Consider the following 56,071-nt stretch of genomic DNA (forward strand, 5'->3'; position numbering starts at 1 on the left):
GAACACGGAAGTTAAGCTCTCTAGCGCCGATGGTAGTTGGGACCTTGTCCCTGTGAGAGTAGGACGTCGCCAAGCAACTAAACACGAGTCAAATGACTCGTGTTTTTTCTTGTTTTCTTTTATAATCCATAGTAATTAAAAAAATATGCTTAAATAATTACTATTTTGATTAAATGCAGGGGAATGTGGCTAGGATAGTGAATAAGCAAAAGAGTTGCAAATTTTATTAATACGTATATAATTAAAGTCAAAGATAGTCAAAGTCAATAAAGGTGGCGGATAAATGAGAAATATATCTGATATCATTGAGCAATATCTAAAGCAAGTTATTGACTTAAGTAATAATAATGTGATTGAAATCAAAAGAAATGAGATTGCGGATCGATTCGAGTGCGTACCATCTCAAATCAATTATGTAATCAATACCCGTTTTACATTAGAAAGAGGATTTGTAGTAGAAAGTAAACGTGGTGGAGGAGGTTACATTCGCATTATAAAAGTCAAACTGCATGATGATATAGACATTATTGATCAAATGCTTCATATGATTGATCATAGCGTTGCACAAGGGAATGCAGAGAGTATGATTATACGTTTATTAGAAGAGGGAATCATAACAGGCCGTGAAGCAAAATTAATGTTAAGTGTACTAGATCGTTCTGTATTATCAATGGATATTCCTTCTCGAGATGAACTTAGGGCTCGAATATTATGCGCAATGTTAAGAACACTGAAATATAAATAAATACAGCTTTTGTAAAAGAATGATAATTAAGATAGGGCAGTTAAATATTGTAGAAGTTTTGAAAAAGAGCATGTACTTTTATCTGAGTGGATTAAGGAAAGAGGACAATCTAGTAATGTATGAAAAGTATCATGAGGTAGATCGTTCCTGTTGTAAAGGTGGGGATATTGATGACTTGTCAAAACTGTAATATAAGACCAGCAACTTTACATTATACAAAAGTAATCAACGAGAAGAAGGCGGAAGTTCATCTTTGTGAGCAATGTGCGGAGCAAAGTGGCTATACGTCTTTCTTTCAATCATCACAGTCTAACTTTTCATTTCATGATGTATTTGCTGGTTTATTACACGGTGAATCAACAATGTTTGGAGAAGGAAAAAACGGGTTTTCAAATACAAATACAGTAAGATGTCCAGATTGTAAGATGACATATGAACATTTTACAAAAGTGGGACGCTTTGGTTGTGCTTCTTGTTACGATACATTTAAAGGACACTTAAACCCATTGTTAAAGCGACTTCATGGTGGACATACAGAACATTGTGGAAAAATTCCGGAACGAATGGAAGGAAATATCCACTTAAAGAAAGAATTAGATGAACTAAAACTTATTCTGAAACAATATGTACAGAATGAGGAGTTTGAGAAAGCTGCTGAGGTAAGAGATGAGATTCGAGGGCTTGAAACTCAGCTTAGTGAGCATAGAGAGGGGGAGTAGTTCTATGTCACTGGACAAAATTATGAATGAAGCGATTAGTCCATGGATGAAGGGGGATGGCCCTGATTCTGATATTGTTTTAAGTAGTCGAATTCGTTTGGCTCGTAATTTTAAGCAATATCAATTTTCTACTATGCAAAACGAAGAGGAAGCTCAAAAGGTTCAAGAATTATTTAAAAAGAAATTTATAAATAAAGCGGTAGAGCCCTTTGGGAAGTTTGGACTATTAAAAATGAATGAACTAACTCCTCTTCAAAGGCGAGTTTTAGTCGAAAAGCATTTAATTAGTCCAAATCTAGCAGGGACCGAATATGGAGCATGTCTGTTATCAGAAAGCGAACACATTAGTGTGATGCTTAATGAGGAAGACCACATTAGGATTCAGTGCCTATTTCCAGGACTACAGTTATCAAAGGCGCTTCAAAGCGCCAATCAAATAGATAATTGGATTGAGAAAGAGGTTGAATATGCTTTTGATGAATCACTTGGATATATTACGAGTTGTCCTACTAACGTTGGTACAGGATTAAGAGCTTCTGTAATGATTCATTTACCAGGGTTGGTTTTAACAAAAAGAATTAGCCGTATTATACAAGTAATTCAAAAATTAGGTTTAGTAGTAAGAGGAATATACGGTGAAGGTAGCGAAGCGTTAGGTAATATATTTCAAGTATCAAATCAAATGACGTTAGGGAAATCCGAAGAAGATATTATTGCAGATTTAAAGAGTGTCATGCAGCAAATTATACAACAAGAAAAATTGGCCAGAGAATTAATTGTACAAAATTCGAGCATTGAGCTTGAAGATAAGGTTTATCGTTCTTACGGTATACTAGCAAACAGTCGTTTAATTCAATCTGCAGAAGCGGCAACTTGCTTATCGGATGTACGACTCGGTATTGATCTAGGATATATAAAAGGTATATCGAGAAATATTTTGACTGAGCTAATGGTTCTTACGCAACCTGGTATTTTACAACAATATGCAGGAGGACCTTTAGGACCAGAAGAAAGAGATTATCGAAGAGCAACCTTAATCCGTGAGCGATTACGTATTGAAAAAAACTAAGCGCAAGTAGGAGGCGATTTCTATGATGTTTGGAAGATTTACAGAAAGAGCACAGAAAGTATTAGCTTTATCTCAAGAGGAAGCAATTCGCATTGGGCATAATAACATTGGAACAGAACATATTTTACTTGGGCTTGTACGCGAAGGTGAAGGAATTGCAGCAAAAGCGTTAATTGCTCTTGGATTGAGCCCGGAGAAAGTGCAAAAAGAGGTAGAAGCGTTAATTGGACGTGGAACAGAAGCTTCTCAAACTGTACATTATACACCTCGTGCTAAAAAAGTTATTGAATTGTCTATGGATGAAGCGCGTAAGCTAGGACATTCTTATGTTGGAACAGAACATATTTTACTTGGCTTAATCCGTGAAGGTGAAGGTGTAGCGGCACGTGTATTAAATAATTTAGGTGTAAGCCTCAACAAAGCAAGACAACAAGTGTTACAACTTCTTGGAAGTAACGAAGCAAGTTCAGGTCACCAAGGTGGTTCATCGACAAATGCAAATACACCGACACTAGACAGTTTAGCGCGCGACTTAACAGTTGTTGCACGTGAGAATCGTTTGGATCCTGTTATTGGGCGTAGTAAAGAAATTCAACGTGTAATTGAAGTGTTAAGCCGTAGAACAAAAAACAATCCAGTGTTAATTGGAGAGCCTGGTGTAGGTAAAACAGCAATTGCTGAAGGGTTAGCACAGCAAATCGTAAATAATGAAGTTCCTGAAACGTTAAGAGATAAGCGTGTTATGACACTAGATATGGGAACAGTGGTAGCTGGGACGAAATATCGTGGTGAGTTTGAAGATCGTTTAAAGAAAGTAATGGATGAAATACGTCAAGCAGGGAATATTATTCTATTTATTGATGAACTTCATACATTAATCGGTGCAGGTGGAGCAGAAGGTGCAATCGATGCATCGAATATTTTAAAACCATCTTTAGCACGCGGAGAATTACAATGTATTGGTGCGACAACTTTAGATGAGTATCGTAAATATATTGAAAAGGATGCAGCTTTAGAGAGACGTTTCCAGCCAATTCATGTTGATGAGCCGAGTCTAGAAGAATCAACTCAAATCTTGAAAGGGTTACGAGATCGTTATGAGGCGCATCACCGTGTGTCTATTACAGATGATGCAATTGATGCAGCTGTAAAACTTTCAGATCGTTATATTACGGATCGTTTCTTACCAGATAAAGCAATTGATTTAATTGATGAAGCTGCTTCAAAAGTTCGCTTGCGTTCTTATACAACACCACCAAACTTAAAAGAGCTTGAAGTGAAGCTTGAGGAAATTCGAAAAGAAAAAGATGCGGCTGTACAAAGTCAAGAGTTTGAAAAGGCTGCTTCCTTACGTGATATGGAACAACGCTTACGTGAGAAATTGGAAGATACAAAACGTCAGTGGAAAGAACAACAAGGAAAAGAAAATTCAGAGGTTACGGTAGAAGATATTGCAAATGTCGTTTCTACATGGACACGTATCCCTGTTTCTAAACTTGCACAAACAGAGACTGATAAATTATTAAACTTAGAATCCATTCTTCATGATCGTGTCATCGGTCAGGATGAAGCTGTAGTGGCTGTAGCGAAAGCTGTTCGTCGTGCAAGAGCAGGATTGAAAGATCCGAAACGTCCAATTGGTTCATTTATTTTCTTAGGGCCAACAGGTGTAGGTAAAACAGAATTAGCAAGAGCATTGGCAGAATCTATGTTCGGTGATGAGGATGCAATGATTCGCATTGATATGTCTGAGTATATGGAGAAACATTCAACTTCTCGCTTAGTTGGTTCTCCTCCAGGATATGTTGGGTATGAAGAAGGCGGACAATTAACAGAGAAGGTTCGTCGTAAGCCTTATTCAGTTGTCCTATTAGATGAAGTAGAGAAGGCACATCCTGATGTATTTAATATTCTACTACAGGTATTGGAAGATGGTCGTTTAACTGATTCTAAAGGACGTACAGTTGATTTCCGTAATACGATTGTTATTATGACGTCTAACGTTGGTGCTGAGGCGTTAAAACGTAACAAACATCTTGGATTTAATGTACAAGATGAAAGCCGTGATTATTCGGATATGAAAGGTAAAGTAATGGATGAGCTGAAAAAGGCATTTCGTCCAGAATTCTTAAACCGTATTGATGAAATTATCGTATTCCATATGCTTGAGAAAAAACATATTCAAGAAATTGTGACTCTTATGGTAAATCAGTTAGTGAATCGCTTAAAAGAACAAGAAATTGAATTGCACTTAACAGAAGGAGCGATTGCAGCTATTGCTGATAAAGGGTTTGATCGTGAATATGGTGCTCGTCCACTACGTAGAGCAATTCAGAAGCATGTAGAAGATAGACTATCGGAAGAACTTTTAAAAGGTGCTATTGAGAAAGGTCAAAAAGTTATCTTTGATGTAGAAGGGGAAACATTTGTCATTCATAGTGCTGAAAAGGTAAAATAAGTATAGACAAACTAAGAGGGCTACGAGATAGCCCTCTTTCTTGTACGAGAAGGTCAAATGTTTATAGATGAAAGCGAAGTGAAATATAAAAAGATATGGCTAAAAAGAAAACAAAATTCACATGTCAAGAGTGTGGTTATCAATCACCAAAATATATGGGTAAATGTCCAGGGTGTGGTCAATGGAATTCGCTTGTTGAAGAGATGGAACCCGTTGTATCATCCAGACGCCTAAATTATGCAAATGCAATTCAAACAGAAGTAACAAAACCAAGACGTCTTACAGAAGTAGAAACAAAGTCTGAGGCACGTATTGAAACAAAATTTCAAGAGTTTAACCGTGTACTAGGTGGCGGAATTGTAGATGGATCTTTAGTACTTATTGGTGGGGACCCTGGGATTGGAAAATCAACGTTATTATTACAGATTTCCTCGCAATTAGCAGATGCTTCATATGATGTATTGTATATATCAGGTGAGGAGTCAGCAAAGCAGATTAAACTTCGTGCAGATCGTTTACATGTAAATGGTAGTAATCTATTTGTTGTATCAGAGACAGATTTACAGCGTATTGCAGCACATATTGAAGAGATGAATCCTGCTTTTGTTGTTATTGATTCTATTCAAACGATACATTTACCTGAGGTGACATCAGCTCCTGGTAGTGTGGCGCAAGTACGTGAATGTACAGCAGAATTAATGAAACTTGCAAAAACAAAGGGAATCCCAATTTTCATCGTAGGACATGTGACAAAAGAAGGTGCAATTGCGGGACCGCGTATGCTAGAACATATGGTCGATGCAGTTCTTTACTTTGAAGGAGATCGACACCATACATATCGTATTTTACGAGCTGTAAAGAATCGTTTTGGTTCTACGAATGAAATGGGTATCTTTGAAATGAAAGAACTTGGCCTTGCAGAAGTCTTAAATCCTTCTGAAATTTTCCTTGAGGAAAGACCAGTTGGAGTTGCAGGTTCAACAGTAGTTGCCTCAATGGAAGGAACAAGACCAGTTTTAGTAGAAATACAGGCATTAATTTCCCCTACTAGTTTTGGAAATCCTCGAAGAATGGCGACAGGAATTGATCATAATCGTGTCTCGCTTATTATGGCGGTACTAGAGAAAAGAACAGGTTTACTATTACAAAATCAAGATGCGTATTTAAAAGTAGCTGGTGGTTTGAAATTAGACGAACCGGCAATTGATTTAGCTGTCGCCTTAAGTATAGCTTCAAGTTTTAGAGATAAATCTACGGCACCAACTGATGCGGTAATAGGAGAAGTTGGATTAACTGGAGAAATAAGAAGAGTATCAAGAATTGAACAACGTGTACAAGAAGCAGCTAAATTAGGATTTCAACGTGCTATCATTCCTAGAAAAAATTTAGGGGGATGGACAATTCCAGAGGGGATTGAGGTTGTAGGTGTTTCTAATTTGGGAGAAGCGCTTCGTTTGACATTAGGAGGCTAGGCTATGGAAGAAAATAAGCAACGTGTCAAAAGTATGATTAACATTTTACAGCTCGTGGCCCCAGGAACACCACTGCGCGAAGGGATAGATAATGTACTTCGCGCACAAACGGGGGGACTAATTGTTCTTGGGTATAATGAGCAGATTAAAAGCATTGTTGATGGTGGTTTTCATATTAATTGCGCATTCTCTCCTGCTAGTTTATATGAATTAGCAAAAATGGATGGAGCACTTATTTTAAATGAAACTGGAAGTAAAATTTTAATTGCAAACGCACAGTTAGTTCCAGATTCATCTATTGATTCTATTGAAACAGGTATGCGTCACCGAACAGCAGAGCGTGTAGCAAAGCAGACGGGCAGCCTTGTTGTGGCCATTTCACAAAGACGTAATGTAATTACGCTATATCAAGGGAACTTACGTTATACATTAAAAGATATAGGTGTCATTTTAACGAAGGCAAATCAAGCAATTCAAACGCTAGAAAAATATAAGGCTGTATGGAATGATGGCATTACGAATTTGGGTATTCTAGAATTTGAAGAGGTCGTTACAATGTCCGAGGTGGTTCACGTTTTACATAGTGTTGAAATGGTGCTGCGTATTAAAAATGAAATATTGAGCTATATTCATGAGTTAGGAACAGAAGGTAGGTTAATTCGTTTACAGCTTACAGAATTACTAGCTGATTTAGAGGCAGAGGCAGCATTGTTAATTAAAGATTATCACCAGGAGAAAACACAAGACCATCATCAAATCTTGAAAAAGTTACAAGATCTTGCAAATACACAACTTTTAGAGGATAGTGATTTAGTTAAATTGCTTGGCTATCCAGGACAAACAAGTTTAGAAGAAAGTGTGACACCTAGAGGGTACCGAATCACAAGCAAGATTTCTCGTGTTCCGCCACTTATTATCGAGAATTTAATTAATCGATTTAAAACATTGCAAGGTGTTTGCCGAGCAACTATTAATGAATTGGATGATGTGGAAGGAATTGGAGAAGTGAGAGCGAAGAAAATACGAGAAGGTCTAAAAAGAATTCAAGAGCATCTCTATATGAGTAGACACAATTAAGAATATTACATTGATTCTATAATATAACGACACTAGAACATTTTTGGTATATGATATGATATATTGGTAAATAAAACTATTTACAAAAAAACACGTCCGCTTTTGCATTCGGCGTTTTGATTAGCGAAACAATGGTTAATAATGAGTAGGAGGTGGTTGGATGTTAAAACGGATTGTACAGCTCTTCTTTTTAGTGATCGGGGGAGCGTTAGGGATTTACTTAATCCCAAAAATTATTAATGTATTAGATATCGGTGCGGTTCCTTTGTTGGAAGGATCGTATGTTCGTGCAATTATTGGTGCAATTATTTTATTTTTAACAACATTTTGGCTTGTAGATTATATTGTTCAACTTATTAAGCATATTGAAGAGGCTCTTGTAAAGGCGCCTGTAGCAGATGTTTTATTTGGTACATTAGGATTAATCTCTGGTCTTATTGTTGCATATTTAATTTTGATACCAATTCGTGAATTTACAATTCCAGTTATTAGTACGGTGTTGCAAGTGTTCTTCACCCTTTTACTTGGATATTTAGGATTCCAAGTAGGATTTAAAAAGAGGAATGAATTGCTAGGATTATTTACATTACCCCAACGCGGAGGTAAGAAGAAAAACAATAGTGAGAATGAAGAGGTAGAGGTCGAAGCAGAAAAATCTACGACTCATTGGAAAATTCTCGATACGAGTGTAATTATTGACGGACGTATTGCAGATATTTGCCAAACAAAGTTTTTAGAAGGAACAATTGTCATTCCGCAATTCGTATTAGAAGAGCTTCAGCATATTGCCGATTCTTCAGATGCTTTAAAGCGTAATCGTGGCCGCAGAGGGCTAGACATTTTAAATCGTATTCAAAAGGAGATGCCAATTCCGGTAGAAATTTATGAAGGCGATTTCGATGATATCCAAGAAGTAGATAGCAAGCTTGTAAAGTTGGCAAAAATCACTGGTGGAACTGTAGTAACAAACGATTTCAATTTAAACAAAGTTTCTGAATTACAAGGGGTTACGGTGTTAAACATTAATGATTTAGCTAATGCGATTAAACCAGTCGTACTCCCTGGTGAAGAATTAAGTGTTTATGTTGTGAAAGATGGTAAAGAACAAAATCAAGGTGTTGCATACTTAGATGATGGTACGATGATTGTAGTAGAAGATGGTAGAGAGTATGTGGGTTCACAACTTGACGTACTTGTTACTAGCGTATTACAAACATCGGCTGGTCGTATGATTTTCGCAAAACGTAAATTGCTAGAAAAAGCATTATAAGTAGAGGATTATTAATATGTATACATTAATTATTCCGGCAGCGGGCCAAGGAAAACGAATGGGTGCTGGTAAAAATAAGTTATTTTTACTTATAGATGAAGTACCAATTATTGTGCACACATTGCGTGCTTTTGAAAAAGATAAAGCGTGCAAAAGTATTATTATGGCAATTAACGAAGAAGAACGCCCGTATTTTGAAGAGTTAATGCAGAAGTACCAGATTGAAAAGCACGTACAATTCATTCAGGGTGGAGCCGAAAGACAAGATAGCGTCTATAACGCACTTCAGTATGCGAGTGGTGTCGAATATGTTCTTGTGCATGACGGGGCGCGCCCGTTCGTAACGAATAAAGTGATTCGCGATGTATTAACTGCAGCAGAAAAATATGGAGCTTCCATTTGTGCAGTGCCAGTAAAAGATACTGTTAAGAAAGTAGAGCAGGGTGTTGTTGTAGAAACGGTAGAGCGATCTCAACTTAACGCTGTACAAACACCACAAGGATTCTCTGTTTCTCTTTTGCTAGAAGCTCATAGAAGCGCAAAGCAAAGTTGTTTTCTTGGCACAGATGATGCAAGTCTCGTAGAACGTGTTGGGAAGCAAGTAGGTGTAGTAGAGGGGAGTTACTATAATATTAAAGTGACGACTCCGGAAGATCTATTAATTGCTGAAAGTTTCCTACGTGTTCAAAAGAAATAACATTGATGACGTGTTAATAAAGAAAAGCTCGGCAACAGCCGGGCTTTTCTTTATAAGGATAGCGATATAATATAGAGTCATAAAGCTCAGTAGTTTAGCTTAAGGAGGAAGTAAGGATGTTTCGAATTGGACAAGGTTTTGATGTACATGAATTTGCGGAAGGGCGCCCGTTGATTATCGGTGGAATTACAATTCCACACGAGAAAGGATTAATCGGCCATTCAGATGCAGATGTATTGTTACATACGATTGCTGATGCATGTTTAGGTGCGATTGCAGCAGGAGATATCGGAAAGCATTTTCCTGATACAGACCCAGCTTTTAAAGATGCAGATTCAGCTGTATTGTTACAAAAAGTTTGGGAATTTGTGCGTGAACAAGGTTACGAGTTAGGAAATTTAGATTGTACAATTATTGCTCAAAAACCAAAAATGGCACCACATATTGAGAGTATGCGTAAGCGCATTAGTGAACTGTTAGAAACGTCTATCGATAACATTAATGTAAAGGCAACAACAACAGAAAAATTAGGATTTACAGGTAGAGAAGAAGGGATTGCTTCTCAAGCGGTTGTTTTATTACAGAAAAAATAATGGTTTTTAATTCGTAAGATGGATAATCACATTTTTTTGGTGTACAATTATAGAATGTGTTGACATTAAGAATGGAAGGTGTACCAATTATGGAAAAGCAAGTGAGAGTGCGCTACGCGCCAAGTCCAACAGGACACTTACATATCGGAAATGCGCGTACGGCATTATTTAATTATTTATTTGCTCGTCATTTAGATGGCAAATTTATTATTCGTATTGAAGATACTGATGTAAAACGTAACGTGGCTGGTGGAGAAGAAAGCCAATTAAAATACTTGAAATGGCTCGGTATGGACTGGGATGAAGGTGTTGATGTTGGTGGTGAATTTGGACCATATCGCCAAACAGAGCGTTTAGATATTTATAAAAAATTATATGAAGATTTATTAGAGCGTGGTCTAGCTTATAAATGTTATATGACAGAAGAAGAGCTAGAAGCAGAGCGTGAAGGACAAATCGCTCGCGGTGAAACACCTCGTTACGCAGGTAACCACCGTGAATTAACTGAAGAACAAGTGAAAGAATTTGAAGCTGAGGGACGTATTCCAAGTATTCGTTTCCGTGTACCAGCTGATCGTGACTACACATTCAAAGATATTGTAAAAGATGAAGTTGCGTTCCATTCAAATGATTTCGGTGATTTTGTTATTGTGAAAAAGGATGGAATTCCAACTTATAACTTTGCAGTAGCAGTAGATGATCATCTAATGGAAATTACACATGTACTTCGTGGTGATGATCATATTTCAAATACACCGAAACAAATGATGATTTATGAAGCTTTCGGCTGGGATATTCCACAATTCGGTCATATGACTCTAATTGTTAATGAAAGTCGTAAAAAGTTAAGTAAGCGTGATGAATCTATTATTCAATTTATTGAGCAATATAAAGAGCTTGGGTATCTTCCAGAAGCAATCTTTAACTTTATTGCACTACTAGGTTGGTCTCCGGTAGGAGAAGAAGAAATCTTCTCTAAAGATGAGTTTATCAAAATGTTCGATGCAGCTCGTTTATCAAAATCACCTGCATTATTTGATTCTCAAAAACTAAAATGGATGAACAACCAGTATATGAAAAAGCAAGATTTAGATACGGTTGTAGAGTTAAGCTTACCGCATTTAGTGAAAGCTGGACGTGTGGGAGAAACTTTAAGCGAACAAGACCAAGCTTGGATTCGTGATGTAATTGCTTTATACCATGAACAAATGAGTTTTGGAGCTGAAATTGTAGAGCTTTCTGAAATGTTCTTTAAAGATCATGTTGATTATGAAGAAGAAGGACAAGAAGTATTAAATGGTGAACAAGTACCTGAAGTACTTCGTGCATTTGCTGGTCAAATAGAAGCTCTAGAAGCAATGGAGCCAGCAGCAATTAAGGCAGCGATTAAAGCAGTTCAAAAGGAAACAGGACATAAAGGTAAAAATTTATTTATGCCAATCCGTGTTGCAACTACAGGACAAACGCATGGTCCAGAGCTTCCGAATGCTATTGCACTTCTTGGAAAAGAAAAAGTTTTAAATCGTCTTCAAAAAGTAATTGGTTAACATTTTCTAGGTTTAGAAATATAATAAGTATACCTAAAACCTAATAAGGAAAAGCGACGAGAAGGAGAAGTAGAAAATCAGGCTTTTTACAGAGAGAACCACCTTTAGGCTGGGAGTGGTTTATAAGCGGATTTTTGAAATGCCCCTTCGAGTCTTCTGCTGAACAGCGAATTGCTTCGTGGGATGTCTTAGGCCGCAAAGTAAGCAGAAGCGGTTTACACCGTTATCATGGATGAGTTTGAGGCTTTTTTAAGCCTAAACAGAGTGGAACCGCGCTTAAAAGGCGTCTCTGTCAATATGACAGAGACGCCTTTTTTTTATACCGTGTAAATAGGTATGAATATAGAATTTATCTCCTTATATAAAGAATTAGGGGAGAAGTGATGAGTTAGGGGAGTTAGTTCGCTCGACAAAAAAGCAGCCCATAAAGGGGAGGGAACACCGATGTTTAAGAGGCTTCGGGAAGATATTGAAGTCGTTTTTGAACAGGATCCAGCGGCAAGAGGTTATTTCGAAGTCATTTTAACTTACTCTGGATTACATGCAGTTTGGGCCCATCGAATTGCACATGCTTTTTATAAAAGAAATTTTTTCTTTCTTGCACGTTTTGTTTCACAAGTGAGCCGCTTTTTTACTGGCATTGAGATCCATCCAGGAGCAACAATTGGTCGACGTTTTTTCATAGATCATGGAATGGGAGTTGTAATCGGAGAAACTTGTGAAATTGGTGATAATGTAACGATTTATCAAGGGGTTACATTAGGTGGTACAGGAAAAGAAAAAGGAAAGAGGCATCCAACAATTCAGGATAATGTATTAATTGCGACGGGTGCTAAAGTTCTTGGTTCTATTACTGTGGGAGAGAATTCTAAAATCGGAGCAGGGTCTGTCGTATTAAAAGAAGTTCCTGCACATTCTACAGTTGTAGGTATACCTGGCCGTGTCGTTATTCAAAATGGAGTAAAGATTGGTCAAGAATTAAATCACTCTGACCTTCCGGATCCGATTTTTGATAAATTAAAGGCTATGGAAGTAGAACTTGATAAATTGAAGAAACAATTGGAATTAAAGGTAGAAAGGAAGGATAAAAATGACTATTCACATTTATAATACGTTAACACGTCAAAAAGAAGAGTTTGTTCCATTAGAAGAAAATAAGGTAAAGATGTATGTATGCGGACCTACAGTTTATAACTACATTCATATTGGGAATGCAAGGCCTCCTATGGTATTCGATACAGTGCGTCGTTATTTAGAATACAAAGGATACGATGTGCAATATGTATCTAACTTTACGGATGTAGATGATAAATTAATTAAAGCGGCAAATGAATTAGGTGAAGATGTACCGACAATTGCTGATCGTTTTGTTGAAGCGTACTTTGAAGATGTAACAGCACTAGGTTGCAAACACGCAACAGTTCATCCTCGTGTAACAGAAAATATGGATATCATTATTGAATTTATTCAAGAACTTGTGAATAAAGGGTATGCATATGAATCAGAGGGTGATGTGTACTTTAAGACGAAGGAATTCGAAGGTTACGGTAAATTATCACATCAACCAATCGCAGATTTACGTCACGGTGCTCGTATTGAGGTAGGGGAAAAGAAACAAGACCCTCTTGATTTTGCTTTATGGAAAGCTGCGAAAGAAGGAGAAATCTTCTGGGAAAGCCCTTGGGGGCAAGGACGTCCAGGATGGCATATTGAATGCTCAGCAATGGCGCGTAAGTACTTAGGGGATACAATTGACATTCATGCTGGTGGTCAAGACTTGGCTTTCCCACATCATGAAAATGAAATTGCGCAGTCAGAGGCATTGACTGGAAAAACGTTTGCACGTTACTGGATGCATAATGGATATATTAATATTAACAATGAGAAGATGTCTAAATCGCTTGGTAACTTTATTTTAGTTCACGATATTATTAAGCAATACGACCCGCAGTTAATTAGATTCTTTATGTTATCAGTACACTATCGTCACCCGATTAACTTTAGTGAAGAGTTATTACAAAGTACGAATAATGGACTGGAAAGAATTAAAACAGCTTATGGAAACTTAAAGCATCGTATGGAGAGTAGTACGAATTTAACGGACCATAATGAGAAATGGTTAGCTGAAATAGAGAAATTCCAGACTGCATTTGAAGAGGCAATGAATGATGACTTTAACACTGCAAATGCAATTACCGAATTATACAACGTAGCAAATCATGCAAATCAATATTTACTTGAAGAGCATACATCTAAAGTTGTGATTGAAGCATACGTAAAACAACTGGAAACGTTATTTGATATTTTGGGATTAGAATTATCAAAAGAAGAATTACTGGATGAAGAAATTGAAGAGCTTATCCAAAAGCGCATTGAAGCTCGTAAAAATCGTGATTTTGCATTGTCTGATCAAATTCGTGACGATTTAAAAGAACGTAATATTATTTTAGAAGATACTGCTCAAGGTACAAGATGGAAAAGAGGATAAGGATGATCGATGCAAAGCAATTAAACAGCTTGGCGTTAGCGTATATGGGTGATGCGGTATATGAACAATATATCCGCTATCACCTCCTTCAAAAAGGAAAAGTTCGCCCTAATCAATTACACCGCTTAGGGACGAGCTTTGTTTCAGCAAAAGCACAGGCGAAAGTTGTTTATCATTTATTAGAGACGGCATTTTTGACAGAGGAAGAAGAGGCGGTATTAAGAAGAGGGCGTAATGCAAATTCAGGTACAGTTCCGAAAAATACGGATGTACAAACATATCGACATAGTACAGCCTTTGAAGCGCTAATTGGTTATCATCATTTATTAAATAATCGTGAAAGATTAGACGAAATTGTATATAAGGCAATTGCAGTTTTAGAAGAAAAGGAAGGGGGCACATCATCATGACTAGTGAATATATTATCGGACGTAACCCTGTAATTGAAGCGTTAAGATCAGGGAGAGATATTAATAAAATTTGGATCGCAGAAGGTGCTGCCAAAGGACAAGTACAAATTGTACTAGCGTTAGCAAAAGAAAATAAGATTATTTTACAACATGCACCAAAGAAAAAGTTAGATCAATTAGTTGAGGGTAATCATCAAGGTGTAATTGCTCAAGTAGCTGCATATCAGTATGCAGAGTTAGAAGATTTATTCAAAGTGGCAGAAAAACGTAATGAAGATCCATTCTTCTTGATTTTAGATGAGATTGAAGATCCGCATAACCTAGGTTCTATTATGCGTACTGCTGATGCAACAGGAGCTCATGGAATTATTATTCCGAAGAGAAGAGCTGTGGGACTTACAGCATCAGTTGCGAAAGCATCAACAGGAGCGATTGAATACATTCCTGTTGCGCGCGTAACAAACTTATCTCGTACAATTGATGAATTAAAAGAGCGTGGACTTTGGATTGCTGGTACAGATGCCAAAGGGAAAACGGATTACCGTAATTTAGATGGTACAATGCCGATTGGGTTAGTAATTGGTAGTGAAGGAAAAGGTATGAGTCGTATTATTGGTGAAAAGTGTGATTTCTTAATCACTTTACCGATGGTTGGTAAAGTTACATCCTTAAATGCTTCAGTAGCCGCAAGTTTGTTAATGTATGAGGTATATCGTAAACGTCACGAAATTGGTAAATAAAAAATGAACGATATTTTAATCGTTGACGGTTACAACATTATCGGAGCTTGGGGAGATTTGAAGAAACTGCGGGATGTAGATTTACAATCATCAAGAGATGCGCTTATTGATAAGATGGCGGATTATCAAGGTTATACAGGTACAAAAGTGATGATAGTCTTTGATGCCTATACAGTCCATGGTATTGAAAAAAAGATGAAACAATCTCGTGTAGAAGTCATATTCACACGAAAGAATCAAACTGCAGACGAAAAGATAGAGCAACTTGCGATAGAGCTTAGAAATATAAATACACAAATATATGTTGCGACTTCTGATTATACAGAACAATGGGTTATATTTGGGCAAGGTGCCCTTCGAAAATCTGCGCGTGAATTAGAGTTGGAAGTACAAGCGATGGAACAACAAGTAAGAAGGCGCACAAAAGACACGAAAGAACAGCAGCCCGCCATGCGAAAGATATTTAGTAAAGATATTACAGAAAAATTAGAAAAATTAAGAAGAGGAGAGCGTTGAAGCATTGACGCTCTTTATCTTTTTACTGTATAATATTGCTAAATAAATAGCGGTCGGAGGGATCAAGGTGGAAGCAGGCTTCGTAAGTATAGGCGACGTTACATTTCGTGATTTAGAGGATGAGGCAATCGTTGAGTTAGTTCGAAAAGGTAATACTGACGCTCTAGAATATTTAATTCACAAGTATAAGAACTTTGTTCGTGCGAAATCAAGATCTTACTTTTTAGTGGGTGCCGATCGAGAAGACATTGTTCAAGAAGGTATGATAGGGTTGTTTAAAGCAATTCGTGATTATAAAGAGGACAAGCTGTCTTCATTCAAAGCATTTGCTGAACTATGTATCACTCGACAAATTATTACCGCTATTAAAACGGCAACAAGACAAAAACATATTCCTTTAAATTCGTATGTGTCTTTAGATAAGCCGATTTACGATGAGGAATCTGATCGAACGTTATTGGATGTTATTTCTGAAGCGAAGGTGACTGATCCTGAAGAGATGATCATTAGCCAGGAAGAATATACAGACATAGAATCAAAAATATCTGAATTATTAAGCGATTTAGAAAGGAAAGTGCTTTCTTTATATTTAGATGGTCGTTCTTATCAAGAGATTTCAGAACAGTTAAACAGGCATGTGAAATCTATTGATAACGCTTTACAAAGAGTAAAGAGGAAATTGGAACGATATATGGAAATGAGAGAAAGTACAACTTTAAATTCATAAGAAGTAACAAGTGCTACAGGTGTAAAATAAATCACCTGTTTTCTTTTGTAGAGAGTACAAAATGCATGTCATTGACATTGTCTTTTATTGTATGATACATTTTTAGGGACATAATGTTACAAGGTTGGTGTAACTAATGAGGAAAAAAGTTGTACTCTCATGTGAAGAGTGTAAAAATCGAAACTACTCTACTATGAAAGATACGAGCTCAATAGAGCGACTTGAAATAAAAAAGTTTTGTAAAACATGCAATCAGCATACAGTTCACAAGGAAACAAAATAAATAATTGAAATAATACACTGGAGGTCCCGCAGATGCGTTTAACGAACTTTTTCGGCGATGTAGGTCGCGAAATGAAAAAAGTAAGTTGGCCTAAAAAAGATGAATTACTCCGCTCAACAGCGACTGTTGTTGCTACAGTTGTGTTCTTTGCGATTTTCTTCGCAGTAGTTGATATGGGCATTTCTTCTTTAATTCGGTTAATTCTTGGTTAATTCTTGAATAAGAAGCACTTATCCATGATATAATGTTATTTATAAGAACTGTGTAAAAGCCCGGTGAACGGGTTTTTTCATTTGCGCAAAAAAATGTACGTCAGGGAGGGAAGGACGCTCGTCCTAAATGAATGGAAAAAAGTTGGTATGTTGTCCATACTTATTCTGGATATGAAAATAAAGTAAAAGCAAACCTAGAGAAACGTGTAGAATCAATGGGTATGCAAGATAAAATTTTCCGTGTTGTTGTCCCGGAAGAAGTAGAAGTAGAAATGAAAAACGGAAAAGAAAAATTAATGAAAAGAAAAGTGTTCCCAGGTTATGTATTAGTAGAATTAATCATGACTGATGACTCTTGGTATGTTGTACGTAACACGCCGGGTGTAACTGGGTTCGTTGGTTCTTCTGGTTCTGGATCTAAACCATCACCTCTATTAGAAGAGGAAGTTGTTACCATTATGAAACATATGGGAATGGATAACGAAGTGGTTGATTTCGACTTTGAACTTCATGAGACAGTACGTGTAAATGAGGGACCATTCGCAGATTATACAGGTGCTATTGAAGAAATTGATGTGGAGAAGAAAAAGGTTAGCGTGCTTGTGGACATGTTTGGTCGCGAGACTCCAGTTGAACTTGACTTCCATCAAATTGAAAAATTATAAAATGAAACTTGAAATGAATTGTAAAAAGTGATAATATCTTTTAAGTCAGTACGTCTTCGTTATCGGAGACGTTTTTTGAAAGATTTTATCCTTACAGATAAAATATGACGTGGGAGGGCAAATCACTGTCCAATTGACCACATCACGGACTTAAGGAGGTGTGTCTCGTGGCTAAAAAGGTAATTAAAATGGTAAAGCTTCAAATTCCTGCAGGTAAAGCTAACCCAGCTCCACCAGTTGGTCCAGCATTAGGACAAGCAGGTGTTAACATCATGGGCTTCTGTAAAGAGTTTAACGCTCGTACAGCAGATCAAGCTGGTCTTATCATCCCTGTTGAAATTACGGTATTTGAGGACCGTTCATTCACTTTCATTACTAAAACTCCTCCTGCTGCTGTTCTTCTTAAGAAAGTAGCTGGTATTGAGTCTGGTTCTGGTGAACCAAACCGTAATAAAGTGGCAACTGTTAAGCGTGATAAAGTACGCGAAATCGCTGAAACTAAAATGCCTGACCTAAACGCTGCTAGCGTAGAAGCTGCAATGCGTATGGTTGAAGGTACTGCACGCAGTATGGGCATCGTTATCGAAGACTAATTCGATTTGTTTTTAAAAAAGGTTGCGGGTCTGGAATTCCAATTCGCAACCTTTATTATCGTAAATGATTATCGTTTTTAAATAAATGGATGGCGCTCATCCTCAGGTTATACCTGAAAACAGGCGTAAACGTGGGAGGTTATTCCGCTAAAACCACATTCGAGGAGGAAATAAAAATGGCTAAAAGAGGTAAAAAGTACGTAGAAGCTGCAAAGCTTGTTGATCGTGCAGCTGCTTACTCTGCGACAGAAGCAGTAGAATTAGTAAAGAAAACAAACACAGCTAAATTTGATGCAACTGTAGAAGCTGCATTCCGTTTAGGTGTTGACCCTAAGAAAGCTGACCAACAAATCCGTGGTGCAGTTGTTCTTCCACACGGTACTGGTAAAGTACAACGTGTATTAGTATTTGCTAAAGGTGAAAAAGCTAAAGAAGCTGAAGCTGCTGGAGCTGACTTCGTAGGCGATACTGATTACATCGGTAAAATCCAACAAGGTTGGTTCGATTTCGATGTAGTAGTAGCAACTCCTGACATGATGGGTGAAGTTGGTAAACTTGGTCGCGTATTAGGACCTAAAGGTTTAATGCCAAACCCTAAAACTGGAACAGTTACTTTCGATGTAACTAAAGCTGTTAACGAAATCAAAGCTGGTAAAGTTGAATACCGCGTTGATAAAGCTGGTAACATCCACGTTCCAATCGGTAAAGTATCTTTCGAAGATGCTAAATTAGTAGAAAACTTCAAAACAATTGCTGACACTTTACAAAAAGTTAAGCCAGCTGCTGCAAAAGGTACTTACATGAAGAACGTAACAGTTGCTTCTACAATGGGACCTGGCGTACGTGTAGACGTTTCTACATTAGCGTAAATTTTGGAAGTTGACTTCATAAAGAAGTTTTAATATAATCATTTATGTTGTGAATTTAATTAGTGTACCGTAGACAGTAGGTGTCAATAGACTTAATTTCCTACCTAGGTGTTAATATACGAAGCGGAATCTTTTTTCTGTGACTATATGCCTCCATGTCTACAAGTTGGGCATGGAGGTTTTTAGTGCACTTTCGGTACATCTTCTATATAATCTACAGGAGGTGTAATAACATGAGCAAAGTAATCGAAACTAAACAACAAGTTGTAACTGAAATCGCGGACAAACTTCGCGCTAGTAAATCTACAATCGTTGTTGACTACCGTGGTTTAACAGTTTCTGAAGCAACAGAATTACGTAAGCAATTACGTGAAGCTGGCGTTGAGTTCAAAGTTTATAAAAACTCTCTAACTCGTCGTGCTGCAGAATCTGCTGAAATGGCTGAGTTAAATGAATTCTTAACAGGACCAAACGCAATCGCGTTCAGTAACGAGGATGTAGTTGCTCCTGCGAAAGTATTAAACGACTTCGCTAAAGATCATGAAGCTTTAGAAATTAAAGCGGGCGTAATCGAAGGTAAACTTGTAACACTTGATGAGGTTAAAGCAATCGCTACTCTTCCATCACGTGAAGGCTTACTTTCTATGCTTCTTAGCGTTCTTCAAGCTCCAATCCGTAACCTTGCACTTGCTACTAAAGCAGTTGCAGACCAAAAGGAAGAGCAAGGCGCTTAATTTTTTAAAAGATAATTACGTATTATCGATAAAACAATACAAACCTATTTAAGGGAGGATATTTACAATGACTAAAGAACAAATCATTGAAGCAGTTAAATCTATGACTGTATTAGAACTTAACGACTTAGTAAAAGCTATCGAGGAAGAATTCGGCGTAACTGCTGCTGCTCCTGTAGCTGTTGCTGGTGGCGCTGGAGAAGCTGCTGCTGAGAAAACTGAATTTGATGTGGAACTAACTAGCGCTGGTGCACAAAAAATCAAAGTTATCAAAGTTGTTCGTGAAATCACTGGTCTTGGCTTAAAAGAAGCTAAAGAATTAGTTGACAACACTCCAAAAGTAATCAAAGAAGCTGCTGCTAAAGAAGAAGCTGAAGAAATCAAAGCTAAACTTGAAGAAGTTGGCGCTGCTGTAGAAGTTAAGTAATTAACTTTTGATGCTTTAAAAAAAGCTCGCTCTCATGCGAGCTTTTTTTTTAACTGTAAAGAAAAGAGGTGGCCATATGGCAGACCATTATTTTTCTAACGACCCTTCTAGTAAAAGTGATCGTAAGCGATGGGAGTTTACCCTTCGTGGATCTCGATTTACTTTCTTATCTGACCATGGGGTGTTCTCGAAAAACGAAGTGGACTTTGGTTCCCGTCTTTTAATTGAAGCGTTTCAAATGCCAGATATTAAAGGTAATATATTAGACGTAGGTTGCGGATACGGTCCTATTGGTTTGTCGTTAGCGAAAGAGTTTCAAGGTCGTGAAGTTCACATGGTGGATGTGAATGAGAGGGCACTTGGGCTTGCGAAAGAAAACGCCGCTAATAACAAAATCGAGAATATACGTATTTTTCAAAGTAGCGTCTATGAAAATGTAGATGGTAAGTATGCTGCTATTCTATCTAACCCTCCAATTCGTGCGGGTAAAGATATCGTACATGAGATTTTAGAAAAAGCTGTGGAGTATTTAGTTCCAGGTGGAGAACTTTGGATTGTTATTCAAAAGAAACAAGGTGCACCGTCTGCGCTAAAAAAACTAGAAGAAGTATTTTCTGAAGTTGAGGTTGTAGAAAAGAAAAAAGGATATTATATCATAAAATCAAAAAAACGTTGACGGTTATTTTTGGCTATGTTAACATTATACAATGCCAATATATGATTTTCTGCGTTGAGAAAGATGTATATTTTTGTTTCTCTTGGAAAAGATAGTAAAATCAGCAGATTATGAAACAGAATGATGGTTTTCTTATAGAAGCCATTTTTCTTTTTTGAGCAGGTAGAAAGACTCAACGTATTTATCTTTAAGAGAAAGAGACTACGCTAATAGCAGTAGTTGTATTTATTTGTGATTTTGCACAAATTTTTTTGTGCATTTATAATACTCATGATTTGAGGGGTGAAGCAGTTGACAGGTCAACTAGTTCAATACGGACGCCACCGCCAACGAAGAAGTTATGCCCGTATTAGTGAAGTATTAGAGTTACCAAATCTTATCGAAATTCAAACCTCTTCTTATCAGTGGTTTCTTGATGAGGGTTTGCGAGAAATGTTCCAAGACATTTCTCCGATTGAAGACTTTACGGGAAATCTATCGCTTGAATTTATCGACTACAGCTTAGGTGAACCTAAATACTCTGTAGACGAATGCAAAGAGCGTGATGTGACGTATGCAGCACCACTTCGTGTAAAAGTGCGTCTAATCAACAAGGAAACTGGTGAAGTAAAAGAACAAGATGTGTTCATGGGAGATTTCCCACTCATGACAGAGACTGGAACATTCGTAATTAACGGTGCAGAACGTGTTATCGTTTCCCAGTTAGTTCGCTCTCCAAGCGTATACTATAGTGGCAAAGTGGATAAAAACGGAAAACGTGGTTTTACTGCTACTGTAATTCCAAACCGCGGAGCTTGGTTAGAGTATGAGACAGATGCTAAGGATGTTGTATATGTGCGTATTGACCGTACGCGTAAACTTCCTGTAACTGTTTTGTTACGCGCATTAGGGTTTGGCTCTGATCAAGAAATCACCGAGCTTTTAGGTGATAACGAATACTTAAGCAACACATTAGAAAAAGACAACACAGATAGCACAGAAAAAGCATTGCTTGAAATTTATGAGCGTCTACGTCCTGGTGAACCACCAACAGTAGAAAACGCTAAGAGCTTACTTGTGTCTCGTTTCTTTGATCCAAAGCGCTACGATTTAGCAAATGTAGGTCGCTATAAGATCAACAAGAAGTTACACATTAAAAACAGATTGTTTAATCAACGTTTAGCTGAAACATTAGTGGATCCAGAAACTGGTGAAATTTTAGCGGCAGAAGGAACAATCTTAGATCGTCGTACACTTGATCGCATTTTACCTTACTTAGAGAAAAACATTGGATTCAAAACAGCGAAACCAATGGGTGGAGTGGTAGAAGGCGATGTTGAGCTGCAATCTATTAAGATTTATGCTCCTGAGTCGGAAGGCGAACGCGTAATTAATGTAATTGGTAATGCAAACATTACTCGTGATGTGAAACACATCACACCAGGTGATATCCTTGCTTCTATCAGTTACTTCTTCAACCTACTATACAAAGTAGGGGATACAGATGATATTGACCATTTAGGAAACCGTCGTCTGCGTTCTGTTGGAGAACTGTTACAAAATCAATTCCGTATCGGTCTTTCTCGTATGGAACGTGTTGTTCGTGAGAGAATGTCGATCCAAGATACAAATGCAATTACACCGCAGGCACTAATTAATATTCGTCCTGTTATTGCATCTATTAAAGAGTTCTTCGGAAGTTCTCAGTTATCTCAGTTTATGGACCAAACAAACCCATTAGCAGAGTTAACTCACAAACGAAGACTATCTGCATTAGGACCTGGTGGTTTAACGCGTGAGCGCGCAGGCTTTGAAGTGCGTGACGTTCATTACTCTCACTACGGTCGTATGTGTCCGATTGAAACACCAGAGGGACCAAACATCGGTTTGATTAACTCATTATCTTCGTTCGCGAAAGTAAATGAGTTTGGTTTCATTGAAACACCATACCGTCGTGTTGACCCAGAAACTGGTCTTGTAACAGGGCATGTTGATTACTTAACGGCAGATGAAGAAGATAACTATGTTGTAGCCCAAGCGAATATGAAATTATCTGACGAAGGTGAATTCCTAAGTGAAGATATCGTAGCTCGTTTCCGTGGTGAAAACATTGTCACAAATAGAGAACGCATCGACTACATGGATGTATCTCCAAAACAAGTAGTGTCGGCAGCGACAGCTTGTATTCCGTTCTTAGAAAACGATGACTCTAACCGCGCACTTATGGGAGCGAACATGCAACGTCAGGCGGTTCCGTTAATGAATCCGGAATCTCCGATTGTAGGTACAGGTATGGAGTACGTATCAGCAAAAGACTCAGGTGCTGCAGTAATCTGTAAACATCCTGGTATTGTTGAGCGCGTAGAAGCACGTGAAGTTTGGGTACGTCGCTATGTAGAAGTTGACGGTCAAACAGTAAAAGGCGACTTAGATCGCTACAAAATGCAAAAATTCATTCGTTCTAACCAAGGAACTTGTTACAACCAACGTCCAATCGTAAGTGTTGGAAATGAAGTTGTAAAAGGTGAAATCCTTGCGGATGGTCCTTCTATGGAATTAGGTGAACTAGCACTTGGACGTAACGTGCTTGTTGGCTTCATGACTTGGGACGGTTATAACTACGAGGATGCGATCATCATGAGTGAGCGCCTTGTAAAAGATGATGTGTACACTTCTATTCATATTGAAGAATATGAATCAGAAGCTCGTGATACGAAGCTTGGACCAGAAGAAATTACACGTGACATTCCAAACGTTGGGGAAGACGCATTACGTAACCTTGACGAGCGCGGTATCATTCGCGTTGGTGCTGAAGTAAAAGATGGAGATTTACTTGTTGGTAAAGTAACACCTAAAGGTGTAACAGAATTAACAGCTGAAGAACGTCTATTACATGCTATCTTTGGAGAAAAAGCGCGTGAAGTACGTGATACATCACTACGTGTACCACACGGTGGTGGCGGTATTATCTTAGACGTAAAAGTATTCAACCGTGAAGATGGCGATGAATTGCCACCAGGCGTGAATCAACTTGTACGTGCATATATCGTTCAAAAACGTAAAATTTCTGAAGGTGACAAGATGGCCGGACGTCACGGTAACAAAGGTGTTATTTCTCGTATTTTACCAGAAGAAGATATGCCTTACCTACCAGACGGTACGCCAATCGATATCATGTTAAACCCATTAGGGGTACCATCTCGTATGAATATCGGTCAGGTATTAGAGCTTCATCTTGGTATGGCAGCAAGATACCTTGGCATTCACATTGCAACACCAGTATTCGATGGTGCTCGTGAGGAAGATGTTTGGGGCACAATTGAAGAAGCTGGTATGGCAAATGACGCGAAAACAATCCTGTATGACGGACGTACTGGTGAACCATTCGATAACCGCGTATCTGTTGGTGTCATGTATATGATCAAACTTGCGCACATGGTTGACGATAAACTTCATGCTCGTTCTACTGGACCATACTCACTTGTAACGCAGCAACCTCTTGGAGGTAAAGCTCAGTTCGGTGGACAGCGTTTCGGTGAGATGGAGGTTTGGGCACTTGAAGCTTACGGTGCTGCTTATACTCTTCAAGAAATCTTAACAGTGAAGTCTGATGATGTTGTTGGACGTGTTAAGACTTATGAAGCAATTGTTAAAGGCGAAAATGTTCCAGAACCAGGCGTTCCTGAATCATTCAAAGTATTGATTAAAGAGCTGCAAAGTTTAGGTATGGACGTTAAAATGATGTCTAGCGACGATACAGAAATTGAAATGCGTGATACAGAAGATGACGATGATCATCAATCAGCAGATAAATTGAATGTCGAAGTTGAGACAACTAAGGAATAATTGGGATAACCTGTAGACTAAAAGGGAGGTAGGCCCCTTGATAGATGTAAATAACTTTGAATATATGAAGATTGGACTTGCTTCACCTGACAAGATTCGTTCTTGGTCATACGGTGAAGTTAAGAAACCAGAAACTATTAACTATCGTACGTTAAAGCCTGAAAAAGATGGCTTGTTCTGTGAGCGTATTTTCGGACCACAAAAGGACTGGGAATGTCATTGCGGAAAATACAAACGTGTACGTTATAAAGGTGTAGTTTGTGATCGATGTGGCGTTGAAGTAACGCGTGCAAAAGTACGTCGTGAACGTATGGGTCATATCGAATTAGCTGCTCCTGTATCTCATATTTGGTATTTCAAAGGTATCCCGAGCCGCATGGGACTTGTCTTAGACATGTCCCCTCGCGCGCTTGAAGAAGTAATTTATTTCGCTTCTTATGTTGTAACAGAAAGTGGAGATACACCACTTGATAAGAAGCAATTACTTTCTGAAAAAGAATACCGTGCATATCGTGATCGATATGGTAGCACATTCCAAGCTGCTATGGGTGCAGAAGCAATTAAAAAGCTACTACAAGACATCGATTTAGATAAAGAAGTAGACTTCTTAAAAGAAGAATTAAAAACAGCACAAGGACAACGCCGTACTCGTGCTATTAAACGTCTAGAAGTATTAGAAGCATTCCGTAACTCTGGAAATGAACCGTCTTGGATGATCTTAGATGTTCTACCAGTAATCCCACCAGAACTACGCCCAATGGTACAGTTAGACGGTGGACGTTTTGCTACTTCTGACTTAAACGACTTATACCGTCGTGTAATTAACCGTAACAACCGTTTAAAACGTCTATTGGACTTAGGTGCACCAAGCATCATCGTTCAAAACGAAAAACGTATGTTACAAGAAGCTGTAGACGCATTAATCGATAATGGTCGTCGTGGCCGTCCAGTTACTGGGCCAGGTAACCGTCCATTAAAATCACTATCTCACATGCTTAAAGGTAAACAAGGACGTTTCCGTCAAAACTTATTAGGTAAACGTGTTGACTACTCTGGTCGTTCTGTAATCGTTGTAGGACCGAACTTAAAGATGTATCAATGTGGATTACCAAAAGAAATGGCGCTTGAACTGTTCAAACCTTTCGTAATGAAAGAGTTAGTTGAAAAAGGATTAGCACATAACATTAAGAGTGCGAAACGTAAAATCGAGCGTGTACAACCTGAAGTTTGGGACGTTTTAGAATCTGTGATTAAAGAACATCCAGTACTTCTAAACCGCGCACCAACACTTCACCGTCTTGGTATCCAGGCGTTTGAACCTACATTAGTAGAAGGTCGCGCAATCCGTCTTCACCCACTTGTATGTACTGCATACAACGCGGACTTTGACGGTGACCAAATGGCCGTTCACGTACCTTTATCATCAGAAGCTCAAGCTGAAGCTCGTCTTCTTATGTTAGCGGCACAAAACATCTTGAACCCGAAAGACGGTAAACCAGTTGTTACTCCATCTCAGGATATGGTATTAGGTAACTATTACTTAACACTTGAGCGTGAAGGTGCAATCGGTGAAGGTATGGTCTTCAAAGATGCAAATGAAGCATTGCTTGCATATCAAAATGGATATGTTCATCTTCATACACGTGTTGCAGTAGCTGCAAGTGCAGTAAACAACGCAACATTTACTGAAGAGCAAAAGAGTATGCTTCTATTAACAACAGTTGGTAAATTAATATTTAACGAAATCTTACCAGAGTCGTTCCCTTATATTAATGAACCAACAAATTCAAACCTTGAAAAAGAAACACCAGCGAAATATTTCGTTGAAAAAGGTGCGAACATTAAAGAAATTATTGCTAGTCGCGAAGAAGTGGCGCCATTTAGCAAGAAGATCCTTGGTAACATCATTGCGGAAGTGTTCAAACGTTTCCAAATTACAGAAACGTCTCGCATGCTTGACCGTATGAAAAACTTAGGATTCAAGTACTCTACAAAAGCTGGTATTACAGTTGGGGTATCTGACATTCTTGTATTAGGCGAAAAAGATGAAATTCTCCACGAAGCACAAGCAAAAGTAGATAATGTAATTAAACAATTCCGTCGCGGTTTAATCACGGAAGAAGAACGTTACGATCGCGTTATCTCTATTTGGAGTAATGCAAAAGATGTTATCCAAGGAAAACTGATGAAATCCTTGAATAAACGCAACCCAATCTTCATGATGAGTGACTCAGGTGCCCGTGGTAACGCATCTAACTTTACTCAGCTTGCTGGTATGCGTGGTCTTATGGCCAATCCATCTGGTCGTATCATCGAACTTCCAATCAAATCGAGTTTCCGTGAAGGTTTAACAGTACTTGAGTACTTCATCTCTACGCATGGTGCGCGTAAAGGTCTTGCCGATACAGCACTTAAAACTGCCGATTCTGGTTACTTAACACGTCGTCTTGTTGACGTTGCACAAGATGTAATCGTTCGTGAAGATGATTGTGGAACAGATCGCGGTTTATTAATTGGTGCGATTAAAGAGGGTAATGAAGTTATCGAGTCATTATATGATCGTCTTGTTGGACGTTTTGCAAGAAAAACTGTAAAACATCCTGAAACAGGTGAAGTATTAGTTGCTGAAAATCAATTAATTACTGAAGATATCGCTCATATCGTTGAAAATTCGGGTGTTGAAACTGTAAACATTCGTTCAGCGTTTACGTGTAACACTCGCCACGGTGTATGTAAGAAGTGTTACGGTCGTAACTTAGCAACTGGAACAGACGTAGAAGTAGGAGAAGCGGTAGGTATTATCGCAGCTCAATCTATCGGTGAGCCAGGTACACAGTTAACGATGCGTACATTCCATACAGGTGGGGTTGCCGGAGATGATATTACTCAAGGTTTACCTCGTATCCAAGAAATCTTCGAAGCTCGTAATCCGAAAGGTCAGGCAGTTATCAGTGAAATCGACGGTGTTATCGCAGCGATCAACGACGTTAAAGATCGCCAAGAAGTAGTTGTACAGGGTGAAGTTGAAGCTCGTACGTATGCTATTCCTTACGGTGCTCGTCTGAAAGTAACTCCAGGACAGCCAATTAGCCACGGTAAAGAGTTAACAGAAGGTTCTATTGATCCGAAAGAATTACTAAAAGTAACGGACATTACGGCGGTTCAAGAATACTTATTACGTGAAGTTCAAAAAGTATACCGTATGCAAGGGGTAGAAATTGGTGACAAACACGTAGAAGTAATGGTACGTCAAATGTTACGTAAAGTTCGTGTAAGTGATGCAGGTGAAACAGATGTATTACCAGGAACATTACTAGATATCCATCAGTTCACTGATGCGAATGCTAAGGTCTTACTGCAAGGTAAGCAACCAGCAACAGCTAGACCTGTTCTACTTGGTATTACAAAAGCTTCACTTGAAACAGATTCATTCTTATCTGCAGCATCGTTCCAAGAAACAACTCGTGTCTTAACTGATGCAGCAATTAAGGGTAAACGCGATGAACTTCTAGGATTAAAAGAAAATGTTATTATCGGTAAACTTGTTCCTGCTGGAACAGGTATGAATCGTTATCGCAAAGTGGATCTTGTAAAAACAACACAAGATGACATGAATGTAGAAAACGATGAGGTTTATGTGGAACAGTAAAATTTTCCGGCATAAATTTTGTATAAAAACAATTAATCTTAGTTGACATTGTATGAGTCAAAATGTTACTATAATCAAGGTTGCTCCTGAACGATGCTTTGGAGGATATTTATATGTCTTATCAAAAAGTATCAACTGCTGAAAATGTAGTCGTTGGTCATAAACGCACATTGGAGGCAATCAAAAATGGTACAGTTAAAGAAGTTGTCATCGCAGAGGATGCTGACATGCGGTTAACCCATGCTATCATTCGTGTTGCAATGCAATATAACGTGCCCATAACAAAAGTTGAATCAGTTCGTAAGCTTGGTAAAGCTTCGGGGATTCAAGTGGGAGCTTCAGCAATAGGAATAATAAGTTAAAACTGTTTTTGTGAGGAGAGAGCATTTGCTCTTCCTTGCAAAAACTTTGTTTTCAACTAATAATGAACCACCTGGATATGTGGTCATACAAACATGCGAAGGGAGGATAATCAAATGCCTACTATTAACCAATTAGTGAGAAATGGTCGTACTGATAAAGTATGGAAATCTAAATCACCTGCGTTAAACAAAGGTTTTAACTCTTTAAAGAAAAAATCAACTGATATCTCTGCACCTCAAAAACGTGGTGTATGTACTCGTGTTGGTACAATGACTCCAAAGAAACCTAACTCAGCGTTACGTAAATACGCTCGTGTACGTTTAACAAACGGTATCGAGGTTACAGCTTACATCCCAGGTATCGGTCATAACCTACAAGAGCATAGCGTAGTATTAATTCGCGGTGGTCGTGTAAAGGATTTACCGGGGGTACGTTACCACATCGTTCGTGGTGCGCTTGACACAGCTGGTGTTGACAAACGTATGCAAGGACGTTCTAAATATGGTACTAAGAGACCAAAACCTGCTAAAAAATAATAACTTTAAAATGAAAGGAGGAACTCAATATGCCTCGTAAAGGACCTGTTGCGAAACGTGACGTGTTACCAGATCCAATGTACAATTCGAAGCTAGTAACACGCCTTATCAACAAAATGATGGTTGACGGTAAAAAAGGTAAATCTCAAACAATTCTTTATAATGCGTTCGATATCGTAAACGAACGTACTGGTAAAGAGCCAATGGAAGTATTCGAGCAAGCTCTTAAGAACATCATGCCTGTTCTTGAAGTACGCGCTCGTCGTGTTGGTGGTGCTAACTACCAAGTTCCAGTTGAGGTTCGTCCAGAACGCCGTACAACTTTAGGTCTTCGTTGGTTAGTAAACTACGCTCGTCTTCGTGGTGAAAAAACTATGGAAGAGCGTCTTGCTAACGAAATCTTAGATGCAGCTAACAACGCTGGTGCATCTGTTAAGAAACGTGAAGACACTCATAAAATGGCAGAAGCTAACAAAGCATTTGCTCATTACCGTTGGTAGGATTCAACGTAAAATAAATGTAAGCATAAACCGCTTTATTTGTCGCTTATGGAAGTGTGGAGAGGGAGAATGCCTCTCCCTTTCATCGGGCGCTCGTTTTACATAATGAGAGTACTGGACATACTGACATGTGTAACAATATAAAGTGGCTTTTTTGCTACTTAAAATAAAAAAATCCAATCCATATATGGAAGGAGCAAGACACCAAATGGCAAGAGAGTTCTCTTTAGAAAACACTCGTAATATTGGTATCATGGCTCACATCGATGCTGGTAAAACAACAGCAACTGAGCGTATTCTGTACTACACAGGACGTATTCATAAAATCGGTGAAACTCACGAAGGTGCATCTCAGATGGACTGGATGGAGCAAGAGCAAGAGCGTGGTATCACAATTACTTCTGCTGCAACTACAGCACAATGGAAAGGTCATCGTGTAAACATCATTGATACTCCAGGACACGTAGATTTCACAGTAGAAGTAGAACGTTCTTTACGCGTACTTGATGGCGCTGTAGCAGTACTTGATGCGCAATCTGGTGTAGAACCACAAACAGAAACTGTTTGGCGTCAGGCTACTACTTACGGCGTACCTCGTATCGTATTCGTTAACAAAATGGATAAGATCGGTGCAGATTTCTTATACTCTGTAGGAACAATCCACGATCGTTTACAAGCAAACGCACATCCAATTCAGTTACCAATCGGTGCTGAAGATGAGTTCAATGGTATCATTGACCTTGTTGAAGAGTGTGCTTACATGTACGGTAACGATTTAGGAACAGACATTCAACGTGTTGAAATTCCTGAAGAGCACAAAGAATTAGCTGAAGAATACCGTGGAAAACTTATTGAAGCGGTAGCTGAGCTTGATGAAGAAATGATGATGAAGTACCTAGAAGGTGAAGAAATCACTGTAGAAGAGCTTAAAGCTGGTATCCGTAAGGCTACAACTTCTGTAGAATTCTTCCCAGTAATCTGTGGTTCTGCATTCAAAAACAAAGGTGTTCAAATTCTGTTAGACGCAGTTATCGACTACCTTCCATCTCCACTAGATGTACCTGCTATTAAAGGTACTCTACCGGATACAGATGAAGAAGTAGAACGTAAGTCTAGCGATGAAGAACCATTCGCAGCTTTAGCATTCAAAATCATGACTGACCCTTATGTTGGTAAGTTAACGTTCTTCCGTGTGTACTCTGGTGTGTTAAACTCTGGATCATACGTGAAAAACTCAACTAAAGGTAAGCGTGAGCGTGTAGGTCGTATCCTACAAATGCACGCTAACAGCCGTGAAGAGATTTCAACAGTTTACGCTGGTGATATCGCTGCTGCTGTAGGTTTAAAAGATACTACTACTGGTGATACTCTTTGTGACGAGAAGAGCCTTGTTATCCTTGAGTCTATGGAATTCCCAGAGCCAGTTATCTCTGTAGCTATCGAACCAAAATCTAAAGCTGACCAAGATAAAATGGGTACAGCATTATCTAAGCTTTCTGAAGAAGATCCAACATTCCGTGCTCACACTGACCAAGAAACTGGCCAAACTATCATCGCTGGTATGGGTGAACTTCACCTTGATATCATCGTTGACCGTATGCGCCGTGAATTCAAAGTGGAAGCAAACGTTGGTGCTCCTCAGGTAGCATACCGTGAGACTTTCCGCGCTGCTGCGAAAGTTGAAGGTAAGTTCGCTCGTCAATCTGGTGGTCGTGGACAATTCGGTCACGTTTGGATTGAGTTTGAACCTAACGAAGAAGGTAAAGGATTCGAATTCGAAAACAAGATCGTCGGTGGTGTAGTTCCTCGTGAATACATCCCAGCTGTTGGAGCAGGTCTTGAAGATGCACTTAAAAATGGTGTACTAGCTGGTTATCCACTAGTTGACATTAAAGCTGCATTAGTTGACGGATCTTACCATGATGTCGATTCATCTGAGATGGCGTTCAAAATCGCTGCATCTATGGCACTTAAAGCTGCGGTTTCTAAATGTAACCCAGTAATTCTTGAGCCAATGATGAAAGTTGAAGTTGTAATTCCTGAAGAGTACATGGGTGACATTATGGGTGACGTAACATCTCGTCGTGGACGTGTAGAAGGTATGGAAGCTCGCGGTAACGCACAAGTTGTTCGCGCTATGGTTCCACTTTCTGAAATGTTCGGTTATGCAACGTCATTACGTTCTAACACTCAAGGACGCGGAACATTCTCTATGGTGTTTGACCACTATGAAGAAGTACCAAAGTCTGTTTCTGAAGAAATTATCAAAAAAAATAAAGGTGAATAATTGATTTTTATCGATTGTTCAAGTATAACTACTTATGTAAGCTTAGAAAGTGGGACGTAAGTTTCACTTTCTAGTCTAAATATAAAATAACCTATATAAACTAAGGAGGAATTTAGAATGGCTAAAGCTAAATTCGAACGTTCTAAACCCCATGTTAACATCGGTACAATCGGCCACGTTGACCATGGTAAAACTACATTAACTGCTGCGATCACTACAGTTCTTGCAAAAGCTGGTGGTGCTGAAGCACGCGGATACGATCAAATCGATGCTGCTCCAGAAGAAAGAGAGCGCGGTATCACAATCTCAACTGCACACGTTGAGTACGAAACTGAAACTCGTCACTATGCACACGTTGACTGCCCAGGTCACGCTGACTATGTTAAAAACATGATCACTGGTGCTGCTCAAATGGACGGCGGTATCTTAGTAGTATCTGCTGCTGATGGCCCAATGCCTCAAACACGTGAGCACATCCTTCTTTCTCGTCAAGTAGGTGTTCCTTACATCGTTGTATTCTTAAACAAATGCGACATGGTAGATGACGAAGAATTATTAGAATTAGTAGAAATGGAAGTTCGCGACCTATTATCTGAATACGGATTCCCAGGCGACGACATTCCTGTAATCAAAGGTTCTGCTCTTAAAGCTCTTCAAGGAGAAGCTGATTGGGAAGCAAAAATCATTGAATTAATGGCTGAAGTTGATGCTTACATCCCAACTCCAGAACGTGAAACTGACAAACCATTCTTAATGCCTGTAGAGGACGTATTCTCTATCACAGGTCGTGGTACAGTTGCTACTGGTCGTGTTGAGCGCGGTATCGTTAAAGTTGGTGACGTAGTAGAAATCATCGGTCTTGCTGAAGAAAATGCTTCTACAACTGTAACTGGTGTAGAGATGTTCCGTAAACTTCTTGACCAAGCTCAAGCTGGAGACAACATCGGTGCTTTACTTCGTGGGGTTGCTCGTGAAGACATCCAACGTGGACAAGTACTTGCAAAAAGCGGTTCTGTAAAAGCTCACGCTAAATTCAAAGCTGAAGTTTTCGTATTATCTAAAGAAGAAGGTGGACGTCACACTCCATTCTTCGCTAACTACCGTCCTCAGTTCTACTTCCGTACAACTGACGTAACTGGTATCATCCAATTACCAGAAGGTACTGAAATGGTAATGCCTGGTGACAACATCGAAATGACTATCGAACTTATCGCTCCAATCGCTATCGAAGAGGGAACTAAATTCTCTATTCGTGAAGGTGGACGTACAGTAGGTTACGGTGTAGTTGCTACTATCGTTGAGTAATCTTAACTGATATAAAAAAACCTAAGGGATTTTCCCTTAGGTTTTTTGTTTGCGTTTATATAAGGAAGCAGAGGGTGTTTTTTGTTTTGACGAGTTTCTTCTATAGTATTATAAAAACGACAAAAGATAATCCAGAAACTGTAAAATGAATTCTGTTAGATGAAAACTTGAAATTCTTTAAAGTGCCATGTATAATAGCAAAAGTAGAGAAAAGCAGATGCAAACAAAAAGATGCTTGCATCTAGACGAATAACATTGTATAATAGACAATGTTGGTCTTTGACTGCGATGAAGTGGAAGGTTGCTGACACACCCGGCCGCTTTGCCATGGCATGGTGTGGGGAAATTTCCATGGAGAAGGTCTATTTTAGAAATAGGCGAACGAAGGAGGGAAAATAATGGCAAAAGAAAAAATTCGTATCCGTTTAAAAGCTTACGATCACCGTATTCTTGATCAGTCAGCTGAGAAAATTGTAGAAACAGCTAAGCGTTCTGGGGCAACAGTTTCTGGTCCGATCCCATTACCAACTGAAAAAACTGTTTACACAATTCTTCGTGCTGTTCATAAGTACAAAGATTCTCGTGAGCAATTCGAAATGCGCACGCACAAACGTCTAATCGACATCGTGAGTCCTACTCCACAAACAGTAGATTCATTAATGCGTTTAGACTTACCATCTGGTGTAGATATCGAAATCAAACTATAATTTATATAACTTAAAAATGTAGGAGGTGTAACTCATGACCAAAGGAATCTTAGGAAGAAAGATCGGTATGACTCAAGTATTTGCTGAGAACGGTGAGTTAATCCCAGTAACAGTTATCGCTGCTAATCCAAACGTTGTTCTTCAAAAGAAAACAACTGAAACTGATGGCTACAATGCAATCCAGTTAGGATTTGAAGATAAACGTGAAAAGTTAACTAACAAACCTGAACAAGGCCACACTGCTAAAGCATCTACAACTCCTAAGCGCTTCATTCGCGAAATCCGCGATGCAGACGTGGACGGATTAGAGGTTGGTCAAGAGGTAAAAGTTGACGTATTCGCTACAGGTGAAATCGTTGATGTAACAGGAATTTCTAAAGGTAAAGGTTTCCAAGGTGTTATCAAACGCCACGGACAATCTCGCGGACCTATGTCTCATGGTTCTCGCTATCACCGTCGTCCAGGTTCAATGGGCCCAGTTGCTCCGAACCGTGTATTCAAAGGCAAAAAACTTGCTGGACGTATGGGTGGAGACCAAGTTACTATCCAAAACTTAGAAATCGTTCAAGTTGACACTGAGCGCAACTTATTACTAGTAAAAGGTAACGTTCCAGGTGCTAAGAAATCTCTTGTAGTTGTTCAAGGCGCTGTGAAGGTTAGCAAATAATTCACAATAGGAAGGAGGAATTCCAATGCCAAAAGTTACTGTATATAACCAAACTGGTTCACAGGTTGGTGAAATCGAATTAGCTGAAGCTATTTTCGGTATCGAACCAAATGAAGCTGTACTTTTCGAAGCTGTAATGATGCAACGTGCATCTTTACGTCAAGGTACACACAAAGTAAAAACTCGCTCTGAAGTTCGCGGTGGTGGTCGTAAACCATGGCGTCAAAAAGGAACTGGACGTGCTCGTCAAGGGTCTATCCGCTCTCCTCAATGGCGTGGTGGTGGTACGGTATTCGGACCTACACCAAGAAGCTATGCGTACAAACTTCCTAAGAAAGTTCGTCGTTTAGCAATCAAATCTGCATTAGCTACTAAAGTAGTTGAGAACAACATTGTAGTTCTTGAAGACCTAGTGTTAAATGCACCAAAAACAAAAGACATGCTAGCAGTACTTAAAGGATTAACTGTTGAGAAGAAAGCTCTTATCGTAACTGCTGATGCAAACGAATCTGTAGAGTTATCTGCTCGCAATATCCCTGGAGTAACAGTAATCACTGCTGATGGCGTAAACGTTTTAGACGTGCTTCATCATGATAAGCTAATCATGACAAAAGCGGCAGTGGAAAAAGTAGAGGAGGTGCTTGCATAATGAGAGATCCTCGTGATATCATTAAGCGCCCAGTTATCACTGAACGTTCTATGGAAATGATGGCTGAAAAAAAATACACGTTCGATGTGGACGTTAAATCTAATAAAACAGAAGTTAAAGATGCTCTTGAAGCGATCTTTGGTGTTAAAGTAGAAAAAGTGAACATCATGAACTACAAGCCGAAAGCAAAACGCGTTGGTCGTCACGCTGGTTTTACTAGCCGTCGTCGTAAAGCAATCGTTAAGCTAACTGCTGACAGCAAAGAAATCGAAATCTTCCAAGGCGTTTAATTCTTACTAAAGAAGGAGGGAAATTGAGATGGGAATCAAAAAGTATAATCCAACTACTAACGGTCGTCGTAATATGACTACGAATGATTTCGCTGAAATCACGACTGATAGACCCGAAAAGTCATTACTTGCTCCTTTAAGCAAGAAGGCTGGTCGTAATAACCAAGGTAAAATCACTGTACGTCATCAAGGTGGCGGACATAAGCGTCAATACCGTATCATCGACTTTAAGCGTAACAAAGATGGAATTCCAGGACGCGTTGCTACGATCGAATACGATCCAAACCGCTCTGCGAATATCGCATTAATTAACTACGTTGACGGTGAAAAACGTTACATTCTTGCTCCTAAATCTTTAGAAGTAGGTATGGAAGTTATGTCTGGCCCAGAAGCTGACATTAAAATCGGTAACGCATTACCATTAATCAACATTCCAGTAGGTACTGTTGTTCATAACATCGAGCTTAAGCCTGGTCGTGGCGGACAATTAGTTCGTTCTGCTGGTACATCTGCTCAAGTACTTGGTAAAGAAGGTAAATACGTACTTGTACGTTTAACTTCTGGTGAAGTACGTCTTGTATTATCTGCTTGTCGCGCTTCAATCGGTCAAGTAGGTAACGAACAACACGAACTTATCAAAATCGGTAAAGCAGGTCGCTCTCGCTGGTTAGGTAAACGCCCAACAGTTCGTGGTTCTGTAATGAACCCTGTTGATCACCCACACGGTGGTGGTGAAGGACGTTCTCCAATCGGACGTAAGTCTCCAATGTCTCCATGGGGTAAACCAACTCTTGGATTCAAGACTCGTAAGAAAAACAAAGCGTCTGACAAATTTATCGTTCGTCGTCGTAAAAAATAATGGGATTGTAGTACGGTTCATTTCTAGAACCGTACGCCAATCACGAAGGGAGGCACCAAAATGGCTCGTAGCTTAAAAAAAGGACCATTTGTCGATGATCACTTAATGAGCAAAATGGAAAAATTAGTTGCATCTGAGCAAAAACAAGTTGTTAAAACTTGGTCTCGCCGTTCAACAATCTTCCCTCAGTTCATCGGACACACAATCGCTGTATATGATGGTCGTAAACACGTACCTGTGTACATCACTGAGGATATGGTTGGCCATAAGTTAGGTGAATTCGCACCAACTCGTACGTACAAAGGTCACCTTGCTGACGATAAGAAAACTAGAAGATAATGAGAGGAGGCACTTCAATGCAAGCTAAAGCAGTAGCGAGAACAGTTCGTATTGCTCCTCGTAAAGTTCGTTTAGTAGTAGACTTAATCCGAGGTAAGCAAGTGGGTGAAGCGATTGCTATCCTTAACCACACACCAAAAACTGCTTCTCCAGTTGTAGAAAAAGTTTTAAAATCTGCAATCGCAAATGCAGAGCACAATTATGAGATGGACATTAACAACCTAGTTGTAGAAAAAGTTTTCGTTGACGAAGGTCCAACGTTAAAACGTTTCCGTCCACGTGCAATGGGTCGTGCAAGCCAAATTAACAAACGCACAAGCCACATCACAGTTGTGGTATCAGAAAAGAAGGAGGGATAATCGATGGGTCAAAAGGTTAATCCAATTGGTCTTCGTGTCGGCGTTATCCGTGACTGGGAATCTCGTTGGTTCGCTGAGAAAGATTACGCTACATTATTACATGAAGACATCAAAATCCGTGAGTACATTAATGTACGCTTAAAAGATTCTGCTGTTGCTAAAGTAGAAATCGAACGTGCAGCAAATCGTGTAAATGTTACAATTCACACTGCAAAACCTGGTATGGTAATTGGTAAAGGTGGTACTGAAGTTGAAGCACTTCGTAAAGCTCTTAACCAATTAACAGGCAAGCGTGTACACATCAACATTTTAGAAGTTAAGAGAGCTGATCTTAACGCTAAATTAGTAGGCGAAAACATCGCTCGTCAATTAGAAAACCGTGTATCATTCCGTCGTGCACAAAAGCAAGTTATTCAACGTGCTATGCGTGCAGGTGCTAAAGGTATTAAAACACAGGTTTCTGGTCGTCTTGGCGGAGCTGATATCGCTCGTGCAGAATCTTACAGTGAAGGAACTGTTCCACTTCATACACTTCGCGCTGATATTGACTATGCAGCAGTTGAAGCTGATACAACATACGGTAAATTAGGCGTAAAAGTATGGATCTACCGTGGAGAAGTCCTTCCTACAAAAAAGAAAGCTTCTGAGGAAGGAGGAAAATAATATGTTAATGCCAAAACGCGTAAAATATCGTAGAGAGCATCGTGGTAAAATGCGTGGTCGTGCTAAAGGTGGAACTGAAATTGCTTTCGGTGAATTCGGTTTACAAGCACAAGCTGCTTCATGGATTACAAACCGTCAAATCGAAGCTGCTCGTCGTGCAATGACTCGTTACATGAAACGTGGCGGTAAAGTATGGATTAAAATTTTCCCTTCTAAACCTTACACTGCAAAACCTCTAGAAGTACGTATGGGTTCCGGTAAAGGGGCACCAGAAGGCTGGGTAGCAGTAGTAAAACCTGGGAAAATTATGTTCGAAATCGCGGGTGTATCTGAAGAGGTAGCACGCGAAGCATTACGTCTTGCAGCTCACAAGTTACCTGTGAAATGTAAATTCGTAAAACGTGAAGAAAATGGTGGTGAATCTAATGAAAACTAATGATATTCGTGAATTAACCACTGCCGAAATCGAAACAAAAGTTAAAGCTTTAAAGGAAGAGTTGTTTAATCTTCGCTTCCAACTTGCTACAGGACAATTAGAGAATCCAACTCGCATTCGTGAAGTGCGTAAAGCAATTGCTCGTATGAAAACTGTAGTTCGTGAAAGAGAGATCGGAATTAATCGATAAATTGAGGGGAGGTTTGCATAGTGAGCGAACGTAACCAACGCAAAGTTTATACTGGTCGTGTAGTGTCTGACAAAATGGACAAAACGATTACAGTTTTAGTTGAAACTTACAAAACTCATTCCTTGTACGGAAAACGTGTTAAGTATTCTAAGAAGTACAAAGCCCATGATGAGCAAAACCAAGCGAAACTTGGCGATATCGTTAAAATCATGGAAACTCGCCCGCTTTCTGCTACTAAGCGTTTCCGTTTAGTTGAAATCGTTGAAGAAGCGGTTATTATCTAAATAGACGAATCGGAATTTTTAGTCCGAAGGGAGGTTTCATAACATGATCCAACAAGAATCTCGTTTGAAAGTTGCTGACAACTCTGGTGCACGTGAACTTTTAACAATTAAAGTATTAGGCGGCTCTGGTCGTAAATATGCTAACATTGGTGACATTATCGTTGCTACGGTAAAACAAGCAACACCAGGTGGCGTTGTTAAAAAAGGTGACGTTGTTAAAGCAGTAGTAGTACGTACGAAGAGCGGAGCTCGTCGTCCGGACGGTTCTTACATCAAATTTGATGAAAACGCAGCGGTTATCATTAAAGACGATAAGAGCCCACGTGGTACTCGTATCTTCGGACCAGTAGCTCGTGAATTACGTGATAGCAACTTCATGAAGATCGTTTCTTTAGCTCCAGAAGTTCTATAATTTAAGGTATTGCCTTGCTAAGGAGGTGCAGAATTAAGATGCATGTAAAAAAAGGTGATAAAGTACAGGTAATCACTGGTAAAGACAAAGGAAAACAAGGCGTTATCCTTGTGGCTTTCCCAAAGCAAAACCGTGTTATCGTTGAGGGTGTCAATATCGTTAAGAAGCACTCTAAGCCATCTCAATTAAATCCACAAGGTGGAATTATTACTAAAGAAGCACCTATTCACGTTTCTAACGTTATGATTTTAGATCCGAAAACAGGTGAACCTACTCGCGTAGGCTTCAAAGTAGAAGATGGTAAAAAAGTTCGTATTGCAAAAAAATCTGGTGAATTATTAGATAAATAATTTTCTTAAGAAAGGAGGTCACTTCATTGAATCGCCTTAAAGAGAAGTTCCAAAAGGAAATTACTCCTGCTCTAGTGAGCAAGTTTAACTATAAATCTGTAATGCAGGTACCAAAAATCGAAAAGATCGTAATCAACACTGGTGTTGGTGACGCGGTATCTAACTCAAAAGCGTTAGACAACGCAGTAGAAGAATTAACACAAATCACAGGTCAAAAACCTGTTGTAACTCGTGCTAAAAAATCAATCGCTGGTTTCCGTCTTCGTGAAGGTATGCCAATCGGTGCGAAAGTAACTTTACGCGGCGAGCAAATGTATGAGTTCTTCGACAAATTAGTATCAGTTTCTTTACCACGTGTACGTGATTTCCGTGGTGTTTCTAAGAAATCATTCGATGGTCGTGGAAACTATACATTAGGTGTTAAAGAGCAACTTATTTTCCCTGAGATTGATTATGATAAAGTAAGCAAAGTCCGCGGTATGGACATCGTAATCGTTACTACAGCGAAAACTGATGAAGAAGCTCGTGAACTTTTAACACAATTCGGTATGCCATTCCAAAAATAATGGAAGCCAACGCTAAGTAGAGGAGGCGAAAACGTGGCTAAAAAATCTATGATAGCGAAACAAAAGCGTACTCCTAAGTTTAAAGTACAAGAGTATACACGTTGCGAACGCTGCGGTCGTCCGCATTCTGTATACCGCAAATTTAAACTTTGCCGTATTTGTTTCCGTGAACTTGCATATAAAGGTCAAATTCCTGGTGTTAAAAAAGCTAGTTGGTAAAACCCACAAATGGGAAGGAGGTAAAACACATGGTGATGACAGATCCAATTGCAGACATGCTTACTCGCATCCGTAATGCGAACATGGTACGTCATGAGAAATTAGAGGTTCCTGCTTCTAAAATCAAAAAAGAGATCGCTGAACTTTTAAAACGTGAAGGTTTCATTCGTGATGTAGAATACATCGAGGATAACAAACAAGGTATCCTTCGTATTTTCCTGAAATATGGTGCAAACAATGAACGTGTAATCACTGGATTAAAACGTATCAGTAAACCTGGCTTACGCGTTTACGCTAAAGCTGACGAAGTACCACGTGTACTTAACGGATTAGGTATCGCTCTTGTTTCTACATCTAAGGGAGTAATGACAGACAAAGACGCTCGTCAATTACAAACTGGTGGAGAAGTAGTAGCATACGTTTGGTAATATATATTTAAAACGAACGGAGGTGTGACCACATGTCTCGTATTGGTAAAAAGATTCTTGAAATCCCTGCAGGTGTTACTATTACAGTTGCAGAAGACAATACTGTAACAGTAAAAGGCCCTAAAGGTGAATTAACTCGTACTTTCAATGCTGATATGCTTATCAAAATTGAAGAGAATACATTAACAGTTGAGCGTCCATCTGAACAGAAGGAACACCGTGCATTACACGGTACAACTCGTGCTTTAATCGGAAACATGGTTGAAGGTGTAACTGAAGGTTTCGCACGCGGACTTGAATTAGTCGGTGTTGGTTACCGTGCTCAAAAACAAGGTGATAAACTTGTATTAAGCGTAGGTTATTCTCATCCAGTAGAAATGACTCCGGAAGCAGGTCTTGAAGTTGAAGTACCTGCACCAACTAAGATCGTAATTAAAGGTATCGACAAGCAACGTGTTGGCGAATTCGCTGCTAACATCCGTGCTGTACGTGCTCCTGAGCCTTACAAAGGTAAAGGTATTCGTTACGAAGGCGAAGTTGTTCGTCGTAAAGAAGGTAAAACTGCTAAGTAAACCCGTTAGGTGAGAGAAAGGAGTGACAAGAATGATCACTAAAGCTGATAAAAATGCGACTCGTAAGAAAAGACATGCACGTGTACGTGCTAAACTTACTGGTACTGCAGAGCGTCCACGTTTAAACGTGTTCCGTTCTAACCAACATATTTACGCTCAAGTTATTGATGATGTGAATGGTGTAACGTTAGTAAGTGCATCTACTCTTGATAAAGACCTTGCTCTTAACGGTACTAGCAATATTGAAGCTGCTACGAAAGTTGGAGAATCAGTTGCTAAGCGTGCTGTAGAGAAAGGCGTTAAAGAAGTAGTATTTGATCGCGGTGGTTACTTATACCATGGCCGTGTTAAAGCTCTAGCTGAAGCTGCTCGTGAGGCTGGATTACAATTTTAATGGTCAAAGGAGGGAAAATTGATGCATCGCATTGACCCAAGTAAATTAGAACTTGAAGAACGTGTAGTTACGATAAATCGTGTCGCGAAAGTTGTTAAGGGTGGTCGTCGTTTCCGCTTTGCTGCACTAGTTGTAGTTGGCGATAAAAACGGTCATGTTGGATTCGGTACTGGTAAAGCACAAGAGGTACCAGACGCAATCCGTAAAGCTATCGAAGACGCTAAGAAAAACTTAATCGCTGTACCATTAGTTGGTACAACAATTCCACACACAATCAACGGTCATTTTGGCGCTGGTGAAGTATTCTTAAAACCTGCTGCTGAGGGTACTGGTGTTATTGCTGGTGGACCTGTTCGTGCGGTCCTTGAATTAGCTGGTGTACAAGATATTCTTTCGAAATCTCTTGGTTCTAACACACCAATCAACATGATTCGCGCTACTGTGAACGGATTAAGCGAACTTAAGCGCGCTGAAGATGTTGCAAAATTACGCGGTAAATCTGTAGAAGAGCTACTAGGTTAAGGAGGGAAAACAAATGGCGAAAAAGTTAGAAATTACCCTCACTCGTAGTGTAATTGGTCGTCCACAAGATCAACGTGCGACGGTAGAAGCTTTAGGTCTTAAAAAGTTGAATTCAACTGTAGTTAAGGAAGAAACTCCTGCTATTCTTGGTATGATCAACAAAGTTTCTCACCTTGTAACTGTAAAAGAAGCTTAAGGATAACTCATTAATATAAGGAGGTGCCTGGGAATGAAACTTCATGAATTAAAACCTGCAGAAGGTTCTCGTAAAGTACGTAACCGTGTCGGTCGTGGTATCGGTTCTGGTAACGGTAAAACTGCTGGTAAAGGTCATAAAGGACAAAACGCACGTTCTGGCGGCGGTGTTCGTCTTGGCTTCGAAGGTGGTCAAACTCCATTATTCCGTCGTTTACCAAAACGCGGCTTCACAAACATTAACCGTAAAGAGTTTGCTATTGTAAACTTATCAACGTTAAATCGTTTTGAAGATGGTACAGAAGTAACACCTGAATTATTGCTGGAAACTGGCGTTATCAGCAAGTTAAACGACGGTGTTAAAGTTCTTGCAAGCGGAGCAGTAGAGAAAAAACTAACTGTTAAAGCGCACAAGTTCTCTTCAAGTGCTAAAGAAGCAATTGAAGCAGCTGGCGGATCAGTTGAGGTGATCTAATGTTTCGTACAATCTCCAACTTTATGCGCGTTGCTGAGATAAGACGTAAAATATTATTCACTTTAGCGATGTTAATCGTATTCAGGATTGGCACGTTTATCCCCGTGCCATTTACAAATGGAGACGTACTGAAGGCACAAGATCAATTAAATGCTTTAGGTATTCTAAATACATTTGGCGGTGGAGCCTTGAAAAACTTCTCCATCTTTGCGATGGGAATCATGCCGTATATTACAGCATCCATCATCGTGCAATTATTGCAGATGGATGTTGTTCCTAAATTTTCGGAATGGTCGAAGCAAGGTGAAATGGGCCGTCGTAAATTAACGCAATTCACGCGTTACTTTACAATTGTTCTTGCGTTTATTCAGGGGTTTGGTATGTCAATCGGTTTTAACGGTATGGTAGGTGGACAATTAATTTTGAATCCAGGTTGGAGCACTTATTTATACATTGCTACGGTACTGACTGCTGGTACTGCATTTTTAATGTGGTTAGGTGAACAGATTACAGCTAAAGGTGTAGGTAATGGTATTTCCATCCTTATCTTTGGCGGTATTGCCGCAGCGATCCCAAGTGTTATATCTCAAGTGTATCAGCAACAGTTTCAAAATATCGGAGATCAATTGTTCATGAGTATCGTTAAAGTTGCATTGATTTTACTAGCTGTGCTAGCAGTTATTGTGGGTGTTATTTTCATTCAACAGGCTGTTAGAAAGATCCCAATTCAATATGCGAAGCGTGTAACAGGAGGAAATGGTGGTTATGCTGGAGCACAAAACACACATTTACCGCTTAAGGTAAATAGTGCTGGTGTTATTCCAGTAATTTTTGCTGTTTCATTCTTAATTACGCCTCCGACTATTGCACAGTTCTTCCCGAAACATGATGTATCGCAGTGGATTATTGCAAACTTTAACTATTCTCACCCAGTGGGAATGATCATATATGTTGCGCTCATTGTAGCCTTCACATATTTCTATGCATTTGTTCAGGTTAATCCAGAGCAAATGTCAGAGAATCTAAACAAGCAAGGTGGATATGTTCCAGGTATTCGTCCGGGTAAGAATACGGAACAATATCTAACAAAAATCTTGTATCGTTTGACCTTTGTAGGATCAATTTTCCTAGCAGCGATTGCAATCTTACCAGTTATCTTTACGAAATTGGGAAATCTTCCTCCATCTGCACAGATCGGTGGAACGAGTATGTTAATCGTTGTCGGCGTTGCTTTAGAAACAATGAAGCAGCTAGAAAGCCAACTGGTAAAACGCCATTACAAAGGGTTTATCAAGCAGTGAGTAAGTGGGAAGAATTGTCTTCCCTACATGCTCATGTACTCTGAGGGGGAACAAGGATGAACTTAATTTTAATGGGGCTTCCTGGTGCTGGTAAAGGTACACAAGCCGAACAGATTGTTGCCAAGTATAACATCCCTCACATTTCAACAGGAGACATGTTCCGTGCAGCTATGAAGGCTGAAACTGAAATGGGTCTACAAGCAAAATCTTTTATTGATAAAGGTGCACTTGTTCCAGATGAAGTTACAATCGGAATCGTTCGTGAACGTTTAAGTCAAGACGACTGCGTAAGAGGTTTCTTACTAGACGGTTTCCCACGAACTGTTGCACAAGCATCAGCTCTTGAAGAAATTATGAAAGATCTTGGCAAAAAAATCGACTATGTTTTAAACATTAATGTGGATTCAGGGTTGTTATTAAAACGCCTTACAGGCCGTCGCATTTGTAAAGAGTGCGGTGCGACTTACCACTTAGAATTCAATCCACCAGCAAAAGCTGATGTGTGCGATAAATGTGGTGGCGAATTATATCAACGCTCTGATGACAATGAAGAAACTGTAGCAAATCGTTTAGATGTAAATATTAAGCAAACAAAACCTTTGCTTGATTTCTACGAAGAGCTTGGTTACTTACAAAGCATTAATGGTGAGCAAGATATCAATAAAGTATTTGCTGATATCGATGTTCTCATCGGAGGCTTAGCGTAATGATAATCTGCAAAACTCCTCGCGAGATAGAAATCATGCGAGAAGCTGGCAGTATCGTTGCTTTGACTCATCAAGAGTTGAAACAGCACATTACTCCAGGAATTACAACGAAAGAGCTCGATCAAATAGCGGAAAAGACGATTCAAAAATATGGTGCTACGCCATCTTTTAAAGGATACAACGGATTTCCGGGGAGCATATGTGCTTCTGTAAATGAAGAGCTTGTACACGGAATTCCAGGGAAGCGCAAGCTCAAAGAGGGCGATATCATCAGTATCGATATTGGTGCGAAATACAATGGGTACCATGGAGATTCTGCATGGACGTATCCAGTTGGAAACATTTCTGAATCTGTTCAAAAGCTACTTGATGTCACAGAAAAATCGTTGTATCTTGGTCTAGAACAAGTAAAACCAGGCGAGAGATTATCAAATATCTCACATGCGGTTCAAACCCATGCTGAAGAGAATGGATTCTCGATCGTTAGGGAGTATGTTGGTCACGGAATCGGGCAAGACTTACATGAGGACCCACAAATCCCGCACTATGGTCCACCAAATAGAGGCCCTAGATTAAAGCCGGGAATGGTCATCTGTGTTGAGCCGATGGTGAATCAAGGAAGACGATATGTAAAAACACTATCTGATGACTGGACAGTGGTAACGGTAGATGGTAAATGGTGTGCCCATTTTGAGCACACGATTGCTCTTACAGAAGCAGGATACGAAATCCTTACCACTTTATAAGTAGCTGGCTCTCCGGGATTTCAGAGCAGTGTAAAATGTTACTGATTTGAAGAAGGGAGAACTATTGAATGGCTAAAGATGATGTAATTGAAGTCGAAGGTACCGTTCTTGAAACGTTGCCAAATGCTATGTTCAAAGTAGAATTAGAGAATGGGCATGTCGTATTGGCTCACGTTTCTGGTAAAATCCGTATGAACTTCATTCGTATTTTACCAGGAGACAAAGTTACGGTAGAATTATCTCCGTACGATTTAAATCGTGGTCGTATTACGTACCGTTTTAAATAATATAGCACTCCGTAATCTTTAAGGAGGTTCGAGACATGAAAGTAAGACCGTCAGTTAAACCAATCTGCGAAAAATGTAAAGTTATTCGTAGACGTGGAAAAGTAATGGTTATTTGTGAAAACCCTAAACATAAACAAAAACAAGGTTAATCAGAAGGAGGTGCATTCGTAATGGCACGTATCGCAGGTGTAGATATTCCTCGAGACAAACGCGTTGTTATTTCTTTAACTTACGTATTCGGCATTGGTCGCACAACTGCTGAAAAAATTCTTGCTGAAGCAGGTATTTCTGAAGAAACACGAGTTCGTGATTTAACGGAAGACGAATTAGGACGTATCCGTGATATCATCGATCGTATTAAAGTTGAGGGAGACCTTCGTCGTGAAGTATCTCTTAACATCAAACGTCTAATGGAGATCGGTTCTTACCGTGGTCTTCGTCACCGTCGTGGTTTACCAGTTCGTGGTCAAAACTCTAAAAACAATGCTCGTACACGTAAAGGTCCACGTCGTACAGTAGCAAATAAAAAGAAATAATAAGTAAAGGAGGTTGAACTAACAATGGCACGTAAAACAAACACTCGTAAAAAACGTGTGAAAAAGAATATTGAAGCTGGTATAGCTCATATTCGTTCTACTTTCAACAACACAATCGTAACACTTACAGATACTCACGGTAACGCACTTTCTTGGTCTAGTGCTGGTGCACTTGGTTTCCGTGGATCTCGTAAATCTACTCCATTCGCTGCGCAAATGGCTGCTGAAACTGCTGCTAAAGCTGCAATGGAACACGGTTTAAAAACTTTAGAGGTTACTGTTAAAGGTCCTGGTGCTGGTCGTGAAGCTGCAATTCGTGCTCTTCAAGCTGCAGGTCTAGAAGTAACAGCAATTAGAGATGTTACTCCAGTTCCTCATAATGGATGTCGTCCACCAAAACGTCGTCGTGTGTAATTTTTCTGTATAGAATTTTCCCTTTTGTCTATAATGGATATGATGCATTATCGAGAAATTTCGTACAGAAACATCGCTTGTTGTGCACAATCGGGAACTGCCTAAGGGGGACTTTCGGTTAGACAGGGGTTATACCTTTGTTTAACCGGGGTTTCGACGTTTTGAAGGAGGGTTTAGTTAATGATTGAAATCGAAAAGCCGAAAATCGAAACGGTTGAACTTAACGAAGATGCTAAATATGGTAAATTCGTAATTGAACCGCTTGAGCGTGGATATGGTACTACTTTGGGTAACTCCTTACGTCGTATTCTTTTATCCTCACTCCCTGGTGCCGCTGTTACTGCTATCCAAATCGATGGCGTATTACATGAATTTTCAACAGTTGAGGGCGTAGTAGAAGACGTTACGACGATCATCTTAAACTTGAAAAAGTTAGCTCTTAAAATCTACTCTGAAGAAGAGAAGACGTTGGAAATTGATGTACAGGGCGAAGGTATTGTCACAGCTGCTGATATTACTCACGATAGTGATGTAGAAATCTTAAATCCAGATTTACACATTGCAACGTTAGCAAAAGATGCGCATTTCCGCGTGCGTTTAACTGCAAAGCGTGGCCGTGGGTATACGCCAGCTGATGCAAATAAAAGCGAAGATCAACCAATAGGAGTAATTCCTATTGATTCTATTTATACTCCAGTATCACGTGTGACTTACCAAGTGGAAAAGACACGTGTCGGACAAGTGGCTAATTATGATAAGCTTACGCTTGATGTATGGACGGATGGAAGCATCGGGCCAAAAGAAGCTATCTCTTTAGGTGCCAAAATCTTAACTGAGCATTTAAATATCTTTGTTGGTTTAACTGATGAAGCACAAAATGCTGAGATTATGGTCGAGAAGGAAGAAGATCAAAAAGAGAAAGTTCTTGAGATGACTATCGAAGAACTAGACCTTTCTGTTCGTTCTTATAATTGCCTAAAACGTGCAGGAATTAATACTGTACAAGAGCTTGCGAACAAAACAGAAGAAGATATGATGAAAGTTCGTAACTTAGGACGTAAATCCTTAGAAGAAGTTAAACATAAACTTGAGGAATTAGGTTTAGGTTTACGTAAAGACGACTGAGGATTTAAACCCATCAACAAAGGAGGGAACTACGAATGGCATACAGAAAATTAGGCCGTACAAGTGCGCAACGTAAAGCTATGTTACGTGATTTAGCTACTGATTTAATTATCAACGAGCGCATCCAAACGACAGAAACTCGTGCAAAAGAACTTCGTTCTGTAGTGGAAAAAATGATCACTTTAGGTAAACGCGGAGATCTTCATGCTCGTCGTCAAGCAGCAGCTTTCATTCGCAATGAAGTAGCTAACGCTGAGACTGGTCAAGATGCACTTCAAAAACTATTCGCTGATGTAGCTCCACGCTATGCTGAGCGCCAAGGCGGATACACTCGTATTGCAAAAATTGGTCCACGTCGCGGAGACGCAGCACCAATGGTAATTATCGAGTTAGTATAATGATAATTAAAAGGGCAGGACAGTTCTTTTCAAGAAACTGGTCATGGCCCTTTTTTTTAAATATAAAAATAGGCTAACTTGGCGAAGGAAAGGGTGCCTTCTATTGAAAAAAGAGAAACTTCGGATAGAAAATATATCATTTCAATATCCTGGGGCAGCCACTTATGCATTAAAAGATGTTTCATTTTCCTTATATGAGGGAGAATGGGTATCTATTATTGGACAAAACGGTTCAGGAAAGTCTACACTTGCAAAATTATTGAATGGTTTGTTTTTGCCAGAAGCAGGGACTATTACAGTAAATGATACAATGGTTTTATCAGAGGAAACGGTATGGGATGTTCGAAAACAACTTGGAATGGTATTTCAAAATCCAGATAATCAATTTGTTGGAACGACAGTGCAAGATGATGTTGTATTTGGCTTGGAGAATATCGGAATGCCAAGAGAACAAATGATTGAAAGATTAGAACAGGCCTTGCAACTTGTCCGTATGGAAGATTTTCTTAATGATGAGCCTCATTCCTTATCTGGTGGGCAAAAGCAGCGAGTGGCAATAGCAGGCGTTTTAGCACTTCAACCATCTATTTTAATATTAGATGAAGCAACGTCAATGTTAGACCCTCAAGGGAGACGTGAAGTAGTAGAAACGGTTAGACAACTTGTTACTCAAAAAGGTATTACCGTGTTATCAATTACGCACGATTTAGAAGAAGCGGCACAGTCAGATCGTGTCATTATTTTAAATAAGGGAGAAATATTAGAGGAAGGGACTCCAGAAAAAATTTTCAAATCCTCTCATATGCTCCAAGAAATTGGCTTAGATGTACCGTTTTCGGTGAAAATAGCAGAATTATTAAAAAGAAATGAAATTCTCTTGCAAAATACGCATCTTACAATGGAAAGCTTGGTGAACGAACTTTGGAGATTACATTCCAAAAAGTAGAACATCGTTATCAATATAAAACTCCATTTGAAAGACGCGCACTTTATGATGTAGACGTGTCGTTTCCAAGTGGGGGCTATTATGCCATTATCGGTCATACTGGTTCAGGAAAGTCGACGATGATTCAACATTTAAATGGTTTATTGCAGCCGACAAATGGTACAGTTCAAATTGGTGAACATTTGATTTCGGCAGGAAAGAAAGAAAAAAAGCTAAAGCCACTACGTAAAAAAGTAGGGGTTGTCTTTCAATTTCCAGAACATCAGTTGTTTGAAGAGACTGTGGAGAAAGATATTTGTTTCGGCCCTACTAATTTTGGAGTATCTGTAGACGAAGCAAGGAAAAAGGCTAGAAAGGCAATTGAACTTGTAGGGCTAGAACCAGAACTGTTAACACGTTCTCCGTTCGAATTAAGTGGTGGACAAATGAGACGTGTTGCTATAGCGGGTGTACTGGCAATGGAACCTGAAGTGCTTGTATTAGATGAACCTACAGCAGGACTAGATCCAAAAGGGCAGAACGAACTTATGGAGATGTTTTATAAGCTGCACAAGGAGAAGGGTCTTACAGTCATCCTTGTAACGCATAATATGGAGGATGCTGCTCAGTATGCGGAGCAGATTGTAGTTATGCATAAAGGAACGGTCTTTTTGCAAGGAAGTGCAGAGGAAGTATTTTCACATGCTGATGAACTAGAGAAAATTGGTGTGGATCTTCCTATGTCATTAAAGTATAAACGTGCAATTGAAGAGAAGTTTGGTATTTCAATTCCAAAGGCTACCTTATCTTTAGAGGATCTTACTCATGAAGTTGTGCAGGTGTTACGAAAAGGTGGTCATGAATCATGCAGCAGTTGATTATTGGGAGATATATCCCGGGGAATTCACTTATTCATCAACTTGATCCACGTACGAAGCTGCTGATTGTCTTTTTATATGTATTTGTTGTTTTCTTAGCAAATAATGCGATTTCATATGGATTTTTATTTTTATATGCACTCATTGCTTTATTTTTTGCAAAAGTGCCGATTCGTTATGTACTTTCGGGCTTAAAACCAATTTTATGGATTTTTCTTTTTACATTTTTCCTGCATATTTTTACAAATAAAGAGGGGGATGTACTATTCCAGCTTGGTTGGTTTTCGATATATGAAAAAGGATTAGAGCAAGGGATATACATTTCTGTACGATTCTTCGTTATTATTTTAATGACGACATTATTAACGTTAACGACGACACCTATTGAAATTACAGATGGTTTGGAGACGTTATTAAAGCCGTTGAAGCGTATAAAGGTTCCTGTTCATGAAATCGCATTAATGATGTCAATTTCTCTTCGTTTTATCCCGACATTAATGGATGAAACGAGTAAAATAATGAAAGCACAAGCGTCACGTGGTATTGATTTTGCCGGGGGACCGATAAAAGATAGAATGAAAGCTATTATTTCACTGCTCGTTCCTCTGTTTATCAGTGCTTTTAAGCGTGCAGAGGACTTAGCCATTGCGATGGAAGCTCGTGGATATCAAAGTGGTGAAGGACGTACTAAATTTAGGCAACTACGCTGGAAAACAAGCGATACAGTAACGATTGTCAGCTTATTTTGTTTAGCTTGTATTTTGGCATGGGTGCGATCGTAATGGAGAATAGAGAAATGGATAGAATAAAATGTACGGTTGCATATGATGGCATGCATTTTTGTGGTTATCAAATTCAGCCGAACCATCGTACTGTTCAACAGGAGATAGAAAAAGCATTGCAGAAATTGCATAAGGGAGAACTTGTTCGTGTTCAGGCATCTGGTAGAACAGATTCTACAGTTCATGCAAAAGGACAAGTAATACACTTTGATACTCCTTTGTCTCTTGAAGAGTGGCAATGGAGTAATGCTTTAAATACAATGTTGCCAGATGATATTGTTATTAGGCAAGTAGAGAAAAAAACAGAAGAATTTCATGCACGTTACGGTGTTGAGAAAAAAGAATATCGTTATCGTGTATTATTATCAAAGACTGCGGATGTATTCCGTAGAAATTACGTATATCAATATCCATACCCGCTCGAAATCAACTCTATAAGAAAAGCAATTCCTTATTTTATTGGAACGCATGATTTTACTTCTTTTTGTTCGGCAAAAACTGACAAAAAAGATAAAGTGCGAACAATTTATGAAATCGAGTTAATTGAACAAGATGATGAAATAATTTTTCGTTTTGTAGGTAATGGATTTTTATATAATATGGTCAGAATTATTGTTGGTACGTTACTTAGCGTAGGGCAAGGAAAGCTTGATCCTGATAGCATTCCAGAGATTTTAGCGAAACAAAATCGTCAGTTTGCTGGAAAGATGGCTCCAGGTCATGGGCTTTACTTATGGGAGGTAAACTATAACAACTAATCCTGGTGTAACATTTGCTTGACATTAGAAACTCAAAAGTATATCATAACATATGGTATTGTTTCTAAAACCACGATTAGCCCCGGAAGGAAATCGTGTTTAAGATAAACAATAGATTTTTTCTATGGAAAAGATAACGAGGAGGGAAACACATGCGTACGACTTTTATGGCAAAAGCTAACGAAGTTGAGCGTAAATGGTATGTGGTTGATGCTGAAGGTCAAACTTTAGGTCGCCTTGCTAGTGAAGTAGCATCCATTTTACGTGGTAAAAACAAACCTACATTTACACCACACGTTGACACGGGTGATCATGTAATTATTATTAACGCTGAGAAAATTCATTTAACAGGTAATAAATTAAACGATAAAATTTACTACCGTCACACTAACCACCCAGGTGGACTTAAGCAAAGAACAGCTCTTGAAATGCGTACAAACTACCCTGTACAAATGTTAGAGCTTGCAATTAAAGGCATGCTTCCAAAAGGACGCTTAGGCCGTCAAGTTTCTAAGAAACTTAACGTGTATGCTGGAGCAGAGCATCCACACCAAGCACAAAAACCAGAAGTTTACGAACTTCGCGGATAATTAATTAAAGGAGGGCTTACTTTGGCACAGGTTCAATACTATGGCACTGGACGTCGTAAGAGTTCAGTAGCGCGCGTACGCCTAGTTCCAGGCGAAGGACGCGTTATCATTAACGGTCGTGATTTTGAAAACTATATCCCATTTGCTGCATTACGTGAAGTAGTGAAACAACCTCTAGTTGCAACAGAAACTTTAGGTAACTACGATGTACTTGTAAACGTAAATGGTGGTGGATACACTGGTCAAGCTGGTGCTATTCGTCACGGTATTTCTCGCGCTTTATTAAAAGCTGATCCAGAATACCGTCTAACATTAAAACGTGCAGGTCTATTAACTCGTGACGCACGTATGAAAGAGCGTAAAAAATACGGTCTTAAAGGCGCACGTCGTGCACCTCAGTTCTCAAAACGTTAATTTTTGCGAACTACAAACCCCAACCATTTTGGTTGGGGTTTTTTTATGTTTCATTCCTCTTTTGCAATTTTTATAGCTTGGAATATTTTAGTGCTACCGCCGCGCGTATGCTTCTTCTTTAGAAGTTTAGACTAATACGTATTAGGGAGGTTTATATGTACTATGAATGTCATTGTCAGCTTACAAGAAAAACAAAAAGAAAAGCAGTTAAAATACGAGCGGAAGATGTTGCGGGAATTATCATTAAAAACATTGCGTTCAAATATTCGTGATGCCTTTCAAATGCAAGAGCTTCATCGTCAGTATGAAGATTACTGTATTGAATTAGGGATAGAATCTTATTTATTAGGAGCGAGATACAGTAAATTTGGTTATTATGGTGAATCGTTTTTTGATGTGAAATATAGAGCTTTAGAAGAAGAACAACAATTAACTGAAACGCTATTTCAATTTTTAACGAGTATGACTATGCGAGAAATAAAGTTGAAAGATGAGGAGTTACTTTTTGAATCTTGTCAGCAGTTTATAGGATTGTGGTGGCAAGAAGGGTATGAAAAAGGTGAAAGAAGATATCGATTAAAGCTTCATTAAGACAAGCATAAACTTTCCTCTTGTCCCATATAAGTAATTAGAGGGACTAGCTGGAGGAGGAAAGGTATGAAGAGAATTCGAATTATCTCTTTTGCACTCGCTGCGGTTGTATTGTTTTTTTTTGTCAAGCAAGAATTTCAAATTACAAAATCGTGGCGAGCTTGGAATTTACCCTTATCAGGGAAAGTAATTGTATTAGATGCTGGGCATGGTGGACCAGATGGAGGGGCTGTTGGTGGAAAGGATATTATAGAAAAGGATATTACGCTTGAAATTACAAAAAAGGTACAAGACTATTTACAAGAACAAGGTGCACTAGTTATTTTAACGCGTGAGGGAGATTATGATTTAGCTAACAAAGATACAAAGTCATATAGTAGACGTAAAGCAGAGGATTTAAAAAAACGTGTAGAAATCATCAATAAACCTGATGTAGACTTTTTTGCAAGTATTCATTTAAATGCTTTAACTAGTAGTGGGTCGAAAGGCGCACAAACGTTCTATTACCGCTCTTCGATTGAAAATGAACGTGCTGCAAAATTTATACAGGCTGAATTGAGAACAAGTTTAGAGAACACGAATCGTTCTGCTAAGACAATTTCGCATGTGTATTTATTAAAGTATTCTAAAACACCAGGTGCTTTAATTGAAGCCGGCTTTTTATCAAATGTGAACGAAAGGTATATGTTAAATTCGGAGAAATATCAGCAAAAGGTAGCAGCTGCAATATACCGTGGTATATTACGTTATTTCACGGAAAAAGGAAATCCTCCAGAATAAGGAGGATTTTTTTGAGCTTCTCTCGTTAACGAAGTTTTCGGAAAATATGTTATACTGGAAATGTAAACGCATTTATTTCAAGAATACGCAGAGATAAATTCAATTAACATTACGTTATTTTTCATACAGGGGGCTGGGCTAATTATGGTAACGAAAGAGCAAGTGGTTGAAGCGTTAGAAGGGATTGTAGATCCGTTTTTACATAAAACATTAAAAGAAACAAGTGCAATTAAAGAGGTAACAGTCAAGCCAGAGAAGGAACATGTGAGTGTTAAAATTGCAATCGTAAAAACCGGTACAGCGGAACAAATGCAGTTGCAGTCTGGAATTGTAAAGTTAGTAAAAGAACTTGGGGCAGCAACAGTTGGACTTCGTTTTGCAGAATTTACAGAAGAGGAATTAGCTCAGTTTGCACCGGAACAAGAAGAAGAGCAAAGTGAATCTTTATTGTCACCTAATTCAAAAACAACATTCTTAGCAGTAGCGAGTGGAAAAGGTGGCGTGGGAAAATCAACTGTTTCCGTTAACCTTGCAGTTGCTTTAGCTCGTTTAGGAAAAAAAGTTGGTATTATTGATGCGGACATTTACGGTTTTAGTGTGCCAGACATGATGGGGATAGAAAAACGTCCTATCGTAAGAGGTGACAAGATAATTCCGGTGGAACGTTTAGGTGTAAAGGTAATCTCAATGGGCTTCTTTGTAGAGGATAATGCACCAGTTATTTGGAGAGGACCTATGCTTGGGAAAATGTTAAACCACTTCTTCACAGAAGTAGAATGGGGCGATTTAGATTATTTAGTACTAGATTTGCCACCAGGCACAGGTGATGTTGCGTTAGATGTGCACTCAATGTTGCCATCTTGCAAAGAGATTATTGTAACGACGCCTCATCCAACAGCTGCGTTTGTAGCAGCGCGTGCTGGAGCGATGGCATTGCGCACTGAACATAGTATTCTTGGTGTTGTTGAGAATATGGCATATTTTGAAAGTAAGGTAACTGGTGAGAAAGAATATGTATTTGGAAAAGGCGGGGGAGATAAGTTAGCTACCGAATTACAAACGAATGTTCTTGGTCGTATTCCACTGCAACAACCCGATTGGAATAAAGAAGACTTTGCTCCTTCAGTATATGAAGATACACATACAACTGGCATTATTTATAGTAAAATAGCTGAAACAGTAATTGATAAAACAGCTGTTACACAAAAATAAAGTGAAACTTTAATCAGTGGGGTTCACCTGTTACTGACAACAATAAGGCTTTTGTTGCTAGTAAACCTTTCGCTTAATTAGAGGGGTCCATTTTGTCTGTTAATAGCAAGATAAAGTAATAACGAGTGAACAATATATAAATTGTCCACTCGTTATTATAGTTATTATTTTTTACTGTTCTTCCTTCTTCTCGCCTTGAGAACCACCGTCACCGCCTGCTTCTTTCTTACCAGATCCGCCTTTTTCAGCTTTTTGCACACCTTTACTAATGATATCAATCATCTTGGCTTGGAAGAGTGGACTTTCAGCAGTTTCTGTTAGTACTTGTTGTAGATATTGACGGTATTCTTTACTCTTCATTGTTTGTAACATCATTTTTTCTACTTCAGGATTTTTCATAATTTCTATAACGCCTGCTTGGTATTCAGGGTCTTTTAATAAGGTTTTCATTAATTGAGTTTGTTCTTTCCCCATACTTTTAGCAAATTTTGATGAGAACTCAGGATCTTTAAAGAGCTTTTCCCAGAATTGTTGCCCTTTATCGGATACCATGGCATCTTCAATCGTTTTCTTTACTACTGTTTCATCTAGTATGAGTG

General features: G+C 39.1%; 72 protein-coding genes and 2 other annotated features (1 of these 74 cut by a window edge). Of the genes, 70 read left to right on the forward strand and 2 right to left on the reverse strand.

What is annotated here, in order from left to right; all coding sequences use genetic code 11:
* Positions 1–283: 283 nt before the first annotated feature.
* The 31 genes from ctsR (at position 284) to tuf (ending at position 33,452) form a co-directional block, all read left to right on the forward strand.
* The gene (gene ctsR, locus ACS2QP_RS24610) at positions 284–745 is read left to right on the forward strand and encodes a transcriptional regulator CtsR (RefSeq protein WP_001244565.1); all 462 of its coding nucleotides are present in this window, start codon (positions 284–286) and stop codon (positions 743–745) included.
* A gap of 170 nt (positions 746–915) precedes the next feature.
* Complete coding sequence (locus ACS2QP_RS24615; RefSeq protein ID WP_000128399.1) at positions 916–1,464, forward strand: UvrB/UvrC motif-containing protein; 549 nt, start codon at positions 916–918, stop codon at positions 1,462–1,464.
* Between the two features lie 4 nt (positions 1,465–1,468).
* A complete protein-coding gene (locus ACS2QP_RS24620; protein WP_000050842.1) occupies positions 1,469–2,533 on the forward strand; it encodes a protein arginine kinase in 1,065 nt (354 codons plus the stop codon).
* A 22-nt stretch (positions 2,534–2,555) separates the two neighbouring features.
* Positions 2,556–4,991, forward strand: a complete 2,436-nt coding sequence (gene clpC / locus ACS2QP_RS24625; protein ID WP_000971183.1) for an ATP-dependent protease ATP-binding subunit ClpC — start codon at positions 2,556–2,558, stop codon at positions 4,989–4,991.
* A 95-nt stretch (positions 4,992–5,086) separates the two neighbouring features.
* Positions 5,087–6,463: a DNA repair protein RadA gene (gene radA, locus ACS2QP_RS24630; protein ID WP_001085202.1), complete on the forward strand. Its 1,377-nt coding sequence runs from the start codon at positions 5,087–5,089 to the stop codon at positions 6,461–6,463.
* Positions 6,464–6,466: 3 nt separating this feature from the next.
* A complete protein-coding gene (gene disA / locus ACS2QP_RS24635; RefSeq protein WP_000392163.1) occupies positions 6,467–7,540 on the forward strand; it encodes a DNA integrity scanning diadenylate cyclase DisA in 1,074 nt (357 codons plus the stop codon).
* A gap of 160 nt (positions 7,541–7,700) precedes the next feature.
* Complete coding sequence (locus tag ACS2QP_RS24640; RefSeq protein ID WP_000919677.1) at positions 7,701–8,810, forward strand: PIN/TRAM domain-containing protein; 1,110 nt, start codon at positions 7,701–7,703, stop codon at positions 8,808–8,810.
* A 16-nt stretch (positions 8,811–8,826) separates the two neighbouring features.
* A complete protein-coding gene (ispD, locus tag ACS2QP_RS24645; RefSeq protein ID WP_000288284.1) occupies positions 8,827–9,507 on the forward strand; it encodes a 2-C-methyl-D-erythritol 4-phosphate cytidylyltransferase in 681 nt (226 codons plus the stop codon).
* Positions 9,508–9,623: 116 nt separating this feature from the next.
* Positions 9,624–10,100 (forward strand): 2-C-methyl-D-erythritol 2,4-cyclodiphosphate synthase, encoded by a 477-nt coding sequence (gene ispF, locus ACS2QP_RS24650; protein WP_000488386.1) that lies wholly within the window; start codon positions 9,624–9,626, stop codon positions 10,098–10,100.
* 89 nt (positions 10,101–10,189) lie between these two features.
* Positions 10,190–11,647: a glutamate--tRNA ligase gene (gltX, locus tag ACS2QP_RS24655; RefSeq protein WP_000415143.1), complete on the forward strand. Its 1,458-nt coding sequence runs from the start codon at positions 10,190–10,192 to the stop codon at positions 11,645–11,647.
* A gap of 47 nt (positions 11,648–11,694) precedes the next feature.
* Positions 11,695–11,941: a binding site (T-box leader), on the forward strand.
* Between the two features lie 150 nt (positions 11,942–12,091).
* Positions 12,092–12,757 (forward strand): serine O-acetyltransferase, encoded by a 666-nt coding sequence (gene cysE, locus ACS2QP_RS24660; protein WP_000476497.1) that lies wholly within the window; start codon positions 12,092–12,094, stop codon positions 12,755–12,757.
* Entirely contained in the window at positions 12,738–14,135 is a 1,398-nt protein-coding gene (gene cysS / locus ACS2QP_RS24665) for a cysteine--tRNA ligase (protein WP_332285382.1), read from the forward strand. The genes cysE and cysS overlap by 20 nt, the downstream gene beginning before the upstream one ends.
* 2 nt (positions 14,136–14,137) lie before the next feature.
* Positions 14,138–14,545 carry a Mini-ribonuclease 3 gene (locus ACS2QP_RS24670; RefSeq protein ID WP_000564261.1) on the forward strand — a complete coding sequence of 136 codons (408 nt, stop codon included), beginning with the start codon at positions 14,138–14,140 and terminating at the stop codon, positions 14,543–14,545.
* Positions 14,542–15,285 (forward strand): 23S rRNA (guanosine(2251)-2'-O)-methyltransferase RlmB, encoded by a 744-nt coding sequence (gene rlmB, locus ACS2QP_RS24675; protein ID WP_000200237.1) that lies wholly within the window; start codon positions 14,542–14,544, stop codon positions 15,283–15,285. Before ACS2QP_RS24670 ends, rlmB begins: the two co-directional genes overlap by 4 nt.
* A gap of 3 nt (positions 15,286–15,288) precedes the next feature.
* Positions 15,289–15,801: an NYN domain-containing protein gene (locus tag ACS2QP_RS24680; RefSeq protein ID WP_000997886.1), complete on the forward strand. Its 513-nt coding sequence runs from the start codon at positions 15,289–15,291 to the stop codon at positions 15,799–15,801.
* A 67-nt stretch (positions 15,802–15,868) separates the two neighbouring features.
* Positions 15,869–16,528: an RNA polymerase sporulation sigma factor SigH gene (locus tag ACS2QP_RS24685; RefSeq protein WP_000387193.1), complete on the forward strand. Its 660-nt coding sequence runs from the start codon at positions 15,869–15,871 to the stop codon at positions 16,526–16,528.
* A gap of 136 nt (positions 16,529–16,664) precedes the next feature.
* Positions 16,665–16,811, forward strand: a complete 147-nt coding sequence (rpmG, locus tag ACS2QP_RS24690; protein ID WP_014481927.1) for a 50S ribosomal protein L33 — start codon at positions 16,665–16,667, stop codon at positions 16,809–16,811.
* A 32-nt stretch (positions 16,812–16,843) separates the two neighbouring features.
* Positions 16,844–17,023, forward strand: coding sequence for a preprotein translocase subunit SecE (secE, locus tag ACS2QP_RS24695; protein WP_001241323.1), 180 nt, complete (start codon positions 16,844–16,846; stop codon positions 17,021–17,023).
* A 131-nt stretch (positions 17,024–17,154) separates the two neighbouring features.
* A complete protein-coding gene (nusG, locus tag ACS2QP_RS24700; RefSeq protein ID WP_000415794.1) occupies positions 17,155–17,688 on the forward strand; it encodes a transcription termination/antitermination protein NusG in 534 nt (177 codons plus the stop codon).
* A 167-nt stretch (positions 17,689–17,855) separates the two neighbouring features.
* A complete protein-coding gene (gene rplK, locus ACS2QP_RS24705; protein WP_001085872.1) occupies positions 17,856–18,281 on the forward strand; it encodes a 50S ribosomal protein L11 in 426 nt (141 codons plus the stop codon).
* Between the two features lie 176 nt (positions 18,282–18,457).
* Complete coding sequence (gene rplA / locus ACS2QP_RS24710; RefSeq protein WP_001987630.1) at positions 18,458–19,150, forward strand: 50S ribosomal protein L1; 693 nt, start codon at positions 18,458–18,460, stop codon at positions 19,148–19,150.
* 49 nt (positions 19,151–19,199) lie between these two features.
* Positions 19,200–19,344 (forward strand) — a sequence feature (ribosomal protein L10 leader region).
* Positions 19,345–19,383: 39 nt separating this feature from the next.
* Positions 19,384–19,884 carry a 50S ribosomal protein L10 gene (gene rplJ / locus ACS2QP_RS24715; protein ID WP_000048716.1) on the forward strand — a complete coding sequence of 167 codons (501 nt, stop codon included), beginning with the start codon at positions 19,384–19,386 and terminating at the stop codon, positions 19,882–19,884.
* Between the two features lie 67 nt (positions 19,885–19,951).
* A complete protein-coding gene (gene rplL / locus ACS2QP_RS24720; protein WP_000159736.1) occupies positions 19,952–20,311 on the forward strand; it encodes a 50S ribosomal protein L7/L12 in 360 nt (119 codons plus the stop codon).
* Positions 20,312–20,387: 76 nt separating this feature from the next.
* Entirely contained in the window at positions 20,388–20,987 is a 600-nt protein-coding gene (locus tag ACS2QP_RS24725; RefSeq protein ID WP_332285384.1) for a class I SAM-dependent methyltransferase, read from the forward strand.
* 291 nt (positions 20,988–21,278) lie between these two features.
* Entirely contained in the window at positions 21,279–24,812 is a 3,534-nt protein-coding gene (gene rpoB / locus ACS2QP_RS24730) for a DNA-directed RNA polymerase subunit beta (protein WP_000147551.1), read from the forward strand.
* Positions 24,813–24,849: 37 nt separating this feature from the next.
* Positions 24,850–28,461 carry a DNA-directed RNA polymerase subunit beta' gene (gene rpoC / locus ACS2QP_RS24735; RefSeq protein WP_000567939.1) on the forward strand — a complete coding sequence of 1,204 codons (3,612 nt, stop codon included), beginning with the start codon at positions 24,850–24,852 and terminating at the stop codon, positions 28,459–28,461.
* Positions 28,462–28,574: 113 nt separating this feature from the next.
* Complete coding sequence (locus tag ACS2QP_RS24740; RefSeq protein WP_000121837.1) at positions 28,575–28,823, forward strand: 50S ribosomal protein L7ae-like protein; 249 nt, start codon at positions 28,575–28,577, stop codon at positions 28,821–28,823.
* 114 nt (positions 28,824–28,937) lie between these two features.
* Positions 28,938–29,360 (forward strand): 30S ribosomal protein S12, encoded by a 423-nt coding sequence (gene rpsL / locus ACS2QP_RS24745; protein WP_001142341.1) that lies wholly within the window; start codon positions 28,938–28,940, stop codon positions 29,358–29,360.
* Positions 29,361–29,389: 29 nt separating this feature from the next.
* The gene (rpsG, locus tag ACS2QP_RS24750; protein WP_001137491.1) at positions 29,390–29,860 is read left to right on the forward strand and encodes a 30S ribosomal protein S7; all 471 of its coding nucleotides are present in this window, start codon (positions 29,390–29,392) and stop codon (positions 29,858–29,860) included.
* A gap of 208 nt (positions 29,861–30,068) precedes the next feature.
* On the forward strand, positions 30,069–32,147 hold the full coding sequence (gene fusA, locus ACS2QP_RS24755) for an elongation factor G (RefSeq protein WP_000090369.1): 2,079 nt from the start codon (positions 30,069–30,071) through the stop codon (positions 32,145–32,147).
* A 117-nt stretch (positions 32,148–32,264) separates the two neighbouring features.
* Complete coding sequence (gene tuf / locus ACS2QP_RS24760) at positions 32,265–33,452, forward strand: elongation factor Tu (protein WP_001029614.1); 1,188 nt, start codon at positions 32,265–32,267, stop codon at positions 33,450–33,452.
* A 155-nt stretch (positions 33,453–33,607) separates the two neighbouring features.
* Here tuf and ACS2QP_RS24765 read toward each other — a convergent pair whose 3' ends face one another.
* Positions 33,608–33,781 (reverse strand): hypothetical protein, encoded by a 174-nt coding sequence (locus tag ACS2QP_RS24765; RefSeq protein WP_153603574.1) that lies wholly within the window; start codon positions 33,779–33,781, stop codon positions 33,608–33,610.
* A 69-nt stretch (positions 33,782–33,850) separates the two neighbouring features.
* Between ACS2QP_RS24765 and rpsJ the strand changes: the two genes are divergently transcribed.
* From rpsJ to ACS2QP_RS24960, 39 genes are all read left to right on the forward strand, one after another.
* The gene (gene rpsJ, locus ACS2QP_RS24770; protein ID WP_001040596.1) at positions 33,851–34,159 is read left to right on the forward strand and encodes a 30S ribosomal protein S10; all 309 of its coding nucleotides are present in this window, start codon (positions 33,851–33,853) and stop codon (positions 34,157–34,159) included.
* Positions 34,160–34,193: 34 nt separating this feature from the next.
* Positions 34,194–34,826, forward strand: coding sequence for a 50S ribosomal protein L3 (rplC, locus tag ACS2QP_RS24775; RefSeq protein WP_000160207.1), 633 nt, complete (start codon positions 34,194–34,196; stop codon positions 34,824–34,826).
* A 25-nt stretch (positions 34,827–34,851) separates the two neighbouring features.
* Positions 34,852–35,475, forward strand: coding sequence for a 50S ribosomal protein L4 (gene rplD / locus ACS2QP_RS24780; protein WP_001127258.1), 624 nt, complete (start codon positions 34,852–34,854; stop codon positions 35,473–35,475).
* Positions 35,475–35,765, forward strand: a complete 291-nt coding sequence (rplW, locus tag ACS2QP_RS24785) for a 50S ribosomal protein L23 (protein ID WP_001205558.1) — start codon at positions 35,475–35,477, stop codon at positions 35,763–35,765. The genes rplD and rplW overlap by 1 nt, the downstream gene beginning before the upstream one ends.
* A 28-nt stretch (positions 35,766–35,793) precedes the next feature.
* Positions 35,794–36,624, forward strand: a complete 831-nt coding sequence (gene rplB, locus ACS2QP_RS24790; RefSeq protein WP_000511583.1) for a 50S ribosomal protein L2 — start codon at positions 35,794–35,796, stop codon at positions 36,622–36,624.
* Positions 36,625–36,684: 60 nt separating this feature from the next.
* Positions 36,685–36,963 carry a 30S ribosomal protein S19 gene (gene rpsS, locus ACS2QP_RS24795; RefSeq protein ID WP_000124454.1) on the forward strand — a complete coding sequence of 93 codons (279 nt, stop codon included), beginning with the start codon at positions 36,685–36,687 and terminating at the stop codon, positions 36,961–36,963.
* Positions 36,964–36,980: 17 nt separating this feature from the next.
* Positions 36,981–37,322 (forward strand): 50S ribosomal protein L22, encoded by a 342-nt coding sequence (gene rplV / locus ACS2QP_RS24800; protein WP_001148024.1) that lies wholly within the window; start codon positions 36,981–36,983, stop codon positions 37,320–37,322.
* A 3-nt stretch (positions 37,323–37,325) separates the two neighbouring features.
* Positions 37,326–37,985, forward strand: coding sequence for a 30S ribosomal protein S3 (gene rpsC, locus ACS2QP_RS24805; protein WP_000529956.1), 660 nt, complete (start codon positions 37,326–37,328; stop codon positions 37,983–37,985).
* 1 nt (position 37,986) lies between these two features.
* Positions 37,987–38,421: a 50S ribosomal protein L16 gene (gene rplP / locus ACS2QP_RS24810; protein WP_000928969.1), complete on the forward strand. Its 435-nt coding sequence runs from the start codon at positions 37,987–37,989 to the stop codon at positions 38,419–38,421.
* Positions 38,411–38,611: a 50S ribosomal protein L29 gene (rpmC, locus tag ACS2QP_RS24815; protein WP_000855718.1), complete on the forward strand. Its 201-nt coding sequence runs from the start codon at positions 38,411–38,413 to the stop codon at positions 38,609–38,611. The genes rplP and rpmC overlap by 11 nt, the downstream gene beginning before the upstream one ends.
* A 20-nt stretch (positions 38,612–38,631) precedes the next feature.
* Positions 38,632–38,895, forward strand: coding sequence for a 30S ribosomal protein S17 (gene rpsQ, locus ACS2QP_RS24820; RefSeq protein WP_000004106.1), 264 nt, complete (start codon positions 38,632–38,634; stop codon positions 38,893–38,895).
* Between the two features lie 43 nt (positions 38,896–38,938).
* Positions 38,939–39,307 (forward strand): 50S ribosomal protein L14, encoded by a 369-nt coding sequence (gene rplN, locus ACS2QP_RS24825; RefSeq protein WP_000615912.1) that lies wholly within the window; start codon positions 38,939–38,941, stop codon positions 39,305–39,307.
* A gap of 38 nt (positions 39,308–39,345) precedes the next feature.
* The gene (rplX, locus tag ACS2QP_RS24830) at positions 39,346–39,657 is read left to right on the forward strand and encodes a 50S ribosomal protein L24 (RefSeq protein WP_000558200.1); all 312 of its coding nucleotides are present in this window, start codon (positions 39,346–39,348) and stop codon (positions 39,655–39,657) included.
* A gap of 26 nt (positions 39,658–39,683) precedes the next feature.
* Complete coding sequence (gene rplE, locus ACS2QP_RS24835) at positions 39,684–40,223, forward strand: 50S ribosomal protein L5 (protein ID WP_001080831.1); 540 nt, start codon at positions 39,684–39,686, stop codon at positions 40,221–40,223.
* Between the two features lie 33 nt (positions 40,224–40,256).
* On the forward strand, positions 40,257–40,442 hold the full coding sequence (rpsN, locus tag ACS2QP_RS24840; protein WP_001085700.1) for a 30S ribosomal protein S14: 186 nt from the start codon (positions 40,257–40,259) through the stop codon (positions 40,440–40,442).
* Between the two features lie 29 nt (positions 40,443–40,471).
* Complete coding sequence (rpsH, locus tag ACS2QP_RS24845) at positions 40,472–40,870, forward strand: 30S ribosomal protein S8 (RefSeq protein ID WP_000245511.1); 399 nt, start codon at positions 40,472–40,474, stop codon at positions 40,868–40,870.
* 32 nt (positions 40,871–40,902) lie between these two features.
* Positions 40,903–41,442: a 50S ribosomal protein L6 gene (gene rplF, locus ACS2QP_RS24850; RefSeq protein WP_000086558.1), complete on the forward strand. Its 540-nt coding sequence runs from the start codon at positions 40,903–40,905 to the stop codon at positions 41,440–41,442.
* 31 nt (positions 41,443–41,473) lie between these two features.
* Entirely contained in the window at positions 41,474–41,836 is a 363-nt protein-coding gene (rplR, locus tag ACS2QP_RS24855) for a 50S ribosomal protein L18 (protein WP_000628816.1), read from the forward strand.
* 21 nt (positions 41,837–41,857) lie between these two features.
* Positions 41,858–42,358: a 30S ribosomal protein S5 gene (gene rpsE, locus ACS2QP_RS24860; protein ID WP_000554646.1), complete on the forward strand. Its 501-nt coding sequence runs from the start codon at positions 41,858–41,860 to the stop codon at positions 42,356–42,358.
* Between the two features lie 13 nt (positions 42,359–42,371).
* Positions 42,372–42,554, forward strand: coding sequence for a 50S ribosomal protein L30 (gene rpmD, locus ACS2QP_RS24865; RefSeq protein ID WP_001085234.1), 183 nt, complete (start codon positions 42,372–42,374; stop codon positions 42,552–42,554).
* A 33-nt stretch (positions 42,555–42,587) separates the two neighbouring features.
* A complete protein-coding gene (gene rplO / locus ACS2QP_RS24870) occupies positions 42,588–43,028 on the forward strand; it encodes a 50S ribosomal protein L15 (RefSeq protein ID WP_000766081.1) in 441 nt (146 codons plus the stop codon).
* Positions 43,028–44,329 carry a preprotein translocase subunit SecY gene (gene secY / locus ACS2QP_RS24875; protein ID WP_000490117.1) on the forward strand — a complete coding sequence of 434 codons (1,302 nt, stop codon included), beginning with the start codon at positions 43,028–43,030 and terminating at the stop codon, positions 44,327–44,329. The genes rplO and secY overlap by 1 nt, the downstream gene beginning before the upstream one ends.
* Before the next feature lie 56 nt (positions 44,330–44,385).
* Entirely contained in the window at positions 44,386–45,036 is a 651-nt protein-coding gene (locus ACS2QP_RS24880; RefSeq protein ID WP_001048989.1) for an adenylate kinase, read from the forward strand.
* Complete coding sequence (gene map / locus ACS2QP_RS24885; protein ID WP_332285385.1) at positions 45,036–45,782, forward strand: type I methionyl aminopeptidase; 747 nt, start codon at positions 45,036–45,038, stop codon at positions 45,780–45,782. The genes ACS2QP_RS24880 and map overlap by 1 nt, the downstream gene beginning before the upstream one ends.
* A gap of 68 nt (positions 45,783–45,850) precedes the next feature.
* On the forward strand, positions 45,851–46,069 hold the full coding sequence (gene infA, locus ACS2QP_RS24890) for a translation initiation factor IF-1 (protein ID WP_001029884.1): 219 nt from the start codon (positions 45,851–45,853) through the stop codon (positions 46,067–46,069).
* Positions 46,070–46,104: 35 nt separating this feature from the next.
* Entirely contained in the window at positions 46,105–46,218 is a 114-nt protein-coding gene (rpmJ, locus tag ACS2QP_RS24895; RefSeq protein ID WP_000868344.1) for a 50S ribosomal protein L36, read from the forward strand.
* A gap of 21 nt (positions 46,219–46,239) precedes the next feature.
* A complete protein-coding gene (rpsM, locus tag ACS2QP_RS24900; RefSeq protein ID WP_000090788.1) occupies positions 46,240–46,605 on the forward strand; it encodes a 30S ribosomal protein S13 in 366 nt (121 codons plus the stop codon).
* Between the two features lie 24 nt (positions 46,606–46,629).
* On the forward strand, positions 46,630–47,019 hold the full coding sequence (gene rpsK, locus ACS2QP_RS24905) for a 30S ribosomal protein S11 (RefSeq protein ID WP_000101798.1): 390 nt from the start codon (positions 46,630–46,632) through the stop codon (positions 47,017–47,019).
* A 180-nt stretch (positions 47,020–47,199) separates the two neighbouring features.
* Positions 47,200–48,144: a DNA-directed RNA polymerase subunit alpha gene (locus ACS2QP_RS24910; protein WP_000569643.1), complete on the forward strand. Its 945-nt coding sequence runs from the start codon at positions 47,200–47,202 to the stop codon at positions 48,142–48,144.
* A gap of 35 nt (positions 48,145–48,179) precedes the next feature.
* Complete coding sequence (rplQ, locus tag ACS2QP_RS24915; RefSeq protein WP_000331490.1) at positions 48,180–48,542, forward strand: 50S ribosomal protein L17; 363 nt, start codon at positions 48,180–48,182, stop codon at positions 48,540–48,542.
* A gap of 103 nt (positions 48,543–48,645) precedes the next feature.
* Entirely contained in the window at positions 48,646–49,488 is an 843-nt protein-coding gene (locus ACS2QP_RS24920) for an energy-coupling factor ABC transporter ATP-binding protein (RefSeq protein WP_059303359.1), read from the forward strand.
* A complete protein-coding gene (locus ACS2QP_RS24925; RefSeq protein ID WP_061456708.1) occupies positions 49,464–50,345 on the forward strand; it encodes an energy-coupling factor ABC transporter ATP-binding protein in 882 nt (293 codons plus the stop codon). Before ACS2QP_RS24920 ends, ACS2QP_RS24925 begins: the two co-directional genes overlap by 25 nt.
* Entirely contained in the window at positions 50,333–51,127 is a 795-nt protein-coding gene (locus ACS2QP_RS24930) for an energy-coupling factor transporter transmembrane component T family protein (protein ID WP_001186526.1), read from the forward strand. The genes ACS2QP_RS24925 and ACS2QP_RS24930 overlap by 13 nt, the downstream gene beginning before the upstream one ends.
* Positions 51,128–51,141: 14 nt before the next feature.
* Positions 51,142–51,885 (forward strand): tRNA pseudouridine(38-40) synthase TruA, encoded by a 744-nt coding sequence (truA, locus tag ACS2QP_RS24935; protein ID WP_002164804.1) that lies wholly within the window; start codon positions 51,142–51,144, stop codon positions 51,883–51,885.
* A 152-nt stretch (positions 51,886–52,037) separates the two neighbouring features.
* Positions 52,038–52,475 carry a 50S ribosomal protein L13 gene (rplM, locus tag ACS2QP_RS24940; protein WP_001260793.1) on the forward strand — a complete coding sequence of 146 codons (438 nt, stop codon included), beginning with the start codon at positions 52,038–52,040 and terminating at the stop codon, positions 52,473–52,475.
* 21 nt (positions 52,476–52,496) lie between these two features.
* Positions 52,497–52,889 (forward strand): 30S ribosomal protein S9, encoded by a 393-nt coding sequence (rpsI, locus tag ACS2QP_RS24945; RefSeq protein WP_000079986.1) that lies wholly within the window; start codon positions 52,497–52,499, stop codon positions 52,887–52,889.
* A gap of 162 nt (positions 52,890–53,051) precedes the next feature.
* Entirely contained in the window at positions 53,052–53,480 is a 429-nt protein-coding gene (locus tag ACS2QP_RS24950; RefSeq protein WP_001101005.1) for a DUF2521 family protein, read from the forward strand.
* Between the two features lie 66 nt (positions 53,481–53,546).
* Positions 53,547–54,260, forward strand: a complete 714-nt coding sequence (gene cwlD / locus ACS2QP_RS24955; RefSeq protein WP_438882951.1) for an N-acetylmuramoyl-L-alanine amidase CwlD — start codon at positions 53,547–53,549, stop codon at positions 54,258–54,260.
* Between the two features lie 144 nt (positions 54,261–54,404).
* On the forward strand, positions 54,405–55,472 hold the full coding sequence (locus ACS2QP_RS24960) for an Mrp/NBP35 family ATP-binding protein (protein WP_000256628.1): 1,068 nt from the start codon (positions 54,405–54,407) through the stop codon (positions 55,470–55,472).
* A 171-nt stretch (positions 55,473–55,643) separates the two neighbouring features.
* Here the strand turns inward: ACS2QP_RS24960 and gerD are convergent, their stop codons facing one another.
* A protein-coding gene (gene gerD, locus ACS2QP_RS24965; protein ID WP_000827295.1) for a spore germination lipoprotein GerD crosses the window boundary here: on the reverse strand, positions 55,644–56,071 show its 3' portion. The gene runs 190 nt beyond the window's last position; 428 of the gene's 618 nt are visible here — the last part of the coding sequence; its start codon lies beyond the right edge, outside the window; it ends in the stop codon at positions 55,644–55,646.

This window comes from Bacillus cereus group sp. Bce019 (assembly GCF_051781745.1).
Classification (GTDB): domain Bacteria; phylum Bacillota; class Bacilli; order Bacillales; family Bacillaceae_G; genus Bacillus_A; species Bacillus_A cereus.

Bases quoted from the DNA above. Each gene is read 5' to 3' on its own strand.
- ctsR (WP_001244565.1), top strand. From the start codon at position 284: ATGAGAAATATATCTGATATCATTGAGCAATATCTAAAGCAAGTTATT.
- rpsS (WP_000124454.1), top strand. From the start codon at position 36,685: ATGGCTCGTAGCTTAAAAAAAGGACCATTTGTCGATGATCACTTAATG.
- map (WP_332285385.1), top strand. From the start codon at position 45,036: ATGATAATCTGCAAAACTCCTCGCGAGATAGAAATCATGCGAGAAGCT.
- cysS (WP_332285382.1), top strand. From the start codon at position 12,738: ATGACTATTCACATTTATAATACGTTAACACGTCAAAAAGAAGAGTTT.
- ACS2QP_RS24620 (WP_000050842.1), top strand. From the start codon at position 1,469: ATGTCACTGGACAAAATTATGAATGAAGCGATTAGTCCATGGATGAAG.
- rplL (WP_000159736.1), top strand. From the start codon at position 19,952: ATGACTAAAGAACAAATCATTGAAGCAGTTAAATCTATGACTGTATTA.
- clpC (WP_000971183.1), top strand. From the start codon at position 2,556: ATGATGTTTGGAAGATTTACAGAAAGAGCACAGAAAGTATTAGCTTTA.
- cwlD (WP_438882951.1), top strand. From the start codon at position 53,547: ATGAAGAGAATTCGAATTATCTCTTTTGCACTCGCTGCGGTTGTATTG.
- rplD (WP_001127258.1), top strand. From the start codon at position 34,852: ATGCCAAAAGTTACTGTATATAACCAAACTGGTTCACAGGTTGGTGAA.
- rlmB (WP_000200237.1), top strand. From the start codon at position 14,542: ATGACTAGTGAATATATTATCGGACGTAACCCTGTAATTGAAGCGTTA.
- rpmD (WP_001085234.1), top strand. From the start codon at position 42,372: ATGGCGAAAAAGTTAGAAATTACCCTCACTCGTAGTGTAATTGGTCGT.
- radA (WP_001085202.1), top strand. From the start codon at position 5,087: ATGGCTAAAAAGAAAACAAAATTCACATGTCAAGAGTGTGGTTATCAA.
- rplC (WP_000160207.1), top strand. From the start codon at position 34,194: ATGACCAAAGGAATCTTAGGAAGAAAGATCGGTATGACTCAAGTATTT.
- rpsH (WP_000245511.1), top strand. From the start codon at position 40,472: ATGGTGATGACAGATCCAATTGCAGACATGCTTACTCGCATCCGTAAT.
- ACS2QP_RS24680 (WP_000997886.1), top strand. From the start codon at position 15,289: ATGAACGATATTTTAATCGTTGACGGTTACAACATTATCGGAGCTTGG.
- gltX (WP_000415143.1), top strand. From the start codon at position 10,190: ATGGAAAAGCAAGTGAGAGTGCGCTACGCGCCAAGTCCAACAGGACAC.
- rplQ (WP_000331490.1), top strand. From the start codon at position 48,180: ATGGCATACAGAAAATTAGGCCGTACAAGTGCGCAACGTAAAGCTATG.
- rplP (WP_000928969.1), top strand. From the start codon at position 37,987: ATGTTAATGCCAAAACGCGTAAAATATCGTAGAGAGCATCGTGGTAAA.
- rpsG (WP_001137491.1), top strand. From the start codon at position 29,390: ATGCCTCGTAAAGGACCTGTTGCGAAACGTGACGTGTTACCAGATCCA.
- ACS2QP_RS24930 (WP_001186526.1), top strand. From the start codon at position 50,333: ATGCAGCAGTTGATTATTGGGAGATATATCCCGGGGAATTCACTTATT.
- rpmG (WP_014481927.1), top strand. From the start codon at position 16,665: ATGAGGAAAAAAGTTGTACTCTCATGTGAAGAGTGTAAAAATCGAAAC.
- ACS2QP_RS24615 (WP_000128399.1), top strand. From the start codon at position 916: ATGACTTGTCAAAACTGTAATATAAGACCAGCAACTTTACATTATACA.
- rpmC (WP_000855718.1), top strand. From the start codon at position 38,411: ATGAAAACTAATGATATTCGTGAATTAACCACTGCCGAAATCGAAACA.
- rplR (WP_000628816.1), top strand. From the start codon at position 41,474: ATGATCACTAAAGCTGATAAAAATGCGACTCGTAAGAAAAGACATGCA.
- cysE (WP_000476497.1), top strand. From the start codon at position 12,092: ATGTTTAAGAGGCTTCGGGAAGATATTGAAGTCGTTTTTGAACAGGAT.
- rpsJ (WP_001040596.1), top strand. From the start codon at position 33,851: ATGGCAAAAGAAAAAATTCGTATCCGTTTAAAAGCTTACGATCACCGT.
- secE (WP_001241323.1), top strand. From the start codon at position 16,844: ATGCGTTTAACGAACTTTTTCGGCGATGTAGGTCGCGAAATGAAAAAA.
- rpsK (WP_000101798.1), top strand. From the start codon at position 46,630: ATGGCACGTAAAACAAACACTCGTAAAAAACGTGTGAAAAAGAATATT.
- fusA (WP_000090369.1), top strand. From the start codon at position 30,069: ATGGCAAGAGAGTTCTCTTTAGAAAACACTCGTAATATTGGTATCATG.
- ispD (WP_000288284.1), top strand. From the start codon at position 8,827: ATGTATACATTAATTATTCCGGCAGCGGGCCAAGGAAAACGAATGGGT.
- rplO (WP_000766081.1), top strand. From the start codon at position 42,588: ATGAAACTTCATGAATTAAAACCTGCAGAAGGTTCTCGTAAAGTACGT.
- ACS2QP_RS24960 (WP_000256628.1), top strand. From the start codon at position 54,405: ATGGTAACGAAAGAGCAAGTGGTTGAAGCGTTAGAAGGGATTGTAGAT.
- ACS2QP_RS24880 (WP_001048989.1), top strand. From the start codon at position 44,386: ATGAACTTAATTTTAATGGGGCTTCCTGGTGCTGGTAAAGGTACACAA.
- rplV (WP_001148024.1), top strand. From the start codon at position 36,981: ATGCAAGCTAAAGCAGTAGCGAGAACAGTTCGTATTGCTCCTCGTAAA.
- ACS2QP_RS24670 (WP_000564261.1), top strand. From the start codon at position 14,138: ATGATCGATGCAAAGCAATTAAACAGCTTGGCGTTAGCGTATATGGGT.
- rplJ (WP_000048716.1), top strand. From the start codon at position 19,384: ATGAGCAAAGTAATCGAAACTAAACAACAAGTTGTAACTGAAATCGCG.
- ACS2QP_RS24910 (WP_000569643.1), top strand. From the start codon at position 47,200: ATGATTGAAATCGAAAAGCCGAAAATCGAAACGGTTGAACTTAACGAA.
- ACS2QP_RS24740 (WP_000121837.1), top strand. From the start codon at position 28,575: ATGTCTTATCAAAAAGTATCAACTGCTGAAAATGTAGTCGTTGGTCAT.
- nusG (WP_000415794.1), top strand. From the start codon at position 17,155: ATGGAAAAAAGTTGGTATGTTGTCCATACTTATTCTGGATATGAAAAT.
- rplM (WP_001260793.1), top strand. From the start codon at position 52,038: ATGCGTACGACTTTTATGGCAAAAGCTAACGAAGTTGAGCGTAAATGG.
- ACS2QP_RS24640 (WP_000919677.1), top strand. From the start codon at position 7,701: ATGTTAAAACGGATTGTACAGCTCTTCTTTTTAGTGATCGGGGGAGCG.
- infA (WP_001029884.1), top strand. From the start codon at position 45,851: ATGGCTAAAGATGATGTAATTGAAGTCGAAGGTACCGTTCTTGAAACG.
- tuf (WP_001029614.1), top strand. From the start codon at position 32,265: ATGGCTAAAGCTAAATTCGAACGTTCTAAACCCCATGTTAACATCGGT.
- ispF (WP_000488386.1), top strand. From the start codon at position 9,624: ATGTTTCGAATTGGACAAGGTTTTGATGTACATGAATTTGCGGAAGGG.
- rpsE (WP_000554646.1), top strand. From the start codon at position 41,858: ATGCATCGCATTGACCCAAGTAAATTAGAACTTGAAGAACGTGTAGTT.
- ACS2QP_RS24950 (WP_001101005.1), top strand. From the start codon at position 53,052: ATGAATGTCATTGTCAGCTTACAAGAAAAACAAAAAGAAAAGCAGTTA.
- rpsC (WP_000529956.1), top strand. From the start codon at position 37,326: ATGGGTCAAAAGGTTAATCCAATTGGTCTTCGTGTCGGCGTTATCCGT.
- rpmJ (WP_000868344.1), top strand. From the start codon at position 46,105: ATGAAAGTAAGACCGTCAGTTAAACCAATCTGCGAAAAATGTAAAGTT.
- rplA (WP_001987630.1), top strand. From the start codon at position 18,458: ATGGCTAAAAGAGGTAAAAAGTACGTAGAAGCTGCAAAGCTTGTTGAT.
- ACS2QP_RS24765 (WP_153603574.1), bottom strand. From the start codon at position 33,781: ATGGCAAAGCGGCCGGGTGTGTCAGCAACCTTCCACTTCATCGCAGTC.
- ACS2QP_RS24725 (WP_332285384.1), top strand. From the start codon at position 20,388: ATGGCAGACCATTATTTTTCTAACGACCCTTCTAGTAAAAGTGATCGT.
- secY (WP_000490117.1), top strand. From the start codon at position 43,028: ATGTTTCGTACAATCTCCAACTTTATGCGCGTTGCTGAGATAAGACGT.
- truA (WP_002164804.1), top strand. From the start codon at position 51,142: ATGGATAGAATAAAATGTACGGTTGCATATGATGGCATGCATTTTTGT.
- rpsM (WP_000090788.1), top strand. From the start codon at position 46,240: ATGGCACGTATCGCAGGTGTAGATATTCCTCGAGACAAACGCGTTGTT.
- rpsL (WP_001142341.1), top strand. From the start codon at position 28,938: ATGCCTACTATTAACCAATTAGTGAGAAATGGTCGTACTGATAAAGTA.
- disA (WP_000392163.1), top strand. From the start codon at position 6,467: ATGGAAGAAAATAAGCAACGTGTCAAAAGTATGATTAACATTTTACAG.
- rplX (WP_000558200.1), top strand. From the start codon at position 39,346: ATGCATGTAAAAAAAGGTGATAAAGTACAGGTAATCACTGGTAAAGAC.
- rplF (WP_000086558.1), top strand. From the start codon at position 40,903: ATGTCTCGTATTGGTAAAAAGATTCTTGAAATCCCTGCAGGTGTTACT.
- rplB (WP_000511583.1), top strand. From the start codon at position 35,794: ATGGGAATCAAAAAGTATAATCCAACTACTAACGGTCGTCGTAATATG.
- rplN (WP_000615912.1), top strand. From the start codon at position 38,939: ATGATCCAACAAGAATCTCGTTTGAAAGTTGCTGACAACTCTGGTGCA.
- rplW (WP_001205558.1), top strand. From the start codon at position 35,475: ATGAGAGATCCTCGTGATATCATTAAGCGCCCAGTTATCACTGAACGT.